The organism is Pseudomonas sp. S30 (genome assembly GCF_016518545.1).
Lineage (GTDB): Bacteria > Pseudomonadota > Gammaproteobacteria > Pseudomonadales > Pseudomonadaceae > Aquipseudomonas.
On the sequence record NZ_JACVTO010000013.1, the window covers coordinates 1 to 55,843 of the forward strand.

Consider the following 55,843-nt stretch of genomic DNA (forward strand, 5'->3'; position numbering starts at 1 on the left):
GAAAAAGTAGGTCGCTGTAAGAGCGAAAAGGTGAATCAGCGTCAACAAAGCCAACGGATATTCACACCGTCTAAAAACCAAAAAATCTCAAGCCGTCCCAATAACCCCCCCATCATCCCTCTGAATCACCACCGTCGAAGCCCTGGGCCGCACCTTGGTCCCCGCCGCCGTCACATCGGTGGCCTTATCGGTGGAAGGCCAATTCCCCGGATGCTGAATATTGACGAACAACGTCTTGTTATCCGGTGTAAAGGCAATCCCCGTCACCTCACACCCATTCGGCCCAACGAAGAACCGCCGCAAATCCACCTGATTCTGCGCATTGATCGGCACCTGCTTGCCGGTGGCATCGACCAGATCGGTGGGAATCACCGCCAGCAACTGGTCATTGGTGTAGCTAGTGACACTGCTCTCGCCGTTGTCGGTCTCGAACCACAACACCCCCCGGCTATCGAAACTCATGCCGTCAGGACTGGCGAACTGGTTCAGCTCCGTCAGGCCCGAGCGGTTGATCTCCGGTGCTCCACCAGCATTGGCACCGAACACGAAAATGTCCCAGGTGAAGCGCTGCTGGTCATCGCTGTCATGCCAACGAATGATGTGCCCGTGGCGGTTAGGGCCGCGTGGGTTGGCCGCGTCGACCTTGTCCGCAGTCCGCGCGCTGTTGTTGGTCAGGGTCAGGTAGGCGTCGCCGTTGAGCGGGTTCACGGCGGTCCATTCCGGGCGGTCCATGGGCGTGGCCCCCACCGCATCGCCTGCGCCACGGGTGTTGAGGATGATGCCCGGCAGGTCGCCGAACTGCGCGCCCAGGGTGCTGCCGGAGGTGGTCGGCGTGGCCACGTCGAGCAACAGCCACAGGCCGGAGCCGTCGGCATTGAACCGAGCGACGTAGAGCTTGCCCTTGTCCAGGTACTTGGCGCCGGTGGCCAGGCGGTCGGCCGGCGTCGCGTCGGCGGGGTCCCATACGGCGTCGGAGACGAACTTGTACAGGTACTCGTTGTTGGAGTCGTCGCCGGTGTACCAGACCAACGGCTTGCCCGCCACCGGCAGGCCAGGGCAGCAGCCCTCGTGGCGGAAGCGGCCCAGCGCGGTGCGTTTCACGGCGCGAGAGGCGCTGTTGTAGGGGTCGATCTCGACGATGTAGCCGTAGGTGCTGGCTTCGTTACGGTAGTCGTCGCTGGCGCTGGCGCCGGTTGGGGTGACGTCGAAGCGTGCGAACTCGTCCTGGACTTCGCTGGCGTCGCCGGCCGCGGTTTCCCAGCGATACTGGCCACGGGTGGCGCTGACACCGATCCGTACCTGGTCGGCCGGACGCACGCCCTTGTTGACGAAGATGCCCGGCCAGTTCTCCTCGCAGGTCAGGTAAGTGCCCCACGGGGTGTAGCCATTGCCACAGTTGTTGTTGGTGCCGCGAGCCTGGGTGCCGGCCGGCGAGAAGCGGGTCTTGACGTGATCGCTGCCGCGCAGCGGGCCGGCGATGTCCATCACCGAGGCGGTGGTGAAGCGGCGGTTGAGCGGGTCGTTCTGCACCACCTGCCAGCGGCCGTTGACCTTGCTCAGGCGGACCACCCCAGCGCCATGGGCGTTGATCTCCTTGCGCACTTCCTCCACCGGCCGCTTGCCGGAGGCGTCCACGGTAGGGCCATTGGGGTGCAAGGCATCGGGCTCGATGTATTCGAAGTTGATCGCCAGCAGGCCGTCCTCGGAGCTGCCGTTGATGGGGAAGAAGTGCATGCCGTCGTGGTTCATGCCCATGGCATTGGCCTGGTCGGTCGAGGTGTTGCTGCCATCGGCTTTCCACGGGTTGGCGGTACCGTTGAGCGGCGTGCCCCACGGCGCGAGAACGTAGGCGCTGTAGCCGGCGGCGACGACGCAGGCGTCGGTACGTGAGCCGGCGATGGATTGGAAACCGAGCTTGAGCTTGGCCGGTGGCTCGGTCACTGGCGGTTGGGGGGCAGGCTCGTCGGAATGGGAGCTGCCACCGCCACTGTCGAAACAGGCGGTCAGGCCTGCGCCGGCGATCATCGCGATGGCCGCTCCGAGGCTGCCACGCATCACGGTGCGGCGGCTGAGGTAGGCGTCCATCACGCTGGCCATGGGCAGGTTGCCGCTCGCGTTCCGGTCCAGGTTATCGCCGCTTTCTCGACTCATCAGGGGTTCCTTGTAATGGCTGTGCAAGAGAACCGCGACTGTAGGGAGCGAGTGTGATGATTCATTGGCAGAAATGTTAAGGGTGGTACAAAACTAGCGGTTATTAGTAACAAAGTTTGTCAGAACTATTCCGTCGGCGTTGTCGAATTTCTGCCATCAAACTGTCATGCCTGCACCCCAATATCCGGGACCCTAAGTCAGCAGCGGGCAAGGATAAGGTGTCGATGACGAGCCGGATGGGCAGGCGCGAGGTGATGAGCTGGATGGGTGTCGGTGCCTTGGCGCCGTTGCTCGGCGCCTGCGCGGCGATGCCAGGCCAGCGCAGCGAAGACGCTTCGCTGGAGCTGCTGTATGTGGCCGACACCCTCGATGCCCGGCAGCCGGGTTTGCCGGTGGTGCCTGCGACCCGGCTGGGGCCGGTCAGTCACCTGGGGCGCGCGCCCTGGATGACCGGCCGAGCCGCCGCTGCAGGTCATCCACCCTTGGCGCCGCTGCTCGATGCCGAACAGGCCTCGCAGACTTCTCTTGGCGGCTACGCGGTGCTGGCGGCCTTGCTCGAACAGTTGCGCGGCGAGGCCGGTAGCGAGCGCTGCCTGACCCTGGAAAACGGCCAGGGCTGGAACGGCAGTGGGCTGGCCTACCTCACCCAGGGCGACAGTGGCGTACAGGGCTCCCGGCTGCTGGCCAGCGAGGTGCGGGTAAGCAGCGATGAGCGGGTGCTGTGGCCGCAGCGCTGCGCCGGCCTGTACCGGCAATCCTCGGCCGTCACCCTGGGGGCCGGGCTGAGCGCCGAGCAGCGCGAGCGTTTGGCCCTCGAGCCGATGCACGTGTTCCAGCGCGGCGGCGTACGGATCGCCGTGGTCGGTATCACCGACCCCTATGCCCAGGACCAGAAGGCGTCCTTGAAACAGTGGTATCAGTCGCTGCTGCCAAGCTTCGAGCAGGCGCGCCGCGAAGCCGACCTGGTGGTCGCCCTGGCCGATGTCGGGACCGGCCCCGGCCTGTGGCTGGCCGAGCGGATCGCCGATATCGACGTCTTGCTCTGCGCACGCGGCCAGGACCTGTGGCCGGCGCCGGTGCCGGTGACCCAACCCGGTGGGCGGCAGGTGCCGGTGCTGTTCGCCGGCTGTCGGGGCAGCGGCGTGTATCGCCTGCACTGTAGCCGGCAAGGCGGTCAATGGCGTTTCGAAGCGCGCTTCGTCCCGGCCTTCGACAGTCAGCTCAATGCCGCGGCCCAGGCCCGCGCCGGCCAGTTGCGCACGACCCTCGATCAGCAACGCGCCGGGCATGCTGCCTGGCTCGACCAGCCCTTGGCACGGGCGCCCCAGGCCCTGTGGCGACGCGATACCCGAGGTGGCAATTGGGATCGGCTGCTGCATCAGGCACTGGCCGATGGCTCGAGCATCCCCGTGCTGCTGCCGGGCTTGCGCTACGACTGCCCACTGCGCGCCGGTCAGGCGATCACCCGCGAGCATCTGATCAACCTGACCGGCGGGTATCCGGCGCCCGTAGTCGAGGCACCGGCGCGTCAGGTCGAGCAGGTGCTGGAGAACGCGGCCGAGCAGTTGTTCGGTGATCCATTGCTGCTGGACAACAGTCAGGACCTGCCGCGCTGGCAGGGCCTGGCCTGGCAGGTCAGCTACAGCCCGTCTGGCAAGCGTATCGCCGGATTGCCGGCGGTGCAGGGGCTGTGTCGGACCTTCGGGGTGCATTTCGATGCCCAGGCGGGCGAACCGCTGTGGCAGAAGGTCGAGGCCTGGCTGGCGCGGCAACCGGCCGATTGGCAGCTGGCGTCGCTGCAGTGGCCGGAGGTGCGCTATGTCCAGGGTCACCCGGGCTGGCACCCGCGCCAGGAGCGTGCATGAACCTGGCTTCGCGAGCCCTCAGCCTGGGCTTGCTGACCCTGGCCGGCTGGCTGGCGGCGCAGTGCATCCTGCAACTGGGTCGCTCGCCCCAACCCCTGAGTGCCGAGCGCCCGCCGCCGGCCGAGTTGCCTGGTCTGCTGGCGGGGCATTGGCGAGCCGTGCCGGAGCAGGCGGGCATGCCGCTGACCCGTCTGCCGGTGCAATACCTGGGTGGGCTCAAGGCCGAGCCTTGGTCGGCCAGCGTGGTGGTGCTGCGCTTCGGCCAGCAGGTGCGCACCCTGGGTCGCGGCCAGCGCCTGGCGCCGGGGATCGTGTTGCAGGACATCGACGCCGATGGCCTGATTTTCGACAACCAGGGGCGGCGCGAGCGCCTGCCCTGGCCGCCACGGCCTGCCGTGACCGGCTTCAAGCGCCAAGGGTGAGCGATGATGTTCCGAAACTGCGCGGCCAGCCTGCTGAGCCTGGGCCTGGTCTGCACACCGGTGTGGGCCGAAGAGCCCGAAGTGGACGACAACGGTGTGCCCCAGTACGAGGTGAATTTCGTCGATACCGACATGGGCGAGTTCATCGACAGCGTCTCGCGCATCACCGGCACCACCTTCATCGTCGATCCGCGGGTCACCGGCAAGGTCACTGTGCGCACGGTCGACCGGCATGACCCGGAGGCAATCTACGACATCTTCCTCGCCCAACTGCGCGCCCAGGGCTTCGCAGCCGTCGACCTGCCCAACGGCAGCGTGAAGATCGTCCCCGACCAGGCCGCGCGCCTGGAGCCGGTGCCGGTCGAGCGTGCCGGCAAGCCGGGCAAGGGCAGTGACGGGGTGGCGACGCGGGTGTTCAATGTGCGCAACGCGGCCAGCGAGCAGATGCTCGGCATTCTCAAGCCGCTGATCGATCCGCGGGTCGGCGTGATCACGCCTTATCCCGCGGCCAACCTGCTGGTGGTGACCGACTGGCGCAGCAACCTGGAACGCATCGATACCTTGTTGCGCCAGCTCGACCAGGTCAGCGACGAACCCTTGCAGGTCATGCCGCTGCAGCATGCCAGCGCCGCCGACACCGCGCCGTTGCTCGCCCGCCTGCTGGCCCGCGAGCAGGGCGTCGACAATGCCCAGGTGGTGGCAGACCCTCGCAGCAATGCGCTGTTGGTGCGCGGCAGTGCCGACAGCCGCGAGCGCGTGCGCGCCTTGCTTGGCCAGTTGGACCGACCCAGCGACCCCTTGCGCAGCAGCAACACCCAGGTGATGTACCTGCGTCACGCCAATGCCGCCGAGGTGGTCAAGGTCCTGCGCGGCCTTGGCCAGGACGGTGCGGTGCCCGACGCGCCGGCCGGCGAGGGCAAGCCGGCGGTGGCCCGGGCCGCCAGCGATTCGGGCGTGCGCCTGGAGTATGAGGAAGGCGCCAACGCGGTGGTGATGGTCGGGCCCGACAGCGAGCTGGCGGCCTATCGCAACATCGTCGAGCAGTTGGACATCCGTCGCGCCCAGGTGGTGGTGGAGGCGATCATCGCCGAAGTGTCCGACTCCAGCGCCCAGGAACTGGGTGTGCAATGGCTGTTCGCCGACCAGAAGTTCGGCGCGGGTATCGTCAATTTCGGCGGCAATGGGGTGAACATCGCCAGCATCGCCGGGGCTGCGGCCAGCGGCGACAACGTCGGGCTGGGCAAGCTGCTCGCGGCCACCACCGGCGCCACGGCGGGCATCGGTCACTTCGGCGGTGGCTTCAACTTCGCCATGCTGGTCAACGCGCTCAAGGGCAAGAGCGGTTTCAACCTGCTGTCCACACCGACCCTGCTGACCCTGGACAACGCCGAGGCGTCGATTCTGGTCGGGCAGGAAGTGCCCTTCGTCACCGGCTCGGTGACCCAGAACAACGCCAACCCCTACCAGACCATCGAACGCAAGGAGGTGGGGGTCAAGCTGCGCATCAAGCCCCAGGTCAACAGCGACAACAGCGTACGCCTGGACATCGTCCAGGAGGTGTCTTCCATCGCCGAGACCACCGCAGCCAGCGATGTCATCACCAACAAGCGCGAGATCCGCACCAAGGTCATGGTCGACGACAATGGCCTGGTGATCCTCGGCGGGCTGATCAGCGACCAGTCCAATGCCAGCGACCAGCGCGTGCCGCTGCTCGGCGATATCCCAGGCCTGGGCCGGCTGTTTCGTTCCGACAGCCGGCGTAACGTCAAGCAGAACCTGATGGTGTTCATCCGCCCGCGCATCCTGCGCGACGGCTCGAGCCTCGCCGGCCTGAGCCAGGACAAGTACCGCAGTCTGCAACGCGACACCACATTGCAGGTGCCCGAACTGGCCGAGGGCAGCGCGCTGTTGCAGGCCTTCCCGGCCAGCCGTGCGCGCCTGGAAGGTGGCGACTGGTGATGCTGTCCTACCGCCTGGCGCGCCACAGCGGCGTGGCGATGGCGCCGCACGAGCCAGGCTGGCAACTGTGGTTGCGCGAGGATGCCGACAGCGACCAGGTGCAGGAACTGCTGCGCGTGCACGGTCGGCCGACCCAGGTCCAGCGGCTGGACCGTGCGGCCTTCGACGAGCGCCTCGGCCAGCTGTACCAGGCTGGCGATTCGGCCACGGCGGCGCTGATCGAAGGCATCGGCGACCAGGTCGACCTGCAGAGCCTGATGAGCGAGATGCCGCGCGTCGAAGACCTGCTGGAAAGCGACGACGAGGCGCCGGTGATTCGCCTGATCAACGCCCTGTTCGGCCAGGCCCTGCGCCTGCATGCCTCGGACATCCACATCGAGACCTTCGAGCAGAGTCTGGTGGTGCGCCTGCGCGTGGACGGCCATCTGCGCGAAGTGCTGCGTCCGCCCAGGGCGCTGTCGGCGATGCTGGTGTCGAGGATCAAGGTGATGGCGCGCCTGGACATCGCCGAGAAGCGCCAGCCCCAGGACGGGCGCATCAGCCTGCGCGCCGCTGGCCGCGAGGTGGACGTGCGGGTCTCGACGTTGCCGGGCATCCACGGCGAGCGCGTGGTGATGCGCGTGCTCGACAAACAGGCCAGCCTGCTCGACCTGGATCACCTGGGCATGCCGGAGAACGTGCTGCGCGGCTTGCGCGGCTGCCTGGCCCGGCCCAATGGCATCGTGCTGTCCACCGGGCCGACCGGCTCGGGCAAGACCACCACGCTATACGCCAGCCTCAACAGCCTCAACGACGGCAGCCGCAACATCCTCACCGTCGAGGATCCGGTGGAATACGCCATCGCCGGCATCGGCCAGACCGCCATCAACCCCCGGGCCGGACTGACCTTCGCCAGCGGTTTGCGCGCCATCCTGCGCCAGGACCCGGACGTGATCATGCTGGGCGAGATCCGCGATCGGGAAACCGCGCAGATCGCCGTGCAGGCCAGCCTCACCGGCCACCTAGTGCTCTCGACCCTGCACACCAACAGCGCGGTCGGTGCGGTGACGCGACTGCGCGACATGGGCATCGAACCTTTTCTCATCGCCTCCAGCCTGCGCGGCGTGCTGGCTCAGCGCCTGGTGCGGCGCCTGTGCGGCTGTGCCCGGCCCCAGCCGTTGCAGCCCGCCGAGCGGCGCCTGTGGCCGGAGCTGGCCATGCTGTCCGCCACCCATCACCCCGTGGGGTGCGAGCAGTGCCAGGGCACCGGCTATGTCGGGCGCCTGGGCGTGTACGAGTTCGTCGAACTGGACGCCGGCCTGATCGGCCTGCTCTATGACGGCGCCAGCGAGGCGGCGATGCAGACGCACCTGGCCAGTCGCCGCCAGAGCCTGGCGAGCATGGCCAGCGAGTGCCTGGCCCGTGGCCAGACCAGCCTGGCCGAAGTGCTGCGCGTGGTGCAGGGCTGAGCATGCCGACCTATCGCTACCAGGCCGTGGACATGGCCGGCAAGGCGCACAGGGCCAGCATCCAGGCCGACAGCGAGCGCCATGCCCGCCAGTTGCTGCGCGAGCAGGGCTTGTTCGCCCGTGCGTTGCAGCGCCAGCATGGCGCGGCGCGGCAGCCCCGGCGCCAGCGCCTGACACGCGCGCAATTGTGCGAACTGACCCGCCAGCTGGCCACGCTCACAGGAGCGGGCATCGCCCTGGTCGACGCGCTGGCCACCCTCGAACGGCAACTGCGCGCGCCCGCCTTGCAGGCCGTGCTGGTGGCGCTGCGCGGCGCCCTGGCCGAAGGGCTGGGTCTGGCCCGTAGCCTGGCTCGCCAGGGCGCGCCCTTCAATGGGCTGTACTGCGCCCTGGTCGAGGCCGGCGAGCGCTCCGGGCGCCTGGCCCAGGTCCTTGCGCGCCTGGCCGATCACCTGGAACAGGTCCAGCGCCAGCAGCACAAAGCGCGCACCGCCTTGATCTACCCCTGCGTGCTGATGGGCGTGTCGCTGGCGGTGGTGGTGGGCTTGATGACCTTCGTGGTGCCCAAGCTCACCGAGCAGTTCGCCCACTCCGGGCAAGCGCTGCCAACGATCACCGCGCTGTTGATCGCCCTCAGCCAGGGTCTGGCCAGTGCCGGCCCCTGGCTGCTCGGCGCCGCGCTGGCGCTGCTGCCGTTGGCGGGCTGGCTGCTGCGCAAGCCGCACTGGCGCTTGCGCCTGGATGACGCGCTGTTGCGTCTGCCGCGTGTCGGAACGCTGTTGCAGGTGCTCGAAAGCGCCCGCCTGGCGCGCAGTCTGGCGATTCTCTGCGGCAGCGGCGTGGCCTTGCTGGAGGCACTGCAGGTGGCCAGCGAGACGGTCGCCAACCAGAGGATCCGCCTGGCCCTCGAGCAGGTACGCCAGCACGTGCAGGGCGGCACCAGCCTGCATCGGGCGCTGGACGCCTGCGCCCAGTTCCCGCCGCTGCTGGTGAACATGGTCGGCAGTGGCGAGGCCAGCGGCACCTTGGCCGAGATGCTCGAGCGCGTGGCCGACGACCAGGAGCGCGGCTTCGCGCGCCAGGTCGACACGGCCATGGCGTTGTTCGAACCCTTGATGATCCTGGTGATGGGCGGCGTGGTGCTGTTCATCGTGCTGGCGGTGCTGTTGCCGATCATGCAGCTCAACCAGGGTCTGCACCTGTGAACTGGAGACGTCCCATGCCCCCTCGCAGTACCCGCCAGCGCGGCTTCACCCTCATGGAAATCATGGTGGTGATCTTCATCATCGGCCTGCTCATCGCGGTGGTCGCCCCCAGCGTGCTGGGCAACCAGGACAAGGCCATGCGCCAGAAAGTGATGGCCGACCTGGCCACCCTGGAGCAGGCGCTGGACATGTACCGGCTCGACAACCTGCGTTTCCCCACCACCGAGCAGGGCCTGGCGGCGTTGGTCAAGAAGCCGACGCAGGAGCCCGTGCCGCGTGCCTGGCGCAGCGACGGTTATATCCGCCGGCTGCCGCAAGATCCCTGGGGCACGCCGTATCAGTATCGCGTGCCGGGCGAACAGGGCCAGGTCGATATCTATTCGCTGGGCGCCGACGGGGCGGTCGGTGGCGAGGGGCTGGATGCCGATCTGGGCAACTGGGCGCTTTGAGGTGCCAGGGCAGCGCGGCTTCAGCCTGCTCGAACTGCTGGTGGTGCTGGCCATCGCCGGGCTGATGACCGGTATGGGCGTGGCTTGGCTCGACGGCGGGCGCTCGGCACCGGAGCAGGCCTTGCAGCGCCTGGCGGCGGCCGTGCGCGAGCAATCGGCAGTGGCCCGCCAGGCCGGTCAATTGCGCGGGCTGCGCTGGGATGGACAGCGTCCGGAGTTCGTCCGGCATGACGGCAGCGGCTGGGTGCCCGATTCGGTGAAGATCGGCGACTGGCCGGCGCAATTGCGCCCTGACTGGCCGGTGGGTGGCCAACCGCCGTTGCTGTTCACCCCCGAGGGCTGGGCGCACCCCGGCAGCGTGCGCTGGCAGTGGCCTGAGGGCGAGCAGCGCTGGCGTTGGGCGCACGAGGGTCGCCTGACGGTGACGAACGCGCCATGAACCCACGCCAGCGCGGTTTCACCTTGCTCGAGGTCTGCGTGGCCCTGGCCATAGCCGCGCTGCTGGCGGTGATGACCAGCCAGGTGCTGCGCCAGCGCCTGGCGGTACAGGACAGCGTGCACCAGCATCGGCTCGGCGCACTGTGCGCCCGCGAATTGCAGGCACGTTTCACCGTGGAGCGCTACTGGCCATCGAGCGATACCGGCAGCGGGCAGCTGCAGCAGGGCGGTCAGCTGTGCCACTGGACCCTGCAGCTGCGCCGTACCGGCGTGCGTGACCTGCGTCGCGGCCAGTTGCAGCTGTTCGCCGACCGCGAGCAGCGTTTGCCGCTGGGACAGTACACCCTGTTCCTGGAGCGGCCATGAAGCGAACTCAGGCAGGGCTGACGCTGGTCGAGCTGCTCGTGGCCCTGGCCCTGACCGTGGTGCTGGGGCTGCTGTTGGCGGCGCTGGTGCAGGGCTGGCTCACGGTCCGCGAACGCCTCGCGGGGCAAGGTGAAGACACCCAGGTGCTGGAGTTCTGCCTGGCACTGGAGCGACGCTTCGACAGCCCCGTGCTGCGCCAGCTGTACGAGCAGCGCTTGCCGCTGGCGATACGCTGGCTCGACTGGCAGGCGACCACCAGGCAGCTGTCGTGGGTGGCTGCCGCCGCCTGGCCGCAGGCCGAAGGCGGTTCTCGCCTGCAGCGACAACGGCTGCGGCTGGAATCCGACGGCCAGCGGCTGCTGCTGGAAACCTCGGCGGATCTGTATGCCGCCGAGCGTCCCCGGTGGGTGCTGCGCGAACGCCTCGATCGGGTCAGCGCACTGGACATCCAGTACTTCCACGCCGGCAGTTGGCTGAGCTGGCCCGCCGATCAACCGACGCACCCCGGCCGGGGTGTGCGTCTGCACCTGCAACGAGATGGAGTCCCTTATGTCTGCACCTTCGTCCTGCCCTGGGGGCGCTCATGATGCGTGAATGGCGCCGGCGCGGGGCATCCCGCCCCTGGTTGCTGCTGCGTCCCGGCACCAGCGGCTGGACGTGGCGCTTGCAGGCCCGCGATGAAGCCTGTGACCAGGGCCTGGGGCAGGCGCCGCAGGTGCCGGGCGCGCGGGTGGCGCTAGTGGTGCCGGGCGAGCTGTGCAGCCATTTCCAGCTGCCGGCGCCACCGAGGCTCAAGCGTGAAGAGTGGCCGCTGCTGCTCGAGGATCGGCTGTTGCAGGGGCCCGAGGCACTGGACTGCGCCTGTATCGGCCGTCCAGCCGGTGAACTGCGTCTGCTCGTCGTGGACCGCCAGCGCCTGGACGACTGGCTGACGCAGTGCCAGGCCTGGGGGCTGGAAGTCGAGCGCTGCTGGGCGGAATTTCAGTTGCCCGCCCCACCCCAGGCCGGGCAGGGATGGCGCTGGCAGCGAGGCGATCAGGCGCTGTATGCGCGAATCGCCGATGACGGCCGTGAGCAGTGGCTGGCTTGGCCGCAGGCGCTGGACGGTTGCCCGTGGGAACCTCAGGCATTCGCGCCGATCGACACGTCCTGGCCGTCACACTGGGCGGACCTGGATGCACTGCCTGGCCTGCGGGCGCGGCGGCGACCGTCGGTGCGCATCGCGCTGACCCTTGCCCAACGTCGTGCTGTGGCCGCCTGCGCAGTGCTCGCAGCGGTCTGGGGTGCGACCTGGTCAGCCCAGCAGTGGCGGCAGGCCCAGGTCTACCGCCAGCAGGTCGAGGCGGTCATTGGCGCGCAGTCGTCACCTGTACAAGCGTCCCGAGCACTCAGGGCCTTGCAGGCGGCCTCCGACGAGATGGCGCTGCGCCTGCGCCGCCTCGAGGCCCTGCAAGCGCAGACGCAGCACTGGCTCCAAGCGCATCCACAGTGGCGCGTTCGCGCCGTGCATTACGACGGGCAGCGCTGGCAGTTGCAACTGGAAGGAGAGGGCGCGGCGCCGCCGTGGCAGGAGATGGCCGGTGCAGTGGGGGCAAGCTGGCAGCTGCAGGGTTCGGACGTGGTCTTCGATCTGGGGGCAGGCGCATGATCGGCTCCTTGAATAGACGTCAGCGACTGGCGGCGGCCTGGCTGCTGATCGGTGTGCTGCTCAGCGTACTGGTGGGTCGCGAGCTGATGGCCCACTGGACCCAGATGCGCCAGTGGCAGGGGCTGGCCGAGTCTGCCGTGCGCCTGCAGTCCAGCTCGCCCCTGGGCCTTGAGGCGCTGCGCCAGTCGGCCCAGGCGCGGGGAATCGCCCTCTCGCAGGTGACGCCGCAAGACGGCCAGTGGCAGGTGCGCGGCCACGTCGTGGATCCGCAGCCTCTGCTGCTGTGGTTGCAGGCCCTCCAGGTCGAAGGCGCAGTGCCACTGCAGTGGGGGCTGGAGCAGGAGGGCCGGCGCCTGCGCTTCGACCTGTGGCTGCGGCCATGAGGGAGCGAGTACTGCTCTGGCCGTGTCTGGTCTGCGCGGCCAGCCTGCTGGTGGAATTGCCTGCACACTGGCCCGTGGCCTGGGCGGGTGTGCCGGCCAGCGCGGTGCAGGGCACTCTCTGGAGAGGGCAGGCCGCCCGCTTGGGCGATGTCGGCCCGTTACGCTGGCGGTTTCAGCCAGGGCAACTACGGGCGCAGCTGTGGCTGGGTTACCAGGGGCAAGACTGGCACGCCGAGGTCTCGGGCTGGCCCTGGCACTGGCGCGGACGCATCGAAGCCCTGGCTTCTGCCGCTACCGTCACGCCTGGCTATCGCCTGGCGGGCCAGTGGCAGGGTCAGCTCGACTTGACCGGGCGCTGGCGGCGGTGCGTCGATGCACAGGGCCGCTTGCAGACCCAAGCGCTGGCACTGGTCGCGCCGTGGTCGCTGGACCTGGGGCAGGGCTGGCTGCAGATGCGCTGCGCGCCCGACTGGCAGCTGCAAGGCGCACTGGATCTGGAGGGTGAGCACCGTCTGGACCTCGATGCCAGCCTGATGGCGCGACACGCACGCCTGGCGTTCGCCGTCCAGCCCCAGGCCGCACTGACGCCCCTGCTGCGCGGCGCCCAATGGCTGGGGCCGGAAGCGGCCCACGGCGAGCGCCAGTTGCGCTGGTGATGTGCGGACGAACCGGGCGCTCTACAGCGGCGGCGACTGGTCCGCAGGCTTGTCCTTGTTGACCCCCGGCACGTGCAGGCTGCCCTCGGCCACCTGACCTTCGAGCTGCGGCTGGGTCACCCAGGTGAGAATGTCGTAGTAGCGACGGATGTTGGCCACGAAGTGCACCGGCTCGCCGCCGCGCGCGTAGCCGTACTTGGTCTTGCTGTACCACTGCTTCTGCGACAGGCGTGGCAGCATCTTTTTCACGTCTAGCCACTTGTTCGGGTTCAGGCCTTCGCGCTTGGCCAGGGTGCGAGCGTCTTCGAGGTGGCCGGTTCCCACGTTGTAGGCGGCCAGGGCGAACCAGGTGCGATCCGGCTCGAGGATGCTGTCGTCGAGCTGTTCCTTGATTAGTGTGAAATACTTGGCCCCGCCCATGATGCTCTGGCGCGGATCGAGCCGGTTGGACACGCCCATGGCCTGGGCGGTGCGCTGGGTCAGCATCATCAGGCCGCGCACGCCGGTCTTGGAGGTGACTTCGGGTTGCCACATCGACTCCTGGTAACCGATGGCGGCCAGCAGGCGCCAGTCGACCTGTTCGGTCTTGGCATAGCTCTTGAAGTGTTTTTCATACTTGGGCAGGCGCTGCTGCAGGTGCTGGGCGAAGGTATAGGCGCCAACGTAGCCCAGCACGTCCACGTGGCCGTAATAGCGGTCCTTCAGGCGTTGCAGCGTGCCGTTGGCCTGGGCCTTGTCGAGGAAGTCGTTGATCTGGTTGAGCAGGCTGTTGTCTTCGCCAGCCGCCACCGCCCAGCGCTGGTCGCGCGCATCGCCCAGGTCGAAGGCCACCCGCACGTTGGAGAAATACACCTGGTTCATCGCCAGTTCGTTGGAGTCCACCAGGGTGAGATCGATCTGGCCTTCGTCCACCATGCGCAGCAGGTCGACCACTTCCACCGCGTCGGACTCTTCGTATTGCAGTGTGGGGTACTGCTTTTTCAGCTCGGCCAGCTGTTCGGCATGGCTGCTGCCCTTGAGCACCACGATTTTCTGACCGATCAGGTCCTTCGGTTCGGTGGGCCGTGAACGGCCATTGCGGTAGATGACCTGAGGGGTGACCTGCAGATAGGGGTGGGAGAACCTGGCCTGGGTGCGGCGCTGTTCGCTGCTCACCAGGCCCGCGGCGGCCAGCACCGGGCCGCGCGGCTTGCCGAGTTGGTCGAACAGGTCGTCCAGGTTGTCCGCCGTCTCGATCTCCAGCTTGACGCCGAGATCGTCGGCGAAACGCTTGACAAGCTCGTACTCGAAACCGGTTTCGCCGTTGCGATCCTGGAAGTAGGTGGCCGGGCTGTTGCGGGTCACCACGCGCAGCACGCCATCCTCCTTCACACGCTCGAGAGTGCTGGGTTTTTCAACACAGGCACCGAGCATCAGGAAGAGTCCGGTTGCGAAGAGCCATTTGGCGCAGCGCTGGCGCAAAGCAGTGTGGGCGAACATGGGGTGCAGTATACGCAAAGGACTGCCGGCGCCATATCTCGACAACGGTCAGGTAGTCTGCTAGCAGGAGGGGCGGTGTGGGGCCGAGCGGCAGGTGGCTGGCGGTTCGGACGTTTGGCAGCAGCGCTCCGGCAATCGAGCATGGGGCGTGATAGCCGAGTTCGCGCCCTGGGTCGAGCCGGCTGCGCCATTGCACGCAGGCGCAGAAAACAGCAGTGGCGATACGCCGCGCCGGGCTGCTCCACGACGCACTGCCAGGCGCTCGATCCGGCAGCAAAAAGGGCCCGCGCAGGCTTGCAGAATTCTGACCCCGAAGTCCGGTTCCGCCGCCCGGCAGCCTTGCCCTCTGGCGGGTGCCGCAAGCCATGGAATTAGGCTAGAATGCACGGCCTCCAAGTACACCCCTTCTGAGGCTGTCCCGACGATGTTGATCCTGCGCGGCGCTCCTGCCCTTTCTGCCTTTCGCCACGGTAAATTACTCGAGCAATTGAGCCAGAAAGTCCCCGCTGTTTCTGGTTTGTATGCCGAATTCGCCCACTTCGCCGACGTCGACGGCGAGCTGACCGTCGACCAGCAGCAGGTGCTGGACCGTCTGCTCCAGTACGGCCCCAGCGTACCGGTGCAGGAGCCCGGCGGGCGGCTGTTCCTGGTCGTGCCGCGCCTGGGCACCATCTCGCCCTGGGCTTCCAAGGCCAGCGACATCGCCCACAATTGCGGTCTGCAGTCGATCCAGCGCCTGGAGCGCGGTATCGCCTATCACGTCAGTGGGACGCTCAGCGAGGCGGACGCCGAACAGGTCGCCGCCCTGCTGCACGACCGCATGACCCAGCGCGTGCTCGGCCAGCTGGAGCAGGCGGCCGATCTGTTCAGCCATGCCCAGCCGCGGCCCATGACCTCGGTGGATATCCTCGCCGGTGGCCGCGAGGCCCTGGCCAAGGCCAACGTCGAGCTGGGCCTGGCCCTGGCCGAAGACGAAGTCGACTATCTGGTCCAGGCGTTCCAGGGGCTCGAGCGCAATCCGAACGACATCGAGCTGATGATGTTCGCCCAGGCCAACTCCGAGCATTGCCGGCACAAGATCTTCAACGCCAGCTGGGACATCGACGGTCAGGCTCAGGACAAGAGCCTGTTCGGCATGATCAAGAACACCTACCAGATGCACAGCGAAGGCGTGCTGTCGGCCTACAAGGACAACGCCTCGGTCATCGTCGGCAACGTCGCCGGGCGCTTCTATCCGAGCCCCGAGACCCGCCAGTACGGCGCGGTGAAGGAGCCGGTACACATCCTGATGAAGGTCGAGACGCACAACCACCCGACCGCCATCGCGCCGTTCTCCGGCGCCTCCACCGGCTCCGGCGGCGAGATCCGCGACGAAGGTGCCACCGGCCGTGGCGCCAAGCCCAAGGCCGGCCTCACCGGTTTCACCGTGTCCAACCTGCGCATTCCCGGCTTCGAGCAGCCCTGGGAACGGGCCTATGGCAAGCCTGAGCGCATCGTCGACGCCCTCGACATCATGGTCGAAGGGCCGCTGGGCGGCGCGGCGTTCAACAACGAATTCGGTCGCCCGGCCCTGACCGGTTACTTCCGCACCTTCGAGCAGAGCATCGACACCCCGCGCGGTGAAGAGGTGCGCGGCTATCACAAGCCGATCATGCTCGCCGGCGGCCTGGGCAACATCCGCGAAGACCACGTGCAGAAGGGCGAGATCACCGTCGGCGCCAAGCTGATCGTGCTCGGCGGCCCGGCCATGCTGATCGGCCTGGGCGGCGGCGCCGCCTCGTCGGTGGCCACCGGTTCCAGCTCCGCCGACCTGGACTTCGCCTCGGTGCAGCGGGAAAACCCGGAAATGGAGCGCCGCTGCCAGGAGGTCATCGACCGCTGCTGGCAACTGGGCGAGCACAACCCCATCGCCTTCATCCACGACGTGGGCGCCGGTGGCATCTCCAACGCCTTCCCCGAACTGGTCAACGACGGCGGCCGTGGCGGCCGTTTCGAGCTGCGCAACGTGCCCAACGACGAGCCGGGCATGGCCCCGCACGAAATCTGGAGCAACGAGTCCCAGGAACGCTACGTGCTGGCCGTGAGCGCCGAGGACTTCGCCCGTTTCCAGGCCATCTGCGAGCGCGAGCGCTGCCCGTTCGCCGTGGTCGGCGAAGCCACCGCCGAGCCGCACCTGACCGTCACCGACAGCCATTTCGGCAACACCCCCGTGGACATGCCCCTCGATGTGCTGCTGGGCAAGCCGCCGCGCATGCACCGTTCGGTCACCCGCGAGGCCGAGCTGGGCGATGACTTCGACCCGAGCGAGCTGGACCTGGACAACGCCGTCGAGCGTGTCCTGCATCATCCGGCCGTGGCCAGCAAGAGCTTCCTGATCACCATCGGCGACCGTACCATCACCGGCCTGGTGGCGCGGGACCAGATGGTCGGCCCCTGGCAGGTGCCGGTGGCCGACTGCGCGGTCACCGCCACCAGTTTCGACGTCGACACCGGCGAAGCCATGGCCATGGGCGAGCGCACGCCGCTGGCGCTGCTCGACGCCCCGGCATCTGGGCGCATGGCCATCGGCGAAGTGCTGACCAACCTGGCCGGTGCGCGCATCGAGAAGCTGTCCGACATCAAGCTGTCGGCCAACTGGATGTCCGCGGCCGGTCACCCGGGCGAGGACGCGCGCCTGTACGACACCGTCAAGGCCGTGGGCATGGAGCTGTGCCCGGAGCTGGGCCTGACCATTCCGGTAGGCAAGGACTCCATGTCCATGAAGACCCAGTGGCGCGAGGACGGCGTGCACAAGAGCGTGACGGCGCCCATGTCGCTGATCGTCAGCGGTTTCGCCCCGGTCACCGACATTCGCGGCACCCTCACCCCGCAGCTGCGCATGGACAAGGGTGAAACCGACCTGATCCTGATCGACCTGGGCCGTGGCAAGAACCGCATGGGCGCCTCGATCCTGGCACAGACCTTCGGCAAGCTCGGCGCCCAGGCGCCGGACGTCGACGACGCCGAGGACCTCAAGGCCTTCTTCGCGGTGATCCAGGGCCTGAACGCCGACGGCCATCTGCTGGCCTACCACGATCGCTCCGACGGCGGCCTGCTGGTCACCGTGCTGGAAATGGCTTTCGCCGGCCACTGCGGCCTGGACCTGCACCTGGACCCGCTGACCGACAGCCGTCGCGACGTAGCGGCGATCCTGTTCAACGAAGAGCTCGGCGCGGTCATCCAGGTGCGTCAGGACGACACACCGGACGTGCTGGCCCAGTTCAGCGCCGCCGGCATCGGCGAACAGTGCGTGGCGGTGATCGGCAAGCCGGTCAACAATGGCCAGGTGTCCATCAGCCTCAATGGCGAAGTGCTGTTCGACGACGACCGTCGCCTGTTGCAGCGCCAGTGGGCCGAGACCAGCTACCAGATCCAGCGCCTGCGCGACAACGCCGAATGCGCCGAGCAGGAGTTCGACGCGCTGCTGGAGGAAGACAACCCAGGGCTGTCGGTCAAGCTCGGCTATGACGTCAACGACGACATCGCCGCCCCCTACATCAAGAAGGGCGTGCGCCCGCAAGTGGCGATCCTGCGCGAGCAGGGCGTCAACGGTCAGGTGGAAATGGCGGCGGCCTTCGATCGTGCCGGTTTCGCCGCGATCGACGTGCACATGAGCGATATCCTCGCCGGGCGCGTGGACTTCGAAGCCTTCAAGGGCCTGGTCGCCTGCGGCGGCTTCTCCTACGGCGACGTGCTCGGTGCCGGTGAGGGCTGGGCCAAGTCGGCGCTGTTCAACGCCCGTGCGCGGGATGCCTTCCAGGCATTCTTCGCGCGCAACGACAGCTTCGCCCTGGGCGTGTGCAACGGTTGCCAGATGATGTCCAACCTGCACGAGCTGATTCCGGGCACCGAGTTCTGGCCGCACTTCGTGCGCAACCGCTCCGAGCAGTTCGAAGCGCGGGTGGCGATGGTCGAGGTGCAGAAATCCAACTCGATCTTCCTCGACGGCATGGCCGGCTCGCTGATGCCGATCGCCATCGCCCACGGCGAAGGCCATGCCGAGTTCGCCAGCGACCAGGCGCTGCGTGAGGCCGATGCCTCGGGTTGCGTGGCCCTGCGTTTCGTCGACAACCACGGCAAGGTGACCGAGCAATATCCGGCCAACCCCAACGGCTCGCCGCGCGGCATCACCGGCCTGACCAGCCGCGACGGCCGGGTGACCATCATGATGCCGCACCCTGAGCGGGTGTTCCGCGCCGTGCAGAACTCCTGGCGCCCGGACGAGTGGCAGGAAGATGCAGCGCTGATGCGCATGTTCCGCAACGCGCGGGTCTGGGTGGACTGAGGTGTACAAGCTCGCCTTCTTCGTGCCCGCCAGCCATGTGGATGTGGTCAAGGACGCCGTGTTCGCCGCCGGTGGCGGTCGGATCGGCGACTACGACCGGTGCGCCTGGCAGACCCTCGGCCAGGGCCAGTTCCGACCGTTGCACGGCAGCCAGCCGTTCAGCGGCCAGGTCGGTCAGGTCGAAGTGGTGGACGAGTGGAAGGTCGAGCTGGTGGTGGCCGATGCGCAGGTCGCCCAGGTGGTCGCTGCACTCAAGCGCAGTCACCCCTACCAGACGCCCGCCTATGAAGTCTGGCCGTTGGCCGACTACTGACGCTTCGCGCTCTGGCAGCTGAAGGCTGCACGCTAAATGCCCGACCAGGCGACTGGTCGGGCATTTTTTTTACGCTTGATCAACCCGTCGCGTCGGCGATCCTGCCTCGGTCAGGCTACGCCTCGGCCGCTCGAGACCTGGCCAGTGCCGTGCTGGTCAGCAGGCCGACCTCGAACAGCAACCACATCGGTACTGCCAGCAGCGTTTGGGAAAAGACGTCGGGCGGCGTGAGGATCATTCCTGCCACGAAGCAACCGACGATCACGTAGGGGCGGCTACGGCGCAGGCTGGCCACGTCGCTCAGTCCCGCCCAGACCACGATGAAGGTCGCCACCGGGATCTCGAAGGCCAGCCCGAAGGCCAGGAACAACGCCAGAATGAAGTCCAGGTACTGGCCGATGTCGGTCATCATCGTCACCCCCTCCGGCGTCGCGCTGGCGAAGAAGGCGAACATCAGGGGAAACACCAGGAAGAATGCGAAGGCCATGCCGGCATAGAACAGCAGGATGCTCGACACCAGCAGCGGCAGGGCAATGCGCCGCTCGCGCCGATACAGCGCCGGGGCCATCAATCCCCAGGCCTGGTGCAGCAGCAGCGGCATGCTGACGAACAGCGTGCACATGGCGGTCAGTTTGAAGGGCGTCAGAAAGGGCGAGGTGACGCTGGTGGCGATCATGCTCGCGCCCTCGGGCAAGTAGCGGCGCAGGGGCTCGGAAATCAGGGTGTACAGCGTCTGGGCGAAGGGAAACAGACCTGCGAAGACCACGCCCAGGGCCAGCAGGGTTCGCAGCAGGCGCTGGCGCAGCTCGCGCAGCAGGTCGATCACCGGCAAGGCCGAACGCTCGCGCAGCGCCAGGCTCATGACCGGTGCTCCGTGGCCACGCCGTCGTCCAGGCTCACGCCCTGGCGGATGTCGCGCTCCAACTGGCGCAGGGCCGGCTCATCCAGCCCTGGCAGATCCATCTCGCGCTCTACCTGAGCGCGCAGCTGGCCCATGGCGCGGCGCGCCTGACCCACGCCGCGTCCGACGCTGCGCAGGGCCACCGGCAACCGCTCGGGCCCGAGCACCAGCAGGGCCACGACACTGACCAGCAGCAGTTCGCTGAAACCGACTTCGAACATCAGGCTTGGCGATCCGTCGGTTGTGGCTGTCGAACCTGGGTCTCGGGCGCGACGGGGCGTTCATCCTGGTTGCCCATGGACTTGCGAAAGCCCTGGATCGCCTCGCCCACGTCGCTGCCCAGGCCTTTCAAACGCTTGGTGCCGAAAAGCAGGAAGACGATCAGCAACACGATCACCAACTGCCATATGCCAATACCACCCATGTGCCAAGACTCCTGCGGTTCGTGAAAAGAGGGCCAATCCTGCCTGCCGAAGATGACGCGCAAGTGACGGTTGCCATCTGCTTGCAACACCTGCCGTGTTGACTGTCGATTTTCCAGCGATGACAGGAAGCCATGTGAACAGCGGCACGCGACAACGGGGGGTGGCCTTGCTGATGGTCATGCTGGCCTTGGCCATGCTCGCCGGCGGCTTGGCGTGGCTGGTGGAGGAGGGACGGCGCCAGGTCGACGAGACGCGTCTGCTGCGCCAGCGCGTGCAGTGGCGGGCCATGGAGCAGGCCGGTCTGGCCTATGCCAGCCAGGCCCTGCGTGATCCGGCCTGGCGCGCCAGCCCCTTGTTCTGGCAGGCCCTGCGCGGCCAGGCGCTGAGCTACGACTTCGGCACCGGTACGGCGCGTCTGCAGGTGCGCGATCAGCACAGCTGCTTCAACGTCAACGCGCTGTTGGGCGAGGAGGGGCAGCGTGCCGAGCGTCAGCTGCGCCGCCTGCTGGGCGACGATCTGGCAGCCTCGCAGTTGGTCGATGCCCTGGCCGACTGGCTCGACGCCGACAGCGATGCGCGCCTGCAGGGCGCCGAGAGTGCCCAGTACCTGCGCCAGCGCCCGCCACGCCTGGCAGCCAACCAGCCGATGCTCGACACCAGCGAACTCAACCTGCTGCTCGACGCCGATGCCACGCGCCAGGGGCGCTATCCGCAGCTGTGCGCACTGCCGCAGACCAGCGGCTGGCGCCTGAATGCCAATGCCTTGGACATGCAGCACCTGCCGCTGCTCGAAGCGCTGTACGAGGGGCGCTACTCACGCGCATTGCTCAGCCGTATCATCAGCAACCGGCCGTCTTCGGGCTACGGGGATGCGGCAGCGCTGCGCCAGGCGCTGGGTGCGGTGGACGACGAGACCTTCGCGCGGTTGAGCGAAGGACTGCTGCTCAACAGCGGTCATTTCCTGTTGCAATTATCCTTCGAGGAGGACGGCCTGGTGATGCGCAGCCAGTACCAGATCGAGGCCCTGGGCGTGGTTCAGTGGCACGCCCGGGTGCCGGCGCAGCAGGTCCGCGTCAAGGGTCGCGAACCGTTGCCCTAGTCTGTTCAGACAGCGCCTGGCGCCGCGCGGGTCACGCCAGTCCCGCTGCCGGCGCCACCGTCTGCGCCCTGCCACGGCGGTACAGCAGCAGGTAATAGCAGCCCAGCCCGATCAGCCAGCAGAACACCGCCGTCCAGAGGTTGTGGGACAGAAAGTGCGCCCCCTGCATCATGCGCCCCAGCGACAGCACGGTGCCCAGGCCGGCGGCCAGGCAGAAGGCGGCGCGGGCCAGGCGCGGTTTGCGGTCGCGCAGCATGAAGAACAGGGCGAACAGGCTGAAACCGGTGGTCGCATGCCCACCTGGCCAGCACAAGCCGGGCTTGTCGGTGGCCGGACGGTGTTCGAGCAGCTTGCTGTAGGTTTCCTTGCCGCCGAACTGGGTGAGGCTCCAGGGACACTGCACACCGGTCAGCTGCTTGAGCGGGGTGACCATGCCGGTGGACAGGGCCAGGGCCAGGACCAGGCAACCCAGTTCGCGGCGCCAGCTGGACAGGCCCGACCACAGGAAGCTGAGGATCAGCGCGCCCACCGACAGCAGCCCTACGCCGATCACCGCCTGCTTGACCCAGTCGTGCAGCACGGTCTCGAGGAAGTAGCTGCGTCGGCCGATGAACTGCCCGACCGTGGGGTCGAACATCACCTTGGCCAGGTCCATGTCCACGTCGGTGAGTTCGAGCAGCAGCAGCGCCAGCGCGGTGCCCAGTGGAATGCCCAGGTACAGCCAGAGGTTGATCGGACGGGGGCGGTAGGGCTGCATGGGCGCTCCTGAGCACGGGCTCGAGACAAAAGATCGGGCATTCTCGGGCCGTTGCCATGGTGGCTGCGTGAAGCTTGGGTGAAAAAAATGTCAGTTGCGCTGAATCTTCGCCAAGGCTGGCGGTGCCTGGCCAATGGCCGTAAGCTGCGCCTGCCGCGCACCGCGAAGCGCCGCACAGGAGACCCCGATGCGCATTCTACTGGTTGAAGACAACCGCGACATTCTCGCCAATCTGGCCGACTACCTGGGCATGAAGGGCTACACGGTCGATTGCGCCCAGGATGGCCTCTCGGGCCTGCACCTGGCCGCCACCGAACACTATGACCTGATCGTGCTGGACATCATGCTGCCCGGCATCGACGGCTACACCCTGTGCAAGCGCCTGCGCGAAGATGCACGGCGCGATACCCCGGTGATCATGCTCACGGCCCGCGACCAGTTGGACGACCGTCTGCAAGGCTTCCGTTCCGGCGCCGACGATTACCTGCTCAAGCCCTTCGCCCTGTCCGAGCTGTCGGCTCGCATCGAAGCGGTGCTGCGCCGCGCCCAGGGCGGCGGGCGCCGCACCTTGCAGGTCGCGGACCTGAGCTACGACCTGGACACCCTCGAAGTGACGCGCCAGGGTAAGCTGCTCAAGCTCAACCCGGTGGGCCTCAAGCTGCTGGCGGTGCTGATGCAGAAGAGCCCCCATGTGCTGCGCCGCGAAGTCCTCGAAGAGGCCCTGTGGGGCGATGACTGCCCCGACAGCGACAGCTTGCGCAGCCACGTGCACCAGTTGCGCCAGGTGATCGACAAACCGTTCGACAAGCCCCTGCTGCATACCGTCCATGGCGTCGGCTATCGCCTCGCCGAGGGTCGCGATGGAGTTTAAGCAAAGCCTTGCCCAGCGGATCATCATCGCCTTCGCGTTGATGAGTGCCCTGGTCGCCGGGGCCTTCGCCTTCGGCATCGTCGCCACCGTGCACCTGGTCGAGGAACGGTTGATCTCCTCGGTGCTCGGCGGCGACCTGCAGCGCTTGCTGCGCATGGACAGCGTCAGCGACTGGAGCCATCGCCCGCGCCCGGATCAACTGTTCTACTTCAGCGGCGGACGCGACGATTTCGAGCTGCCCAAGGACCTGCGGCACCTGGACGCGGGGTTTCACGAGGTGTTTCGCGACCAGTTGTCCTACCACGCGATGGTCGAGGTGGTGGATGGTCGGCACTACGTCCTGCTTCAGGACCAGAGCGATTTCGAAGAGCGCGAGCGGGTGCTGTTCGCGGTGGTGACGGTCGGCTTCCTGCTGAGCCTGGTGTTGGCCGTGGTGCTCGGCTGGCTGCTGGCGCGCCGGGTGATGGCGCCGGTCATTCGCCTGGCGCGACAGGTGAGGCATCGCGACCAGTTGCTTGGCCTCGCGCCGCCCTTGGCACCGGACTACGCCGCCGACGAAGTCGGCCAGCTGGCCGTGGCTTTCGATGACACCCTGGGACGCCTGCGCGACGCCCTGACCCGCGAGCGCCTGTTCACCAGCGACGTCAGCCACGAACTGCGCACACCCTTGATGGTGCTGGCCACCTCGTGCGAGCTGCTGATGGAAAACCCCGGCCTGGACAGCCGCTCGCGCAGCCAGGTCGAGCGCATCGCGCGCGCTACCGAGGAGATGCGCGAACTGGTCAAGACCTTCCTCATGCTGGCCCGGGCGCAGCGTGACGAAGGGGCGGTGGCGTCGCGGGCGAGCTTGCGTGAAGTGGGAGATGACCTGATCGGCGTATGGCGCGATACCATCGAGCAGAAAGGGCTGACGCTGTACTACGACGGCCGCGTGAGCGCCAGTCCGACTTTGTACAACGCCACCTTCCTGCAATCGGTCATGGGCAATCTACTGCGCAATGCCGCCCACTACACCGATTCGGGGTATATCCGCCTGAGCCTGGAAGCCAATGGCTTCTGCGTCGAGGACAGTGGCGTCGGTATTCCCGAAGAACAGCGCGAAGCCATGTTCAAGCCGTTCGTGCGTGGCGACGAGCGCCGCGGCGAAGGCCTTGGCCTGGGCCTGTCGCTGGTGCAGCGAATCTGCGACGACCAGGGCTGGCGCGTGACCCTCACCGCCACCTCGCCCCACGGCTGCCGTTTCCGGGTCGACCTGACCCCAGGCAGCCATGCGGCGCCGGTGATCGACACGGACGAGTGAACGGGTGGGGCAGAGGCCTGCCCCGCTCATCCCTCCATTATTCCTATCTTCTGAATTGCGCGTAGGATCTCTCTGCGCGTTCTGACAGTTTCTTCACATGATCTTGACCTGATGCCAACGCTCGCCCACCTAAGGTGGCGGCCGTCGATTCAGGAGAGTATCCATGCGTAGCCCCATCAAACTGGCGTTTTCCGATAAGTACGATCAGCAACACGCACGTGAGTACCTGCTCAAGCACCAGGAAGGCATGGCCCGTCGCCTGTCGCACCTGCGCGACGAACAACTTGCTCGACGCGCCCTCGCGCTGGCCGGGGATCCGGGCCTGGTGCTCGATCTGCCTTGCGGGGCAGGGCGGTTCTGGCCGCTGCTGGCGGAGAAAGCCAACCGCGTGATCATCGGCGCCGATAACTCGGCGGCGATGATCGAGACCGCCTGTGCGGCGCAACCGCCGGAAATCGTGGAACGGGTACGGCCCTTGCAGACTTCGGCTTTTGCCATCGATCTGCCCGACAACGCGGTGGACAGTATTTTCTGCATGCGTTTGCTGCATCACATCGGTGATTCGGCCCACCGCAAGCAGATACTTTCTGAATTTCAACGGGTTAGCCGCGACAGCGTGATACTGTCGCTGTGGGTGGATGGCAACTTCAAAGCCTGGCGGCGGCACAAACTCGAAGACCGTCGCCGCGCCAAGGCGAAGCCGGACAGTTACCAGAATCGATTTGTGTTACCTGCGGCTACGGTGGAGGAAGAATTCGTTTCGGCTGGCTTCCGTATCCAGGACCGCCTCGATTTCCTCCCGTTCTATGCCATGTGGCGGGTCTACGTATTACGCAAGGGGTAAAGGCTTCATGGCAACAGTTCGCAACCAGGCGTCGCAGTTCGACTACTACTGGCAGCAGCAGGGTGAGTGGGTGGAAGCGCCGAACCAGCGTCGGGGCGGAGAAAGCGGCGTGCAGCGCCTTGAAGATGGCAGCGGCAAGCTGCTCTATGCCAAGCGTCAGGTCGGGCACATCTACCGCAGCTTCCTGCACCCCTTCGGACGGCCCACCGTGTTGCGCGAGCTGGATGCATTGACCAGTTTCGACCGTCTGGGCGTGAGGGTCCCGCGCCTGGTTTTCGCAGGCGCTGAACGCGACGCCGGACAGCCGTGGCGCGCCTTGCTGGTGAGCGAGGCGCTGGACGGCTTCACCGATCTGGACACCTGGCACGCCGAGGGTGCCCGTGAGCGCTATCCCCAGGCCGTGCACGAGCGCGTGCTCGAGGAACTGGCGGCCAACCTGGCGCGCATGCATCTGGGGCATTGGCAGCATGGTTGCCTGTATGGCAAGCATGTGTTCGTCAAGGTGTCCGGTGAGGGCGAGCAGGCCCGGGCCGAGGTGGCCCTGCTGGACCTGGAGAAATGCCGGCGTCGAATCAGCTGCCAGCGTGCGGCCTACAAGGACCTTTATCAGCTCAAGCGCCATTCGTCGCTCAGTCACGCAGAATTCACAACTTTGCTCTACTTTTACCAGGGTGCGTTTGGCAGCGCTGTCAAAGGGTTAGAGTGATGAAACTAGAAATAGCTCGAACTTTGTTCCTGGTCGGGGCGCTTGGGGTCACCACGGTGGCCGCCGCCGCGTGGGCCGAGCCGCGTTCGACCGTGTTCAGCAAGGCCGAGGTGAGCGGGCAGTGCGCCCTGCCGCGGGTCGCCAGGCTGGAGCGCGAGCACGCCAAACCGGATCATGACTTGCTATTGTTTCTGTTCGGCATGCGCCAGGGATTGCGGCCGTTCGGCTGATCGGCTCCGGGCATCGCTGCACGATCACCGGGACCGTCGTGCAGTCCCATAGCGACACAGGCCGTTGGCCTGTGTACGTCGTCTCAGACCAGATGCAGGTGGTTGTCCCACAAACCTGACGGCAGGTCCAGCGGCTGGCCAACCAATTCGGTTCGGCGGCAGTCGTAGTAGCGGCAACGCCCCTGGCCGGATGTCACCACGAAACCATCCTTCACCGCGCCGACGCCCGCGCAATCGGGCATGGGGGCGTCGAGCCTGACCGCGCCGCTGTCCAGGTCCCAGATGAACAGGCGATTGGCGCGCGGCGCGGTCAGTGCCACCAGCCGCAGGTCGCTGTGCAGCGCGACACTGGCGGTGTAGTTGGCCATCGACTGGAGCTGGCGCTCGGGCACCGGGAAGGGCTGGAAGGGCTGCCCGGGCCGCTTGATCGCCAGCAGCTCGGCGGTGTCTTCGCCGCTGCCCATGAACTGTTGGCACGCCAGCACGGTGCCGTCTTTGCCTACCGCCAGGTGACGCACGCTGTTCATCTGCTGGGCCAGGGTTTCCTTGCTCAGCAAGGTACCGTCGCGCTGCATCAGCACCAGGCTCGGCTCCATGGCATCGAGGTTCATTTCCACCCGGCTTTCGGCTTCGGTACGGATGCCGCCATTGGCCACCACCAGCGTCTCGCCGTCCGGCAGCCAGGCTACTTCATGGGGGCCGATGCCGTGGGTGGAGAGCTCGCCACTGTGTACCAGGCGCGGGCCCTCGAAACGGTATACACCGAGTACGCCACGACCGGGGTCGGTGGTGTCGTTCTCGGTGGTATACAGCCATTGGCCGTCCTTGTGGATCACGGCGTGGCCATAGAAGTGCCGGTTCGGCTGCGACACCAGGGTTTGCAGCAAGCGCCCGTCGCGCAGGTCGATCAGGTAGCTCTCGGTGCCCGGACGACGCGCCACGAACAGCGCGATCGGTTGCTCGGGGTGATGGATGATGGCATGGCAACGCTGAGCCACTTGGGTGGCGAACACCTGAGTGCCGTCGAGGCGATAGCCCACGGCGTAGTGTCCGCCCTCGGCGTCGTCGCGCGCCGAGAGCAGCAGCGGTTCGCTGCCCTTGTTGCGCATCAGGGTCCAGCCGCCGAGCGTCAGGGCGCTGAGCAGCACGCTACCGAGTTTGAGGGCCTGGCGTCGCAGCATGATCAGTCACCGTCGTTGGCATTGAAGCCCAGCTGGATGTTCAACGCCTTGGCCAGCTCGCCTTCGTGCAGGCGGTGGACGACGTTGAGGCTGTCGTAGATCTGGTTGAGGGTCTGCTTGCCGGCATCGTCGGCGAGCAGTTCGCCCAGGGTCTTCTGGTTGTCGGCCAGCAGCTTGCCGGACGTGGCGTAGGCAGCGTCGATCTTCTGCACCAGGGCGCTCTGGTCCTTGCCCAGCAGGCCACGCAGGCCCTTGTTGTCGACGCCGGTCCAGACCGTCTCGGCAGCCATGAGCGAGGCTTGCAGGCTCTTGAGCGAGGAATGGCTGCGCCAGGCCTCGGCCTGCAGCGGCTGGACGATGCCCTTGCTCTGACGGCCCATGGGGGCGCCGAGTTTTTTCTTCAGGGTGTCCAGCGCGGTCACCTGGGCGCGAAGCAGGTCGGCGATGGCCTCGTGGGAGTCGGCGTAGCGCTGGTTGGGGAACTTGGTCATCTGCGAAAGCATGCCGTCGGTGCTGTTCCAGCTCTTGAGGATCTCTTCGGCCAGGGCTTTCTGGTGCTCGGCGATGGCCACCAGCAGCGGGCAGTAGCGCGCTTTCTGCTCGGCACTGGCAATGTCCGGCTTGCTGTCGAACAGGATGTACTCATAGGCGGACAAGCCGCGCACCACTACGCTGGCCTTGCCCAGCGCCTGGGCGTCGACCGGCTTGTCGCCGTTGACCAGTTGCTCGACCTGACGCCCGACCAGGTTCTTCTTGTCCGGCCAGAACTGCACCTGCCAGGCGCGATTGCCCTCGGCCAGCGGACCGACCAGCAACGGCTGCAGCTCGGCCCAGGCCTTCTGCGCGTTGAGGTAGTCGGCGCGGGCGGTGTCCAGGCTCTGCTTGCCTTCGCAGTAGGCCAGGGCGCTGGCGGCCAGTTGACGGTCGGCTTCGACCCAGCGACTGTAGGTCGGCAAGATGACCTGCTGGGCGATGGCGGCGGAGGTGACGGCCTGCGGATCCTGGGGCGAGCAGGCGCCCAGGGCGATGGCGGCGAGGCTGGTGAACAACAGTTTGGGTCGGAACATGCCCGGCTCCTTGCGCGATTACAGTGAGTTCAGAAAAGCCAGCAGCGCGGTGCGTTGCTCGGCATTGAAGGTCAGTACCTGACGGCGTGCGGCCTCGGCTTCGCCACCGTGCCAGAGCACGGCCTCGAGCAGATTGCGCGCGCGACCGTCATGCAGGAACTGGGTGTGGCCACTGACGGTAGCGGTCAGACCGATGCCCCACAGCGGTGGCGTGCGCCAATCCTGGCCGCCGGCGGCGAATTCGCTGCGCTGGTCGGCCAGGCCCGGGCCCATGTCGTGCAGCAACAGGTCGCTGTACGGGCGAATCACCTGATGGGCCAGCTCCGGCTCGTCGGCGTCGCCGGTGGTGAACTGCGGCGTGTGGCAGCCCTGGCAGCCAGCCTGGAAGAACAGGGTCTTGCCGGCCAGCACCTGGGGATCGCCGACCTTGCGCCGCGCCGGGACACCGAGGTTTCGGGTATAGAAGGTGATCAGCCGCAGGATGTTGTCGCTGACTTCCTTCTCGCCGTCCTTGCCGTCGCCATTGGGCGCCGCCAGGCAGTCGACCTGGGCAGGCGTGCAGTCGTCCTCGGGCTTGAGGGTACTGGTCAGGCCCATGTCGCCGGCCAGGGCGTGCACGTTCTGCTGATTGACGTTGGGCTGGCCGGCTTTCCAGCCGAAGCGACCGATCACGGTCTTGCCCTGGGCATCGTCCCACACCCGGTTGGCCCGGCCACGGATCCCGTCGCCGTTGCGATCCTCGGGGTCTTCGTTGGCCAGGATCGCCGCTTCGGGAATGGCTTCGAGCAGACCCAGGCCGATCATCGGGGGCGCGATGCGCGCCGAAAAGCGCGTATCCGGATGCATCGGCCCATAGCCCAGCTGGCTGACGAGCAGGCGCGGGCGGCGCAGCTCGACCTGATGACCATCGGCGAAGCTGACGGTCTCGGTGCTGTAGTCCACCCGCACCTTGCCCTCGGGGCGCACGCCGGGGATGGCCATGTCCTGCAACTGGGTGCCATAGACCGGCTCGGGTACCACCCCCAACCGCTCGATTTCCCGGGCATAGGCCGGCTGGTCAGGGATCGACAGGCGTACCAGCATCGACACGGCGTTGTTCGAGTCGACATCCGCGGGATGCCCGCGGCCGTCACGGATGTGGCAATTCTGGCAGGCATTGGTGTTGAACAGCGGCCCCAATCCATCTCGGGCCGTGGTGGTGGACGGCGCGATCACCCAGGGGTTGCGAAAGAAGCTGTTGCCCACGCTGAAGTCCAGGCGCCGGACGGGAGTGAGATTGGCCGAGGGCATGGAGAAGGCGTTACGGTCGCTGCGCAGCACGGTCGCCTGTCCGCCGGACAGGGCTTCTCCCGGCTCGGCCTGAGTGAAACGCGGGGCGTCGTCACAGGCGGCCAGGGCAGTAGCCAGCAGCAGAAGTGGCAGTCGGGACGACGGCGAGGACATCGACAATCCTGAGCGTGAGCGAAAAACCGGCGGCAAGCTTAGCAAAATGGGGGTGTTTGAATAAGAGCAATTTGCAATTGCCCGGCAAAAGCTCTGCGCTGACCGACCCCGGACATGAAAAAGGCGACCCGAAGGCCGCCTCTTTCCAAGCCGGCAGCCGATCAGAACTCGTGGTCTGCGGTGTCCGGATTGAGGTTGTCGATGCCCAGCTTGCCAGCGGCCTGCTCGATGGCGCCTGTCTGCTTGACCAGTGCGGCGATGGCATCGCGCACGATCTGGTTGCCGGCGGCATTGTCGGCCGCGATCAACTGGTCGTAGTGCTCGCCCTTGAGGGCGTGGTCGACGATGACCTGGATCTTCGCCTCGGTGTCCTGCAGGTCGGCCTTGAGCGTGTTGTCGGTGGCCGGGTCGATCTTGGCCACCAGCGACGACAGGCTCGGTCCGCTGACCTTGGAGCCATCCGGGCGGGTGTACTCGCCCAGGTAGACGTTGCGAATACCCTTGGCATCGTAGAAGTGCGACCAGTGGGTGTTGTCGCTGAAGCAGTCGTGCTCGTCTTCAGGCGAGTTGGCTTCCAGCGAGACCTTCATGCGCTCGCCGGCCAGTTCGCCCAGCGACAGGCTGCCCATGCCGAACAGCATCTTGCGCAGGCCATCCTTGACCGGCTCGGCTTCCAGCGAGGCACGGTAGTTATCGGAGACGTTCGGTGCCCAGTTGTCGACCATTTCCTGCAGGTCGGTCACCAGCAGATCGGTCACCGCCTTCAGGTAGGCGCGACGACGGTCGTTGTGACCGCCCGTGGCACCCTGGCCTTCCAGGTAGTCGCTGGCCGGACGGTTGCCCGCGCCTGGACCGGTGCCGTTGAGGTCCTGGCCCCACAGCAGGAACTCGATGGCGTGGTAGCCGGTGGCGACGTTGGCTTCGGAACCCCCCAGCTCGTTGAGGCTGGCGAGCTTCTCCGGGGTGATGTCCTTGACGTCGATCTTGTCTTCGCCCACCTGAATCTCAGGATTGGCGATGATGTTGGCGCTGGCGGCCGGGTTGCCCAGGGCGTGCTCGTAGCTCTTGTCGACGTAGTCGATCAGGCCTTCGTCCAGCGGCCATGCGTTCACCTGGCCTTCCCAGTCGTCGATGATGGTGTTGCCGAAGCGGAACGCTTCGCTTTGCAGGTAAGGAATGCGCGATTCCACCCAGGCTTGCTTGGCGGCCTTGAGGGTGTCGTCGTTGGGTTGGGCGAGGAATGCATCGATGGCGCTCTGCAGGTGCTTGGCAGTGCTCAGCGAGTCGCTGTAGACGGCGTGGACCATGTCGGCGTAGTGCTTGACCACGGCCTTGGCTGCCGCTTCATCCACCGCCGCTGGCGCCGTGGCCGCGGTGCTGGTGGCAGGCGTCTGGGCTTGCGGGGCAGCGGCCTTGTCGTCCTTGCCTTCGCCGCAGCCGGCGAGAGCGATGGCAATGGCCAGCAGACTGGCGGAGGCCAGAGGCATTCGAATCATTGTAGGTATCCCTGCGTCGTGTGGTTGGACCGTGTGTGGCGAACGAAGCGTGATGGCACGCCGAACCGCGACATGATGCGAAAGATATGCATTTGATGTAAAGGGTCGGCCGCGCTTTTCGCCCAAATGGCGCGGGCGCGACCCTTGAGGTCGCAGACGTCAGAGCGCGGACACCTGGTTACGCTGGGCCTGCTTGAGAAAAGCGCTCAGCTCGCGGGCCGGCAACGGCTTGCTGTAGTGGTAGCCCTGACCTTCATGGCAGCCCTGGGCGATGATGTAGCTTTCCTGCTCGACGGTTTCCACGCCTTCGGCGATGACCTGCATGCCGAGGCTCTTGCCCAGCTGGATGATGGCGCGAACGATGGTCGCGTCGTCATCGTCGTCGAGCAGGTCCTGGACGAAGCTCTTGTCGATCTTGATCTTGTCCAGCGGCAGCGACTTCAGGTAGCTGAGCGAGGAATAGCCGGTGCCGAAGTCGTCGATGGCGATCAGCGCGCCCGACCGGCGCAGGCTCAGCAGGTGCTGGGCGGCGGTGCTGATGTCTTCCATCAGGCCGGTTTCGGTCACCTCCAGCTCCAGGCTGCGCGGCGGCAGGCGATAGGCCTGCAACAGGTTGTTGACCACGCGTGGCAATTCGGCGTGGTGCAATTGCACCGTGGACAGGTTGACCGCCATGCGCAGGTCGCTGAAGCCCTGGTCGTGCCACTCGCGCAGTTGCCGACAGGCCTGGTCCAGCACCCATTCGCCGATGCTGATGATGACGCCGTTCTGCTCGGCCAGCGGAATGAACTGGTCCGGGGGCACCATGCCCAGCTCCGGGTGCTGCCAGCGCAGCAGCGCCTCGACGCCGACCACGCGGTTGTCGCGGTAGCTGATCTGCGGTTGGTAGACCAGGTACAACTGGTTGCGCGGCAGGGCCTCGCGCAGGTCCTTCTCCAGCTCGCGGCGCCGGCGCATCTCGCTGTCGACGCTGGCGATATAGAACTGATAACGATTGCGCGAGCGGGCCTTGGCCAGGGTCATGGTCTGCTCGGCCTTCTGCAACAGCTTCTCGGTGCTGTCGCCGTCTTCCGGGAACAGGGTGATGCCAATGGTGGCGCGCAGGCGGATCTGCTGATGATCCAGGGCGAAGGGGGTGTCCAGGTCGTCGAGGATGCTCTGGGCCAGCTCGGCCGCCTCGTACGGCTGTTCGATGTTGGCCTGGACCAGGGCGAACTGGTCGCCCCCCAGGCGTGCCAGGGCGCCGAGGCGACCGCTGTGGGCGCGCAGCCGGTCGGCCAGGGCCAGCAGCAACTGGTCGCCGAGCTGATAACTGAACTGCTCGTTGATGCCCTTGAAGTCGTCCAGGCCCACGCACAACACCGCGACCCGGTGCTGTAGCCGCCCGCCATCGGCGAGGATCTTGTCCAACTGTTGCTGCAATTGCTGGCGGTTGGGCAAGCCCGTGAGGAAGTCGTACTGGGCCATGCGTTGCAGGCTGTTTTCCGCTTCGTGGCGCAGGTGGGTATTGCGCTCGATCGAGGCCAGCAACTGGTTGGCGGTGTCGACCCACAGGCCCAGTTCGTTGCGCTCGTGACCCCGCAGTTGCGGGATCTGGTGCTGGCTGGGGCGGTCGGGGTTGATCTGGGTGAGATGCTCGATGATCTTCGACAGCGGCTTGGTCAGCAGCCAGTGATAGACCAGATACAGCACCAGCCCCATGGCCAGCGCGCGCAGTACGCCGGAGATGAAGATGATCACCGCGTTGACCAGAAAGCCTTCGCCGTAGCTGGCGGTGTCCAGGGTGATGCTCAGGTCGCCGTAGTATTCACTGTAGGGGCCGCGCCCCACCAGTTGCGTGGTGTAAGTGCGTTCCTGGCCCAGCAGCAGGTCGGTGAGCCAGCGCAGCGGCATCGCCTGCAGGGGACGTGATTTCTGCGCCAGCATGGTTTCGTTGGGGTGGCCGATGGAGGCCATGCGCACCGACTGGTCCATGAACAGCCCTTCCATGACCTGCATGCCCATCTCCCTGTCCAGGCTGTAGACTGCCTGGGTGGATGGGTCGCGGAACATGTCGAGGATGCGCTGGGCGTCGTTGTTGACCGCCTGCCGAGTCTTGTAGGTGTCGTAGACGATCTGCGCGCAACTGAGCACGACGCCCACGGCGAGCGCCGACAACAGCACGACCCTGAGCAACTTGACCGACAAGCTGTGCCGAAATTCCAGCTTCAATGGGGTTTCCTTAATCCATGCGCACGCCATTATTTTGCCATCAACCCTGGCAATACACTATCGACCGATTGCCGCGCCAGGCGAGGGGCCCGTCGCTGGATCCACCCCGATCATTGTATCGGTTCAGCGACCAGGCGACTTGAGTGTCCTGCGTCAACTTTCCAGAAAGTTGATGTTAGCGCGCTATCGGAGTGGAGCAAGGGGGAAGGCGGGATATTGCGGCGCTCGCTGCGGTGTTCCGGCCGGTGTGCGCAGCGGGCAAGAAAAACCCGGCGAGTGCCGGGTTTTCGTGTCGCGGATGGAATCAGGCCTTGAAGGGCTTGCCTTCGAACTGCTCGGCCACGAACTTCCAGTTCACCAGGTTCCAGAACGCCTCGACGTACTTGGGGCGCACGTTGCGGTAGTCGATGTAGTAGGCGTGCTCCCAGACGTCGCAGGTCAGCAGCGGGGTGTCGCCGCTGGTCAGCGGGTTGCCGGCGCCGATGGTGCTGGCCAGGGCCAGGGAGCCGTCGGCTTTCTTCACCAGCCAGCCCCAGCCGGAACCAAAGGTGCCGACGGACGTCTTGGTGAACTCTTCCTTGAACTTGTCGAACGAACCGAAGGCGCTGTCGATGGCCTCGGCCAGTGCGCCGGTCGGTTGACCGCCGGCGTTGGGCGCCAGGCAGTTCCAGTAGAAGGTGTGGTTCCAGACCTGGGCGGCGTTGTTGAAGATGCCGCCCGAAGAGGCCTTGACGATCTCTTCCAGGGACTTGCCTTCGAATTCGGTACCTGGGACCAGGTTGTTCAGGTTCACGACATAGGTGTTGTGGTGCTTGTCGTGGTGATACTCCAGGGTTTCCTTGGAGATGTGCGGCTGCAGGGCATCATGGGCGTAGGGCAGCGGCGGCAATTCAAAAGCCATGGTAGATCTCCTGATCAGGTCTAGTTCGCGGTGTGCGTGGGGCCGATCACGGACGGCCCCTGGAGCGTCGGCGAGTTTTTACCCTTTGCGACGCAAGCACCGGATCATAGCACCAGCCCCTACGCATAACCACGCAACAACTATAGGGATTAGAGGTTCCCGCCCATCACTGCCTGCAACGACGGCAGGCCCGCTGCGCTCAGCCCATGATCAACTGTGCGGCGACGGCGAACATCATCACCGCGACCATCAGGTCCAGCAGTCGCCAGGTGCTCGGGCGCGCCAGCCAGGGCGCCAGCCACGCCGCACCGAGCGCCAGGGCGAAGAACCACACCAGCGAGGCGCTGGCGGCGCCGGCCACGTAGGCGCCCGGTACGCTCTGCTGGGCACCCAGCGAACCGATGAGCAGCACCGTATCGAGGTACACGTGGGGATTGAGCAAGGTCACTGCCAGGGCGCTGAGCAGGACTGCGCGCCGCGAGCGCAGGCCCTGGCCGTCCGATTGCGTCAGGCTCTGTTTCGAGCAGGCGCGTTGCAGCGCCTTGGCGCCATACCACAGCAGGAACAGCGCACCGCCCCAGCGGGCAGCCGCCAGTAGGGTGGGGTTGTGGGCCAGCACCGTGGCCAGACCGAATACCCCGGCAGCCACCAGGAGCGCGTCGCACAGCACGCACAGCAGTGCCACGGGCAGGTGATGCTCGCGGCGCAGGCTCTGCGCCAGGACGAACGCATTCTGCGTGCCGATGGCCATGATCAGGCCGAAGGCCACGAGCAGGCCGTTTACATAACTTTGCCACATGGCGCTAGCACTCCACAGGGACGCTGTCGTGAAGGGCAGCGCCGATTGCATGAAAGGATGCTGGCCATTGTCGGTAAAAGGCTTGTATAAGAAAAACAAATAACGCTGATCAGGCATTAGTGAAATCGATGTTCGACTACAAGCTTCTCGCCGCGCTGGCCGCCGTCGTCGAACAAGGTGGCTTCGAACGCGCCGCCCAGTTGCTGAGCCTGTCGCAATCGGCGGTGTCCCAGCGCATCAAGCTGCTCGAGGCGCGGGTGGGCCAACCGGTGCTGATCAGGGCCACGCCGCCAAGTCCGACCGAAATCGGCCGGCAGTTGCTCAACCACGTCCAGCAGGTGCGCCTGCTCGAGCGCGACCTCCAGCGCCAGGTGCCGGCGCTGGACGAGCACGGCATGCCGGAGCGTCTGCGCATCGCCTTGAACGCCGACAGCCTGGCGACCTGGTGGGCCGGGGCGGTCGGTGATTTCTGCGCCGGCCAACAGGTGCTGATGGACCTGGTGGTCGAGGACCAGGAGGTCGGTCTGCGGCGCATGCGAGCTGGCGAAGTGGCCGCATGCCTGTGCGGCAGCGAACGGCCGGTGGCGGGGGCACGTAGCCTGGCCCTGGGCGCGATGCGCTACCGCGCGCTCGCCAGCCCGGCGTTCATGGCGCGGTATTTTCCCAAGGGCTTCGAGCGCGCACGTCTGGTGCGCGCACCCGCGGTGGTCTATGGCCCCGACGACTTCCTGCAACACCGCTACCTCGCTTCGTTGGGCATCGAAGACGGTTTCGTCCATCATCTCTGTCCGTCTTCCGAGGGCTTCCTGCGCCTGACCGAAGCCGGCCTGGGCTGGGGGCTGGTACCCGAGTTGCAGGCCCGCGAGCCTGTGCAAAAGGGCCAACTGGTGGAAATCTGCCGCGATACGCCGATCGATGTGCCGCTGTACTGGCATCATTGGCGCACCGGCGGGCAACTGCTCGCCCAGTTGACCGAGCACCTGCGCCAGGCGGCGCCGAGCTGGCTGGTGCCCTTCTAGGCGGCAGCGGCGTCACAGGCATCTGTAATCTGGCAAGACGGAGTCTTACATGCGAATTCTGGTCACCGGCGCGAGCGGCTTCATCGGCGGGCGCTTCGCCCGTTTCGCCCTGGAACAGGGCCTGCAGGTGCGGGTCAACGGTCGCCGCGCCGAAGGTGTCGAGCATCTGGTCAAGCGCGGCGCGCAGTACCTTCCGGGCGACCTGGGCGATGCCGAAGTCGCCCGGCGCCTGTGTCAGGGCGTCGATGCCGTGGTGCATTGCGCCGGTGCCGTGGGCACTTGGGGGCGCTATCAGGATTTTCATCACGGTAATGTCGTGCTCACCGAGAATGTGGTCGAGGGCTGCCTGAAGGAACATGTGCGACGCCTCGTGCACCTGTCGTCGCCGTCGATCTGTTTCACCGGCCACTCGCGGCTGGCGGTGCGCGAGGACCAGGTGCCAAGGCGACTGCACGACCACTACGCGCTGACCAAGCACCTGGCCGAACAGAAAGTCTTCGGTGCCCAGGAGTTCGGCCTCGAAGTGCTGGCACTGCGCCCGCGCCTGGTCACGGGCGCGGGCGATGCCAGCCTGTTCCCGCGCCTGCTGCGCATGCAGCAGAAGGGGCGCCTGGCAATCATTGGCAATGGCCTGAACAAGGTCGATTTCACCAGCGTGCACAACCTCAACGAGGCCTTGCTCAGCGCGCTGTTCGTCGATGAACAGGCCCTTGGGCAGGCCTACAACATCAGCAACGGGCAGCCGCTGCCGATCTGGGATGTGGTCAACTACGTCATGCGCCAGATGCAGTTGCCCCAGGTCACCCGTTACCGGTCCTATGGCCTGGCCTACAGCCTGGCCGCCCTCAACGAAGCGACGTGCCTGCTCTGGCCAGGCCGACCGCAGCCGACCCTCAGCCGTACCGCGACGCAGGTGATGGGCAAGGACTTCACCCTCGACATCGGTCGCGCCCGCCAGTACCTGGACTACCGCCCCAAGGTGAGCCTGTGGACCGCTCTGGACGAGTTCTGCACCTGGTGGAAGCACCTGCCGACGCAGCCATGAAGGCCTCCAGTGCGTGCTCGGTCATCACCCCGTCGCGCGCTGGGTTTATACTGCGTCCTTTTGTGATCAGTTCGGTCGAGCCTAGCCATGCGTAACGATGCCCACGACGATTTCGATGATGTGCCCACCTTGCGAGCGGGTACGCCCGACGATGACGAACTGTTGCCGGCGCGTGTCGTGCGCGTACGCCAGAAGGCCGAGCGCCCGGCCGGCACTGGAGCGCTCTGGGCGCTGCTGGTGGCGTCGTTCGTCGCCCTCGCCGGTCTGGGCTGGTGGAGCTACCAGCAGCTGTCGCTGATGGAGCAGCAACTGGTCGCCACCCAGGAGAGCTTCGCGCGTATCAGCGAAGAGGCGGCCGGGCGGTTGCAGGCCATCAGCGGCAAGGTCGAGGCGAGCGAGACGAGCAGCACTTCGGGCAGCGAAGCGCTCAAGCAGCAGATCAGCCAGTTGCAGGCAGCCTTGGCCGAGCAGGGCAAGCAGCAGGCCGGCGTGGCCGGTCAGGCGGGCGATCTGGACAAGCGTCTTGAGCAGATACTGGCCGATACCCGCGAGCAGCAGAAAGCGCTCACCGACACCCAGACCCAGCTGCAGGCGCAGTTCAAGGCCCTGCAAGGCGAGCTGGCGACGCTCAAGTCGGCTCAGGTGGATGGCGGCAAGCTCGACGCCCAGCTCAAGAGCCTTGGCAGCGATGTGGCCGCACTGAAGAAGCAGGGCGCCGCGATCGACAGCGTGGCGCAGGACGTGCTGGTGCTCAAGAGCCAGGCCGACAACCGACCGGCCGCCGCCAGCGCCGGCGCCTCGGTACAGGAGTTCGATGCGTTCCGAGGCCAGACCACCCGCAATTTCGGCACCTTGCAGAGCCAGATACAGAACCTGCAACAGCAGATCAACGCCCGACCCTGAGCGGTGCGCTGAAACGTAAAGGGCCGCTATGCGGCCCTTTCGTTTAGCCAGCGATCACAGCCGTGGGTAGTCGATGTAGCCGACCGGGCCCTTGCCGTAGAAGGTTTCCGGGTGAGCCTCGTTCAACGGGGCGTCGGCCGCCAGGCGGGCAGGCAGGTCCGGGTTGGCGATGAACGGCACGCCGAAGGCCACCGCGTCAGCGGTGCCTGCGGCCAGCGCGGCGTTGGCACTGGCCTTGGTGAAGCGCTCGTTGGCGATGTACGGGCCGCCGAAGGCCTGCTTGATCTGTGGACCCAGGCTGTCGTCGGCCTCCTTTTCCCGTGCGCAGAGGAACGCGATACCGCGTCTGCCCAGCTCGCGCGCCACGTAGGTGAAGGTTTCGCCGCGATTGGCATCGCCCATGTCGTGGGCATCGGCGCGGGGTGCCAGGTGCACGCCGACGCGACCTGCGCCCCATACCTCGACCACTGCATCGGTGACTTCCAGCAGCAGCCGCGCGCGGTTCTCCAGCGAGCCGCCGTAGGCGTCGGTACGCTGGTTGGTGCTGCTCTGCAGGAACTGGTCGAGCAGATAGCCATTGGCGCCATGGATCTCGACACCGTCGAAGCCAGCTGCCTTGGCGTTCTCCGCGCCGACCCGGTAGGCGTCGACCACATCGGCGATCTCTTCGATGTCCAGCGCACGCGGAGTCGGGTAATCGCTCAACGGACGCACCAGGCTGACGTGACCCGCGGGCTTGATCGCGCTCGGGGCGACAGGCAGCTCACCCTCGAGGTAGGAAGGATGGGAGATGCGCCCGACGTGCCACAGTTGCAGGAAAATCCGCCCGCCCGCGGCATGCACCGCCTGGGTGACGTTGAGCCAACCGCGCACCTGCTCGGTGGACCAGATGCCCGGGGTGTCCGGATAACCGACGCCCATCGGCGTCACCGAAGTGGCTTCGCTGAGAATCAGGCCGGCGCTGGCGCGCTGCACGTAGTACTCGGCCATCAGCGCGTTGGGCACGCGGCCTTCGTCGGCGCGGCAGCGGGTCAGCGGGGCCATGATGATGCGGTTGGGTAGGGTCAGGTCGCCCAGGGTGATCGGATCGAACAGCGTGGTCATCTCGGTAGCCTCGCGTGGATGGGTTTGAAAAGGCGCGGTGCGCTCGCGCACCGTTGGAACGGGGTGCTGGTCATAGCTCGCGGCTCATCTGTTCGAGAAAAGCCTGGATGGTGGATTCGTTGCGCTTGAAGAAATGCCATTGACCGACCTTCTGGCTGCTGATCAGGCCCGCGCGCTGCAGGGTCGCCAGGTGGGCGGAGACCGTCGATTGGGAAAGCCCGCAACGCTGGTCGATTTGCCCAGCACAGACCCCGAACTCGACGCTGTGATGCTGCTCGGAGAAGTGCACGGCCGGCTCCTTGAGCCAGTTGAGGATGTCGCGGCGAACTGGGTGGGCCAGCGCTTTGATGATGTCGTCAAGGTCGAGGGGCATGGTCGGCTCAGGCTGTGTAGCGGTATATCGCGATACGACGAAATATAAATCGATTGTGACCGGTATACAAAGACCGGTTGGTGCTGGCTTGGTTCGAAATCGTTATATCGCGTTATAACGATATGGAGCGCAGCGGTGCTAGACTGCCGCCATGAACTATCTCGCCCACCTGCACCTTGGCGGTCCTGCACCCCAGCAACTGCTCGGCAGCCTGTACGGCGATTTCGTCAAAGGATCGCTGGAGGGTCGCTTCGCGCCTCAACTCGAAGCGGCCATCAGGCTGCACCGCCATATCGACAGCTTCACCGACAGCCACCCCTTGGTGCTGACGGCATTGGCGCGCTTTCCCGCCTCCCGGCGACGCTTCGCCGGTATCGTTCTGGACGTGTTCTTCGATCACTGCCTGGCGCGGCATTGGCAGGACTACGCCGACCAGCCGCTGCGCCTGTTCACCGAACGCTTCTATCGGATCCTGCTGGCCGAGCCTGCACTGCCCGAGCGCCTGGCACGAATCGCCCCCTACATGGCGGCTGACGACTGGCTGGGCGCCTACGCTGATTTCACCACCCTGGAGCACGTGTTTCGCGGGATATCGCGGCGCTTGTCACGGCCCGAAGCACTGGTGGGCGTGATGCCGGAACTGGAAGCGTTGTACGCACCGCTGATGGCGGACTTTCGCACGTTCTACCCGCAGTTGCAGGCGTTCGTGGCGGCTGGTGGGCAGCGCTGAATCGGTGCCGGAGTCCTTGGCCAGGGCGTCATGCGGCCCGAGCCTGCTCACGTGGGCGGCGCGGCTCAGCGTCCTGAAACCCGAACAGCGCCCGTTCGATCGACTGTTGTGCCTGCAGCGCCAGCACCGCGCGCTCCTTGCCGGCGCTGGCCACCGGCGGCAGCAGGTGAAGGGTCACCTGTGCACGCGGCTGGCCGAACAGGCGCAGCAGGTGCGACAGCAGGTCATCCTCGCCGATGAACGGCGCGATCGGGTCCGGCTCGCCGTCGCGCAGGTACTGGATGGCCACCGGCTGCACCGGCGTTCCCTGATCGATGGCCCCGGCCAGCAGGCGACCGTGAAAGGTGCGCAGGGCACGGCCATCGGTGGTAGTGCCCTCGGGGAAGATCAGCAGCGGGCAGGCCTGCGCCAGGCGCTGACCGATCTGCTCGCGCAGGCGCTGGCTGTCGCCGCCGCCGCGACGGATGAACAGCGTGTCGGCTTTTTCCGCCAGCCAGCCGGCCAGTGGCCATTGGCGGACTTCGGCCTTGGACAGGAACGACAGCGGGGTGAGCATGCCCAGCAGCGGGATATCGGTCCATGACACATGGTTGCTGACCCACAGCATCGGACGCTGGGGCAGCTCGCCGATCACCTGCACCTGGAAGGGCAGGGCGGCCACCAGATGCTTCATGAAGCGGCAGCTCCAGCGCTGGCGGCGTGCGTGGCCTGCGCGCAGGCCCACCCGCTCGCCCAGAGCGATGAGCGCCGCCATGGCCACGCCCAGCATCAGTACCAGCATCAGCCGCACGAGGCGGGCACAGGCCCGCATGCTCGGCATCAGACCGCCGCCTTGAAGTGGCGGGCGTAGCGCGGGCAGAGGTTGTCGCGCTTGAGCAGGATGAACACGTCGGCCACCTGGAAGTCCTCGTCCCAGCACGGCTCGCCGCAGATCTTCGCGCCCAGGCGCATGTAGGCCTTGAGCAAGGGCGGCATCTCGGTGATGACGTTGTTCGGCAGGGCCAGCGAAGGCAGCGGCTTCTTCGGCTCGGCGCGCAGATGTTCGTTGCACAGGTAGCGCTCGCGCAGGCGCTGCATGATCGCATGGGCCTGCACGCCGCCGTCCTGCATGGGAATGCTGGCGCAGCCCATCAGGTAGCTGTAGCGGCCTTCGTTGAGCACCTCGGCCAGCTCGCCCCAGAGCACGGCGATGGTACCGCCGTTGCGGTAGTCCGGGTGCACGCAGGTGCGGCCCAGTTCCAGGATCGGACCTTGCAACTGGCGCAGGCCATGCAGGCTGAATTCCTCTTCGCTGTAGAAACGCCCCAGGCTGCTGGCCGCCTGGTGATCGAGCAGGCGCGTGGTGGCGACCAGTTCGCCGGTCAGCGCATCGCGCACGCCGATGTGGCGGCAATGGACATCGTAGTCGTCCATGTCCAGGCCCAGTTCCGCGCCCTTGAGCTTGGCCTTGAATTCGGCGCTGAACACCCGGTAGCGCAGGGCCTGAGCCTCGTGCAGGGCGGCGGCACCGACCAGGCGTTCGGCGTGCAGACGGCGTTCAGTGCTGTTGTCGCCAGGGCGAGCGATCCGAGTCATTGCGAGTCTCCATGGGCCAGCCGAGGGTGGCGGGTCGGCGTTGTTGTTCAGGCTCAGCCTAGGTAGACGGGGTGTCACGCCCATGAAGCTTTGGTGATGCTTGCGTGACAGGGGGCAGAGGGGTTCAACAGCGCAAGGCCGCAGCATCCAGGCAGGCGCTGCCTTCGCACTGTCATGCGCCCGTGCGATCCTCGTGCTAGCGCATGCCTGGCCCGAGGAGGGGACCAATGAGATGGCTGTCGAGTCTGCTGGTGTTCGTCGCCATGCCGCTGTTCGCGGCCTCCTGGCCCGATCCCGAGTGGTCGCAGGATCCGGCCCGGCTCGACTGGCAGGCGGTGGACGAATACGCCTTCGCGCCCCGCGACGACGCACAGCGCAAAGGCGTACGCACCGACGCGCTGCTGATCGTGCGCGACGGCCGCGTGCTGCACGAGCGCTACGCGGCGCCCACCACCGCCGACACCCCGCACCTCACCTGGTCGATCAGCAAGAGCGTGCTGGCCATTGTGCTCGGCATCGCCCAGGGGGAAGGGCGCTTCGAACTCACCGACTCCGCGGCCCGTTACTATCCGGCGCTCAGCGAGCACCCGCAGGTGCGTCTGGTCGATCTGCTGCACTGGGCCAGCGGCCTGGCCTGGCAGGAGGACTACGAATACGCTCCGCTGAATTCGTCGGTGGTGGCCATGCTCTACACCCGCGGCCGTCACGACATGGCGGCCTACGTCGCCGGCATGAAGCAGGCCGAGCCACCCGGCCGCCGCTTCCGCTATTCCAGCGGCGACAGCAATCTGTTGGCCGCAGCGCTGCGCGGCATGCTCGGCCCCGAGCGCTACGCCGATTACCCCTGGCAGGCGTTGTTCGAACCGCTGGGCATCACCCAGGCGGTGTGGGAGCGCGATGGCGCGGGCACCTACGTCGGTTCGTCCTACCTCTACTTGCGTGCCCGCGACCTGGCACGCATCGGCCTGTTGATGCAGCGCGATGGCCGCTGGCGCGATCGGCAGTTGCTGCCAGCGGCCTGGGTGGCCTTCAGTCGCCAACCGTTCAGCCAGGCCGAGCCCATTGCCGGGGAGCCCAATCCAGGCGGCCATTGGTGGCTCAACCGACCCTCGCCAGGCCAGCCACGGCCTTGGCCGGATGCCCCGCAAGACGCCTTCGCCGCCCTGGGCCATTGGGGGCAGGCGCTGTACATCCTGCCGACCCAGCGACTGGTGATCGTGCGCTACGGCGATGACCGCGATGGCACCTACCGGCACAACGAACTGCTCAAGCGCGTGCTCGCCGTACTGGCCAAGGAGGGAGCATGAAGCGTGCGATGGCTGTCCTGCTGATCGCGCTGCTGGCCTGGATCTGGCACGCGCGCCAGGCGCTCCACGACTTCCCGAGCATACTCTCGGCCTATTCGGCCAAGGAGTACTGCTCGTGCCGCTTCGTCATGGGCTTCGAACGCGCCTACTGCCGTGATTACGTGAAGCAGTACCTGCCACTGGCGCGCCTGGATGAACAGCCTGACGTTCGCCAGGTGCTCGCCGAAGGCCTGGGTCGAAGCAGCCGTGCGGCCTGGCAGGGGTCTCGCGAGGGCTGTCGCTTGCTGCCGTGAAGCGGCGCAGGGTAATGTTGACGGCTTGCTCATTCGAGGTCTCACATGTCCCTGCTGTCGCGCCTGCTGCCTGCCCTGTTCCTGGCCTTCTGCCTGCCCGCCCATGCCAATTGGCATCTGGACGGGGAGTCCTCGCGACTGTCGTTCATCACCGGCAACAATGGCGACAGCGCCGACGTGCACCGCTTCCTGGTGATGCACGGCACCATCGACCGCAAGGGGGCGGCGCAGTTGAGCATCGAAATGGATTCGGTCAGCAGCGGCATCCCGTTGCGTGACGAGCGCATGCGCGACGCGCTGTTCGAGGTGGCGCAGTTCCCCGAAGCGACGGTCGGCGCCCAGCTCGACCTCGGCCCGGTCAGCGACCTGGCCAACGGTGCCCAGTTGGAGTTGCGCCTGCCGGTCAGCGTGACCCTGCGCGGCCAGTCCCACACCTACGATGCCTTGCTGCTGGTCACGCGCCTGGACGAGCGGCGCTTCCAGGTGGTCACCCTCGAACCGCTGCTGCTGCGCGCCGAGGACTTCAGCCTGCTGCCGGGCCTGGAAAAGCTGCGCAGCTTCGCCGGGCTCAAGTCGATCAACCCCTCGGTACCGGTCAACGCGGTGCTGATCTTCACCGCCCGCTGACATGCCCGGGCCGGTCTTCCCCTGGCGGGATGGCAACCAGTTCGAACTGCTGATCGACGGCCCCGAGTTCTTTCCCCCCATGCTGGCGGCGATCGCCGGTGCCGAGCGCCAGGTCGACCTGGAACTGTACCTGGTGGAGGCGGGCGCCTGCGCGCTGGCGGTGGTCGACGTGCTGGAGTCGGCCGCCTTGCGTGGCGTACGTGTGCGCTGCCTGTTCGACGGCTATGGCTCGCTGGCCTTGCCCCTGGCGTTGCGTCAGCGGCTGACGGCCGCAGGCGTCGAACTGCGCCTGTACAACCCCCTGCACTGGCGCCGCGGGCTGCGCAACCTGTACCGCGATCATCGCAAGTTGCTGCTGGTGGACGAGCGCTGGGGGGCGGTCGGCGGAACCGGCGTCACCGACGAATTCTGGACGCCGGGGCAGGCCCACAGCGAATGGCACGAGGTGATGGTGGCCATGCAGGGGCCGGTGGTGCTGGATTGGCAACTGCTGTTCGACCGTCAGTGGCACGCCAATGCCCGCCGCACGGCCTGGCGCCCCCCACAGGGCTTCGGCCTGTCGCGCTTGCCGCGGATCCCGGCCCAAGGTCAGGGCATGGGCCGGGTCGCCTATGCCGATGCCCGCCAGCACCGGGACATCCTGCGCTCGCTGGTGCGTGCCCTGAGCAGCGGCCAGCGCCGGATCTGGCTGGCCACGCCGTATTTCCTGCCGACCTGGAGCGTGCGGCGCTCGCTGCGCCGGGCGGCCAGACGCGGCATCGACGTGCGCCTGCTACTCACCGGCCCGCGCACCGACCACCCCTCGGTGCGTTATGCCGGCCATCGCTACTACCCGCGGCTGTTACGCGCCGGTGTGCGAATCTTCGAGTACCAGCCGTGCTTCGTGCACCTGAAAATGGCCGTGGTCGACGACTGGGTCAGCCTGGGCTCGTGCAATTTCGACCACTGGAACCTGCGCTTCAATCTGGAGGCCAACCTGGAGGCGGTCGATCCCCTACTCACCGCCGCCGTGGTCGCCAGCTTCCAGCGCGATTTCGCCCGCAGCGAGGAAGTCGACTTGCGTCACTGGAAAGCGCGGCCTCTGTGGCGACGGGTGCAGCAGCGCATCTGGGGCTGGCTCGACCGGCTGGTGGTGCTGTTGCTCGATCGACGCAGCTGACGCGCCACGCGCGATCGGTCATGATCGAGCTCTATCAGGGCGTCGGGAAGGTTCCCCGCCCGCCAAGGAGCGCGGATGCGATGAAGGCCAGGAAGATTCTCATGCTGGTGGGCGACTATGTCGAAGACTACGAAGTCATGGTGCCGTTCCAGGCCTTGCAGATGGTTGGCCACACGGTGCACGCGGTGTGCCCGGACAAGATCGCTGGGCAGACCGTACGCACGGCCATTCACGACTTCGAGGGCGACCAGACCTACAGCGAAAAGCCCGGCCATCATTTCGCCCTGAACTTCGATTTCGTCCAGGCCAGGGCCGAGCGCTACGACGCGCTGTTGATTCCAGGCGGCCGGGCACCGGAATACCTGCGCCTGGACGAGCGCGTGCTCGAGCTGGTTCGTGAATTCGACCAGGCCGACAAGCCCATCGCGGCCGTGTGCCACGGCGCGCAGCTGCTGGCGGCGGCCGGCGTGCTGGATGGGCGCGAATGCAGCGCCTACCCCGCCTGTGCGTCTGAAGTGCGCCTGGCCGGGGGGCGCTTCGTGGACATCGCCATCGACCAGGCGCACGTCGATGGCAACCTGGTCACCGCGCCGGCCTGGCCTGCGCATCCGGCGTGGCTGGCGGCCTTCCTAAGGGTGCTGGGCACGCGCATCGTCTGATGCCCGCTCACTGCACCTGCTCGCGCCAGTCGCTGAGGTTGCGATACGGGGTCACCCGGGCGATCTTGCCGCAGTGGATGTAGAAGAAGGTGCCGGCGGACAGCACGTAGGTCTGGCCCTCGGCAGCGGGCTGCCCTGCGTCGGTGGCCAGGTACTCCCCGTGCACCGTGAATTCGGCCGCTGCCCGGCTGCCGTCGGCGTTGTGCATCACCACGATGTCGGCCAGGCGCTCGCGATAGCAGCGGTTGCGCTCGTCCATGAACGCCGCGAAACGGGCCTTGCCCATCTGCCGCTCGCCCTGGTTGATGTCGTGGATGAGATTTTCACTGAGCAGCTCGAGCAGGGCAGGCATGTCGCCTGCGTCGAGGGCGGCGCAGTAGGCGTTGACGAGTTCGGTAGCGGTCATGGAGAAATACCTGTCGCGCGGGGCAAAGGTTGGCGGTTGCCGGCGATGATAGGGTGTCCTCTCAGGCCCGGCTTAGCCGAGCGCGTCATCCTCATGGACAAAACGACCTACGCATGGAAATACGCCTGCTTCATGGCGCGGCCATCGCGCCCTATCTCGATGACCTCGCTCACCTGCGGCTACCGCTGCTGCGCGAGTATCCCTACCTGTACGAGGGCTCCTCCCAGTTCGAAGCCGATTACCTGGGCACTTACGCCGCCTCGTCGCGTAGCCTGGCAGTGCTGGCGCTGGACCAGGGCCAGTTGATCGGCGCGTCCATCGGGCTGCCCCTGGCAGACGCGTGGGACACGTTGCGCCAGCCTTTCCAGGACCAGGGCCATGATCCCGCGGCGGTCTATTACTTCGGCCAGTCGGTGCTGCTGCCCGCCTATCGCGGGCGCGGCCTGGGCGTGCGCTTTTTCATCGAGCGCGAGTCCTACGCGCACAAGCTGGGCGGTTTTCACTGTTGCGCCTTCAGCGCGGTGGAACGCCCCGGCGGCCACCCGCGCCGACCCGAGCACTACAAGCCGCTGCATGGTTTCTGGCGCAACCGGGGGTTTCTGCATCAACCCTCGTTGCGGACCACTCAGGCTTGGCGTGACTTGGATGATGAGGAGGTTTCGGATAAGAGGGTTTCGTTCTGGGTCAAGGAGTTGTTGGGGTGATGCTAGTTCGCCATCGAGCTGCACGAGCGCAGATGGGGTTCATAAAGGTTCTGTACAAAAAGACGTGTCAGCTGCGCTTGAGTGATCGATGATCAAACGATTCGACTGCTTGGTAGGAATATCCTGGATGGCGCAGGTGCGTGCTCAGCTCTCTGCCCAGCAAGATAGGCCCACCAAGACTGGGGCTTCTCGACTCTAGGTACGGCGTCGATGGACAATCTCAGAGCGTAGCGGGGTGGAGCTACATGAATCTCATTGAGGAAGGCTGTGACCGGCCTCCCAGTTATGTCGCTGACCTTCTGCGCAGCGCCGGACTTCGCGGCCCAGCAGGCGAGTAGGGTAAAGGGCTCCCCGTCTGGCCGACCATTGGCTCCAAGCCAGTCCTGTATCTCTAATGCGACCCGTTCAGGGCTAACCATCTTGCCGGTCGAATCCATCAGCAGCCCGCTTGACGAACCATGAGTCTCGAAGGCAGAGAAGCCACTTCCCAGGTAATTGGGGTGATAGACAACATCCTCTGCCCCGCCTATTGAATGCAATACGACAGGGGTGGAAGTCTTGTGGGGGGTGATGGGAGTACCTGCCTTGGTGTTGCTGGCGTAGGCGCCCGGTGCCATTTTCGCAGCGCGGCCTGCCTTCTGACCGCCCCTGCCAATGGCGCGGCCCATACTCGCCAGGCTCGAAGCCGCCTTGGGGGCAATTTCGAGCGCTGTACCCAGCAGGCCGGTTCCCAGCGAAACCCAGCCCAGGATACTGGCCGCTTTCGAGTCTTTGCCCACGGCTTCGAGCACGGTCGAAGCCACACCCGTTCCTAAAGAAACGACGCTCAAGGTTGCGGCCGTCATTGCGACTGCGCCACTGGCAGTCAGGGCAGCGACGCCACCTGCGAAAAAGGCGGCGAAAGCCGGCGCTGCTGCACCGAGGGTAGCGACGGTACCGATTACACCAAGCGCGGTGCCTATCCCTGCAACCACCCATTTCCACCAGGCATGGCCATCCGGGTCGATGCGGTTGACCGGGTCCCCGCTACAGTACGCGTAGGCGTTCAGGCCACCGCGCCCGAATGGGCTTTCGCTGTCCGGGCTGAGAAAGCCCATGATGACAGGGTCGTAGGGGCGGTTGCCGCCCGGTATGTACCAGTCGGTCAGTGGCTCGCGACGTTCGCCGGTGTATCCATAAAGGCCATTGGCCGATTGCTCGGGTTCTGCACCATGGGCACTGTAGTGCCTGACGCGCACGGCACTGTCGGCCTCCAGGCGAACGCTGCCCTGGGCATCGCATCCCAGCAGGGTGACCTCCCGCAGGCTGTTGGTAATACGGTTCAAGGCGAACAGCGCACGGCCGCTGCCGATGCGTTGTACAACCTGATCGCCAGTCTGCTCGTGTGTCAGCAGGTCGGCGCTGAAGAAGCTGCGTGAGAGAGTGCCGTCAAGCACCCGGTCGCACAGGCTGCCTGCAGGGTCGTAGCGGTAGTCGCAGCTTTGTCCTCGGTACTCCACGCGAGTGAGGCGGTCCTGCGCGTCCCAGGTCAGGTGACGGCCCAGGCTATCGCTGCAGACACGCCCGCAGGCGTCGTAGTTCAGGACGATCTCGCTTGGCCAGCTGTCGTGGTCGTGGGTGACGCGGCTGACCTGAGTGGGGTCCAGCGGATTCTCGTAATGAAACGTCGCCGTGTCGGCGCTGCCATCGTCGAAGGTGCTCACCACCTGGGTGTAGCCGTCCAGCAGGTTGAAGGCGAAGCGCTGCCCGAGGATGACATTGCCGAACGGGTCCTGAGGCGCCACGCTCGGATCGGCGGTGTAATGCGTCAGCCGTCCTAGCGCATCGTATTCGAAGGTTTCCTCACCGCACCGGTCGCCGTCTTCCCAGTGCCGACTCACTACTTGATCGAGATCCGAATACAGCAGGGTCTGTTTGCAGGTCCTGGGCTTTGTGCCCAGGGTCACGACAAAAGTTCGAGTGTGTTCGCGTCCCTGGAAGTCATAGGTCAGCGTCTGCGCGAGTTCGCGCTTACCATCGGTGGTCGTCAAGGTTTCAAGCCGGGAGAACGTGTCGTAGGTGAATGTAGTGGTGACTTCGCCCTGTACATGCTCACGGATCCGACCGAAATCGTCGTGCTGGTAGCCGTGCGCTTCGCCGCTGCTGTCGGTGAGCCCCAACAAGCGGCCGTTCAAGGAGTGGCGCCAGCGGGTGGTGTACACGTCATTCTCGAGTGTCCAGTTATCCTCCTGTGGCTTGCCTGAAGGCCTGTATTTGATTGCCAGTTCGCCAAGCGGCCCAGTTTTGATGGCAGGCGTACCCAGCACTGGATGATAGGTGAAGACATTGGCCGGCTCGCCTTGCGGTTCGATGCTGGCCACGACGTTATCCAGGGCAGCCAGATAGGAGAAAGCGACACGCTTGCCATCTGGTACCTGGTTGGCACAGGGTGGAAGTTGGCCAGCCCTATACTCAAACTGGGTAATGCGTCCGCCCACTTCGACGCTCAGTGGGCGACCTAGGCCGTCGAAGGTCTGGCCACCCAAGGTGAAAAGATGGGCACGCGGAATCTCGCGAGTTCGATTTCTGTTACTCATACCGTAGTCTCGTGATAGTCGTACAGCCGCCGGGGTGCAGCGGGTCCTTTCAATCGCCTGACGGCCAAATGAGTCCGGTTCACTGGACCTGAAGGAGGTAGCGGTATCGTCGATTCCAGCGGCGAGCGAGCGGTTTGATGGACCAATTCCGTCCTTGGACCGGCTGGTACATCGGAAGCACCACTTGGACTGCTGGTTGGCCTCGGCGTCTTAGGCCCGATATCGGTAATCGGACGCTGTGGGTCGGCAATGACGTTGCGAGGCGATTGTATTTCATCAGGGATCGGGCGAACGTTTGAGCGCGTTCCATTGACTGCCGGCGACCCCGACGAGCGCGACAGAGCGGGAGAAGACCCGGAAGACCCGGAAGACCCGGAAGCCCCGGAAGCCCTGGAGGGCAGCGATGGGCGAGAAGATGTCCGACTGCTGAGGGAAGAGGCTCGACTTGCTGAGCGCCCAAGTGACCCGATGGGCTTGTTCATACTTTTAGCCGCCAGCTTGGCACCTATTTTTTCTACCGAACCTGTGATTGATGCTAGGGCACCTGTAACGAAGGAGACGTGTCCCAATATTGCCGCATCTTTGGAATCGGGGTCATGCAACTTGATGATCGTACCCACTGTGCCAGTCGTCAGAGATACAATTGAAAGGCCCGTCGACACCAATGATAGGATCCCAGCAGGTGTCAGAGTGCTGGCAGCCGTAAACAGCACCGGTAACAATGGCAACGCTGCACTCACGGAGAGCGCGAGGGCGATGGAACCCAGTACCAGACCAATGCCGAGTTCAATCCACGGCCAGGCAGAATGCCCACTCGGATCGACGCGGTTCACAGGGTCACCGCCACAGTAGGCATACGAGTTAAGTCCGCCTTCTCCAAATGGACTTTCGCTGTCCGGTGCCAGAAAAATCATCAGTAACGGATCGTAGGGCCTATATCCGCCAGGAATGTACCATCCAGTCAGGGGCTCACGCCGCTCACCCGCGAAACCAAAGGGGTTGAATGGGGAAAACTGTGCCAAGGATTCGGCGCCGTGAGCAGTGTACTGACGGCTGCTGACCTCATCACCGACCTCCAGACGAACACTGCGCTGAACATCACAGCCCAACAGCACGGTGCCCTGATGCACGCCCTTTGCCAACTGACTGATCGCATAGGGAATATCAGCGTCCCCCATGACCAGAAACGTATGGTCGTCACGCTGTTCATGAGTCATCTGATCGGCGCTATGGAAACTGCGCGCAAGGCGACCCTCTACAATGCGATCGCAGATGTTCCCGCTGGGATCGTAGGCATAATCACAAGTTTGCCCCTGATATTCCACGCGAGTCACGCGATCAAGGCCGTCCCAGGTAAGCGACCGGCCCAGGCTGTCGCTGATCAAGCGTCCTCGCAGGTCGTAGTGCAACGTGATGCACTCGGGCCAGTTGGGATGCGTGTGGTCGATGGCGCTAACCTGACATGGGTCATCGGTATTGTCATAGTGGTAGGTGGCAGTATCGCTGCTGCCATCGGCGAACTTGGTCCGCACGGTTTCGTAACCATCGAGCAGATTCAATGAGTAAGACTGCTCGACCACGCAATTGCCGAACGAATCCTGTGCGGCACCTGGAGAAGCGGTGTAATGCACCAGTCGTCCGAGCGCGTCGTAGCGATAGGTCTCCTCATTGGTCACGCTGCCTTCGACCCACTGGCGAGTACTCACCTGATCCAGATCGGTGTACTTGAGGCTTTGCACGATCACCCTCTTTTGCCCGTCCTTCGAGGTAGTGAAGGTTCGTATGGCCTCACGACCAAGCTCGTCATAGGTGAGTGATTGAACCAATTCATCACCCGTGGCCGAAGCGGTCGTCGTGTATTTGCAAGGTCGTGAAAACTCATCGTACTCGGTGGTGCAGGCGGTCTGATCAGTTTTGAGATGACAAATTCGTCCACTGGCATCGAACTCGCGAACGTGCTTGACCTTGTTCGGGTCTTCGAAACTCAGCAGCAAGCCCTGAAGGCTATGCTGCCAGTGGGTGACGTGATCCACGCCGTCCACGCGCCATGTATCAGATAGCGGTTGACCACTGGGCGTATAGGTCATGGTTTGCCGGCCCAGGGCGCTTTCACGGCTTTTAATGAGCCCCAGCTTAGGCTCGTAACTAATGTCGTCGGCCGGCTCATTGGCGGCCTTTACCTGCTTGAACTGATCGCCCAACTCGTGCACGTATTGATAGGTAATCGACTTGCCATCGGCCATCGTAAGGCTGGTGGCTGGGAGTTGAGCGGCGACATACCCGTAGGTACGGGTGCGGCCACCTGCCTTGAGGCTCGTGGGTCTTGTCAATCCATCGAAGTACTGCTGGCCGATTAGGATAGGTGTGGAGTCGGTTGATCGCATCATGATGCTGCCTTCTGGGATCCGATAGTAGCGACGGCCAACTCGACCGTCACCGACTCTTGATGGTTTCCATCGCTGTGTGCGGCATATTGCCAGCGGGTTATGCGAATGGCGTAGTCATCCTCGTCTTGTCCTTGCCGAAAATGCTCCAACCGGGCGCTAAGCCGTGAGTAGCTGTCGTATTCGAAATCGTGTATCTGCTCAGCGCCCTCCCGGGGCGTCGTGCGTAACCTGATGACACGGTCAAATCCGTCCCGGGTATAGTGCTGAGTTCGCACCACATTTCCTTTGTCGTCGAACACCTCGATCTTCAGTGGGCTACCAGCCGCATTGGCGGTTGTAACCTGCTTGCCAGTCAGTTTGCCAGAGGTACTTTCCTGCCAGGTTTCGACGAGACGGCGGGTTGGATCAGTAGTTGTATGAGTGACTACGCCAGTCGGGGCGGTTTTCAGACATGCATTTCCCCAATCGTCATAGGCGGTGGTAGTAGTCAGTTCGAAAAGGCGTTCTCCCTCGCTGGTCCAGTCTATATCGACCTGTTTGATTTCCCGCCCCCACGCATCGTAGCGAGCGGTACGCACGTTACGGAACGTGCCTGGCGCAGAGTCGATGTCCTCGAGCTGCACGAGCACTGGTCTGCCGCTACCGTCCAGCCAAGAGCGCTTGCGCTGGCCGGTAGCATCGGTTTCTTCGATGGCGATCGTGGTACTTGGATTGTCGTCCAGTCGCGGCGCATGTTCGGCGACGAACTCGTCAGCAATGTGAACCTGGCAGGTACGCTCGACTCGATAAGCCGAACCCTCGGCGATGACAGTGCTGGTGACCCGACCCAAGCGGTCATAGGAAAAGACCGTAACAACCCCGGAAGCGCTGACCTGGCTGTGTGTCAGCCCGCTCAGCAGCGATCGGGACTCTTTCCTGGTGGTAGTCGTCAGCGCGTTGCTTTCGAAGCCTTCGATTTTTGTCGTGGTCCAGAGCAGGGGTAATTCATTGGGCTCACGGGTGATGTTGTAATCCAGTGTGGTAGTCGTCGACTTACCATTCATGGTGGTCACGGTTTTTTTGGGTCGACCGTAGTGCTCACCTGAATTGCGTTCATGGGATTGCGTCGTCCTTTCCAGCTGCTGGCCCGCCGTTTCGTCGTACAGCTCTTCCAGGCAGACGACCACGTGGTCGGGATCACCGGCCACTAACGAGGGCAGAGGCTCATATTGGTAGCGAGTGCACAGCACCGGAGCACTCCCTGGGCAGTCAGGGTCTGGATTGACTGACTTGCATTTCAGGAAGCGGATCCTGCCGAAAGGATCGGGAGGACATCCTGGCGTCTCTCCACCACTAGGGTAATAGTCGCTGACTTCCTCAACCTGCGAGGGCATGCGGAAACGACGAACATTACCGAAGTGATCGTATTCATACTCCGTCTCTTCGCTGAGCGTGCGACCTGTAAGCAGGTCGTCATAGGTGACGCTTACGAGATGGGGCAATTGGCACTGCGGGATCTGGTCTATCCAATGCTTCTCGTAATCGACCCCATAGATCGTTTCACGAGTGGTCTGGCATTGACCTGTGAGCGTGACCTCTTTGAGCAAGAGATGATGTCGATCCCACGTGCGAGTAATGGAGGTTTCGGTAGCAATGAGACCGTTCTGCGAAAGAGTCGACAGTAAAGCATCGGCGACCAGTTGCGGATGCTTTTCGCGCAAGGCCAGCGTCGCCTGGAGCCATTTAAGAACCTCCGTATCTCCGCTGATCTGAGTTTCGGTGCAGCTGTATTCATATCGGCTAGTTAATAGGTAGAGCGTATCGCGGCCCCTAACCCAATCGAACTCCTGACTGCTCGAACCTCCTAGATAATTGCGATCGTCCCCCCAATCGTACTTATGCAGAAGACTGACCGATTCAGGCCCATCGGAATGAAGCCAGGTGATCACGCGGGGTATGAAACTGAGCGGGGCACCCTTTGGCAGGCGGTGGGAGCTTTCGAGGTTTCTGCTCCAGTTGACGGAGTCGGTAGCACCGAGAGGATTCTTGATATCGCCAGGTAGCAGCATGCTCTGATCGCCCACTTGAATGCTGTCATAGCGAAACCCAAAGGGCTCGCTGATTTCAGGTAGCAACAGAAAGCTGAGCTGATCATTGTTTTGAATGAATTGTATCGTTGTTTCTTCTGTGGAATTCGGCTCCAGTACCAACTCATCGCTGGACATGTTGTAGGTCATGAGCGTGCGATTTTCATCGCGTACGTCAGTGAGCAGATAAAGGTCACCGTTTACCGTCCAGTCGAAATAGAGGCGATGCCCCTCTGGGCTGCGCATTTCATGCAGAACATAGTGAGGCCCGGTATTGTCAGGCCTTTTCAAAATTTCGATGTCCCCTGTTTTGTAAAGGATCTGAATAGATTGGCTGTCAGTCGATAACGAAACCTGCATGGACTCGAGTTTCAGATCATGAAATGCCCATCGTCCCCCTGGCGTCATGTCCGACGAATCCAGGTCAACCGCGAATTGCTCGCCGGTCGACAAGGTCAGGGTCCAGAATTCCCCTTCCCTATGAAGGTGACTATACTGCAGTGACCAACCAAGGCCAAATCCCTCGTTGACTTGCGAACGCAAAGCGTTGAATGTCAAAGCGAAAGACCAGCTCGGGCCTCCGAGAGCATTGGCCTGGCCAAGGGGAATGGAGATTGCCAAATTGAATTGGCCAGTGCGCGGGTCGACGCCGGTCTGCACCGCACTTAAGAAATTATTGCCTTGGGTATGAATATCGCTCGCATTCAATACGCCGGGCTTAGCGCTGGTTTCACCGATACTTGAAGTATCCATCTGATTAACCTGTGAGGGTTTGATGTGCTCGTTGATATTAGATCTCACGCGCGGGTGAGTTCGGGTGCGGACAGGTCCACCTATCAAGAGTAGGAGATTTTTAGATCTGTCCTCTTCTCAATCGGGCTTCCTTCTTCCGAGAAGGCGAACATGATTTCATGCTCGTTGCCGTGTCGATCAATGATTCTGACCTTGCAAGGCGTGTCATGGACCAGCCCGCCTGAATAGAATGGGATGTCATCCGCCCCGTTCAGCACCAGAATCAATGCGTTCTGATTGTTGGTAATGGCTGTTTGGGAGGGTCGGAAACTGGACCCCGTATTGATCTCGGTTTTATAGCGCACAGTACGATCGTTGCCAGGATGAGCCATGCCGACATAGGTGGCATAGGTTTCCCCCTGCCTATTGTAGTGCCAGCGAATCATGCCCGGATTCATATCCACGGCTAATGGAGCGAGTCCCAGACCTTTGAGTTGCAGTCGATATTCGTGCAGGAATTTATTATCGATGTTGCCTGCGGTGTGGCTGAGAGTCCAGGCATAGTCATTTTCTTCGAAGATCGGAGGCGCGATCGTTGTCACTTCGACGCTGCGATTGAAATTCGATGAGCCATCTGAGTAATAGACGGTGTCAGCGTCACGTCGGATCATTGCCCGAAGCGTTGCTGTCTGAGCTCCGACAACGGTGGTAGAAACAAACATTACGATGGCAAAGATGTGGTCAGAATCTTCTTGATCGTCCCTGCGTGCGCTTACAGTCGAGCCGGGCATAAGGTCAAAGTTCTCATCCCGGATGGGTGTCTGTGTCCACTGACTCTCCT

52 protein-coding genes (1 of these 52 cut by a window edge) are annotated in these 55,843 nt (G+C 65.0%); 30 read left to right on the top strand and 22 right to left on the bottom strand.

What is annotated here, in order from left to right:
• Nucleotides 1–87: 87 nt before the first annotated feature.
• Complete coding sequence (locus tag IAE34_RS15280; RefSeq protein ID WP_200139798.1) at nt 88–2,151, bottom strand: PhoX family protein; 2,064 nt, start codon at nt 2,149–2,151, stop codon at nt 88–90.
• 224 nt (nt 2,152–2,375) lie between these two features.
• On the opposite strand from IAE34_RS15280, the gene IAE34_RS15285 reads away from it, so the two are divergent.
• The 12 genes from IAE34_RS15285 to IAE34_RS15340 are packed head-to-tail and all read left to right on the top strand — an operon-like array spanning nt 2,376 to nt 12,990.
• Complete coding sequence (locus IAE34_RS15285) at nt 2,376–4,016, top strand: lipoprotein UxpA (protein WP_200139799.1); 1,641 nt, start codon at nt 2,376–2,378, stop codon at nt 4,014–4,016.
• Nucleotides 4,013–4,438, top strand: a complete 426-nt coding sequence (locus IAE34_RS15290) for a pilus assembly protein PilZ (RefSeq protein ID WP_200139800.1) — start codon at nt 4,013–4,015, stop codon at nt 4,436–4,438. The genes IAE34_RS15285 and IAE34_RS15290 overlap by 4 nt, the downstream gene beginning before the upstream one ends.
• A 3-nt stretch (nt 4,439–4,441) precedes the next feature.
• A complete protein-coding gene (gspD, locus tag IAE34_RS15295; protein WP_200139801.1) occupies nt 4,442–6,397 on the top strand; it encodes a type II secretion system secretin GspD in 1,956 nt (651 codons plus the stop codon).
• Nucleotides 6,397–7,845, top strand: coding sequence for a GspE/PulE family protein (locus IAE34_RS15300; RefSeq protein WP_200139926.1), 1,449 nt, complete (start codon nt 6,397–6,399; stop codon nt 7,843–7,845). Before gspD ends, IAE34_RS15300 begins: the two co-directional genes overlap by 1 nt.
• Nucleotides 7,846–7,847: 2 nt before the next feature.
• Nucleotides 7,848–9,050, top strand: a complete 1,203-nt coding sequence (gene gspF / locus IAE34_RS15305) for a type II secretion system inner membrane protein GspF (protein WP_200139802.1) — start codon at nt 7,848–7,850, stop codon at nt 9,048–9,050.
• A 14-nt stretch (nt 9,051–9,064) separates the two neighbouring features.
• Nucleotides 9,065–9,499, top strand: a complete 435-nt coding sequence (gspG, locus tag IAE34_RS15310) for a type II secretion system major pseudopilin GspG (RefSeq protein WP_200139803.1) — start codon at nt 9,065–9,067, stop codon at nt 9,497–9,499.
• A complete protein-coding gene (gene gspH / locus IAE34_RS15315) occupies nt 9,471–9,938 on the top strand; it encodes a type II secretion system minor pseudopilin GspH (RefSeq protein WP_233631171.1) in 468 nt (155 codons plus the stop codon). Before gspG ends, gspH begins: the two co-directional genes overlap by 29 nt.
• Entirely contained in the window at nt 9,935–10,303 is a 369-nt protein-coding gene (locus IAE34_RS15320; protein WP_200139804.1) for a type II secretion system protein, read from the top strand. Before gspH ends, IAE34_RS15320 begins: the two co-directional genes overlap by 4 nt.
• Nucleotides 10,300–10,890, top strand: a complete 591-nt coding sequence (locus IAE34_RS15325; RefSeq protein ID WP_200139805.1) for a prepilin-type N-terminal cleavage/methylation domain-containing protein — start codon at nt 10,300–10,302, stop codon at nt 10,888–10,890. The genes IAE34_RS15320 and IAE34_RS15325 overlap by 4 nt, the downstream gene beginning before the upstream one ends.
• A complete protein-coding gene (locus tag IAE34_RS15330) occupies nt 10,887–11,951 on the top strand; it encodes a GspL/Epsl periplasmic domain-containing protein (protein WP_200139806.1) in 1,065 nt (354 codons plus the stop codon). Before IAE34_RS15325 ends, IAE34_RS15330 begins: the two co-directional genes overlap by 4 nt.
• An 8-nt stretch (nt 11,952–11,959) precedes the next feature.
• The gene (gspM, locus tag IAE34_RS15335) at nt 11,960–12,334 is read left to right on the top strand and encodes a type II secretion system protein GspM (RefSeq protein ID WP_233631172.1); all 375 of its coding nucleotides are present in this window, start codon (nt 11,960–11,962) and stop codon (nt 12,332–12,334) included.
• Nucleotides 12,331–12,990, top strand: coding sequence for a general secretion pathway protein GspN (locus IAE34_RS15340; RefSeq protein ID WP_200139808.1), 660 nt, complete (start codon nt 12,331–12,333; stop codon nt 12,988–12,990). Before gspM ends, IAE34_RS15340 begins: the two co-directional genes overlap by 4 nt.
• A 21-nt stretch (nt 12,991–13,011) precedes the next feature.
• Here the strand turns inward: IAE34_RS15340 and mltF are convergent, their stop codons facing one another.
• Nucleotides 13,012–14,469: a membrane-bound lytic murein transglycosylase MltF gene (gene mltF, locus IAE34_RS15345; RefSeq protein WP_200139809.1), complete on the bottom strand. Its 1,458-nt coding sequence runs from the start codon at nt 14,467–14,469 to the stop codon at nt 13,012–13,014.
• A gap of 424 nt (nt 14,470–14,893) precedes the next feature.
• Here mltF and purL point away from each other — a divergent pair, with 424 nt between their 5' ends.
• Together purL and IAE34_RS15355 are read left to right on the top strand one after the other, a co-directional pair.
• Nucleotides 14,894–18,793, top strand: coding sequence for a phosphoribosylformylglycinamidine synthase (purL, locus tag IAE34_RS15350; RefSeq protein ID WP_200139810.1), 3,900 nt, complete (start codon nt 14,894–14,896; stop codon nt 18,791–18,793).
• A 1-nt stretch (nt 18,794) separates the two neighbouring features.
• Complete coding sequence (locus tag IAE34_RS15355; protein WP_200139811.1) at nt 18,795–19,106, top strand: Nif3-like dinuclear metal center hexameric protein; 312 nt, start codon at nt 18,795–18,797, stop codon at nt 19,104–19,106.
• Between the two features lie 115 nt (nt 19,107–19,221).
• Here IAE34_RS15355 and tatC read toward each other — a convergent pair whose 3' ends face one another.
• From tatC to tatA, 3 genes are read right to left on the bottom strand one after another with little or no spacing between them, the layout of a single operon-like run.
• A complete protein-coding gene (tatC, locus tag IAE34_RS15360; protein WP_200139812.1) occupies nt 19,222–19,968 on the bottom strand; it encodes a twin-arginine translocase subunit TatC in 747 nt (248 codons plus the stop codon).
• The gene (gene tatB, locus IAE34_RS15365; RefSeq protein ID WP_200139813.1) at nt 19,965–20,228 is read right to left on the bottom strand and encodes a Sec-independent protein translocase protein TatB; all 264 of its coding nucleotides are present in this window, start codon (nt 20,226–20,228) and stop codon (nt 19,965–19,967) included. The genes tatC and tatB overlap by 4 nt, the downstream gene beginning before the upstream one ends.
• Nucleotides 20,228–20,431 (bottom strand): twin-arginine translocase TatA/TatE family subunit, encoded by a 204-nt coding sequence (gene tatA, locus IAE34_RS15370; protein ID WP_200139814.1) that lies wholly within the window; start codon nt 20,429–20,431, stop codon nt 20,228–20,230. Before tatA ends, tatB begins: the two co-directional genes overlap by 1 nt.
• 134 nt (nt 20,432–20,565) lie before the next feature.
• Here tatA and gspK point away from each other — a divergent pair, with 134 nt between their 5' ends.
• Nucleotides 20,566–21,531, top strand: coding sequence for a type II secretion system minor pseudopilin GspK (gene gspK / locus IAE34_RS15375; protein ID WP_325100997.1), 966 nt, complete (start codon nt 20,566–20,568; stop codon nt 21,529–21,531).
• A 31-nt stretch (nt 21,532–21,562) separates the two neighbouring features.
• Here the strand turns inward: gspK and IAE34_RS15380 are convergent, their stop codons facing one another.
• A complete protein-coding gene (locus IAE34_RS15380; RefSeq protein ID WP_200139816.1) occupies nt 21,563–22,288 on the bottom strand; it encodes a phosphatase PAP2 family protein in 726 nt (241 codons plus the stop codon).
• A gap of 187 nt (nt 22,289–22,475) precedes the next feature.
• Between IAE34_RS15380 and colR the strand changes: the two genes are divergently transcribed.
• The 5 genes from colR to IAE34_RS15405 all read left to right on the top strand — a co-directional run bounded on the left by colR (nt 22,476) and on the right by IAE34_RS15405 (nt 26,239).
• Nucleotides 22,476–23,159, top strand: coding sequence for a two-component system response regulator ColR (gene colR, locus IAE34_RS15385; protein ID WP_200139817.1), 684 nt, complete (start codon nt 22,476–22,478; stop codon nt 23,157–23,159).
• Nucleotides 23,149–24,459, top strand: a complete 1,311-nt coding sequence (locus IAE34_RS15390) for a sensor histidine kinase (RefSeq protein ID WP_200139818.1) — start codon at nt 23,149–23,151, stop codon at nt 24,457–24,459. Before colR ends, IAE34_RS15390 begins: the two co-directional genes overlap by 11 nt.
• Before the next feature lie 163 nt (nt 24,460–24,622).
• Nucleotides 24,623–25,303 carry a class I SAM-dependent methyltransferase gene (locus tag IAE34_RS15395; RefSeq protein WP_200139819.1) on the top strand — a complete coding sequence of 227 codons (681 nt, stop codon included), beginning with the start codon at nt 24,623–24,625 and terminating at the stop codon, nt 25,301–25,303.
• Nucleotides 25,304–25,310: 7 nt separating this feature from the next.
• Complete coding sequence (locus IAE34_RS15400) at nt 25,311–26,009, top strand: lipopolysaccharide kinase InaA family protein (protein WP_200139820.1); 699 nt, start codon at nt 25,311–25,313, stop codon at nt 26,007–26,009.
• Nucleotides 26,009–26,239, top strand: coding sequence for a hypothetical protein (locus IAE34_RS15405; protein WP_200139821.1), 231 nt, complete (start codon nt 26,009–26,011; stop codon nt 26,237–26,239). Before IAE34_RS15400 ends, IAE34_RS15405 begins: the two co-directional genes overlap by 1 nt.
• Before the next feature lie 83 nt (nt 26,240–26,322).
• Here the strand turns inward: IAE34_RS15405 and IAE34_RS15410 are convergent, their stop codons facing one another.
• From IAE34_RS15410 to IAE34_RS15440, 7 genes are all read right to left on the bottom strand, one after another.
• The gene (locus IAE34_RS15410) at nt 26,323–27,420 is read right to left on the bottom strand and encodes a DUF1513 domain-containing protein (RefSeq protein WP_200139822.1); all 1,098 of its coding nucleotides are present in this window, start codon (nt 27,418–27,420) and stop codon (nt 26,323–26,325) included.
• A 2-nt stretch (nt 27,421–27,422) separates the two neighbouring features.
• Nucleotides 27,423–28,487 carry an imelysin family protein gene (locus IAE34_RS15415; protein ID WP_200139823.1) on the bottom strand — a complete coding sequence of 355 codons (1,065 nt, stop codon included), beginning with the start codon at nt 28,485–28,487 and terminating at the stop codon, nt 27,423–27,425.
• Nucleotides 28,488–28,505: 18 nt separating this feature from the next.
• Complete coding sequence (locus IAE34_RS15420) at nt 28,506–29,930, bottom strand: di-heme oxidoreductase family protein (RefSeq protein ID WP_200139824.1); 1,425 nt, start codon at nt 29,928–29,930, stop codon at nt 28,506–28,508.
• Nucleotides 29,931–30,091: 161 nt separating this feature from the next.
• On the bottom strand, nt 30,092–31,426 hold the full coding sequence (locus IAE34_RS15425; protein ID WP_200139825.1) for an imelysin family protein: 1,335 nt from the start codon (nt 31,424–31,426) through the stop codon (nt 30,092–30,094).
• Between the two features lie 159 nt (nt 31,427–31,585).
• A complete protein-coding gene (locus tag IAE34_RS15430) occupies nt 31,586–33,637 on the bottom strand; it encodes a putative bifunctional diguanylate cyclase/phosphodiesterase (protein ID WP_200139826.1) in 2,052 nt (683 codons plus the stop codon).
• Between the two features lie 304 nt (nt 33,638–33,941).
• A complete protein-coding gene (locus tag IAE34_RS15435; RefSeq protein WP_200139827.1) occupies nt 33,942–34,538 on the bottom strand; it encodes a superoxide dismutase in 597 nt (198 codons plus the stop codon).
• Nucleotides 34,539–34,737: 199 nt separating this feature from the next.
• Nucleotides 34,738–35,337 carry a LysE/ArgO family amino acid transporter gene (locus IAE34_RS15440; protein ID WP_200139828.1) on the bottom strand — a complete coding sequence of 200 codons (600 nt, stop codon included), beginning with the start codon at nt 35,335–35,337 and terminating at the stop codon, nt 34,738–34,740.
• A 128-nt stretch (nt 35,338–35,465) separates the two neighbouring features.
• Here IAE34_RS15440 and IAE34_RS15445 point away from each other — a divergent pair, with 128 nt between their 5' ends.
• From IAE34_RS15445 to IAE34_RS15455, 3 genes are all read left to right on the top strand, one after another.
• Nucleotides 35,466–36,356 carry a LysR family transcriptional regulator ArgP gene (locus IAE34_RS15445; RefSeq protein WP_200139829.1) on the top strand — a complete coding sequence of 297 codons (891 nt, stop codon included), beginning with the start codon at nt 35,466–35,468 and terminating at the stop codon, nt 36,354–36,356.
• A 49-nt stretch (nt 36,357–36,405) separates the two neighbouring features.
• On the top strand, nt 36,406–37,401 hold the full coding sequence (locus IAE34_RS15450) for an NAD-dependent epimerase/dehydratase family protein (RefSeq protein WP_200139830.1): 996 nt from the start codon (nt 36,406–36,408) through the stop codon (nt 37,399–37,401).
• 87 nt (nt 37,402–37,488) lie between these two features.
• A complete protein-coding gene (locus tag IAE34_RS15455; protein WP_200139831.1) occupies nt 37,489–38,304 on the top strand; it encodes an ATPase in 816 nt (271 codons plus the stop codon).
• A 54-nt stretch (nt 38,305–38,358) separates the two neighbouring features.
• Here the strand turns inward: IAE34_RS15455 and IAE34_RS15460 are convergent, their stop codons facing one another.
• Nucleotides 38,359–39,408, bottom strand: coding sequence for an alkene reductase (locus tag IAE34_RS15460; RefSeq protein WP_200139832.1), 1,050 nt, complete (start codon nt 39,406–39,408; stop codon nt 38,359–38,361).
• A gap of 70 nt (nt 39,409–39,478) precedes the next feature.
• Nucleotides 39,479–39,781, bottom strand: coding sequence for an ArsR/SmtB family transcription factor (locus IAE34_RS15465; protein ID WP_200139833.1), 303 nt, complete (start codon nt 39,779–39,781; stop codon nt 39,479–39,481).
• Nucleotides 39,782–39,932: 151 nt separating this feature from the next.
• Between IAE34_RS15465 and IAE34_RS15470 the strand changes: the two genes are divergently transcribed.
• Nucleotides 39,933–40,511: an acyl carrier protein phosphodiesterase gene (locus IAE34_RS15470; protein WP_200139834.1), complete on the top strand. Its 579-nt coding sequence runs from the start codon at nt 39,933–39,935 to the stop codon at nt 40,509–40,511.
• A gap of 28 nt (nt 40,512–40,539) precedes the next feature.
• Here IAE34_RS15470 and IAE34_RS15475 read toward each other — a convergent pair whose 3' ends face one another.
• A complete protein-coding gene (locus IAE34_RS15475) occupies nt 40,540–41,331 on the bottom strand; it encodes a lysophospholipid acyltransferase family protein (RefSeq protein WP_200139835.1) in 792 nt (263 codons plus the stop codon).
• On the bottom strand, nt 41,331–42,086 hold the full coding sequence (olsB, locus tag IAE34_RS15480; protein WP_200139836.1) for an L-ornithine N(alpha)-acyltransferase: 756 nt from the start codon (nt 42,084–42,086) through the stop codon (nt 41,331–41,333). Before olsB ends, IAE34_RS15475 begins: the two co-directional genes overlap by 1 nt.
• 227 nt (nt 42,087–42,313) lie before the next feature.
• Between olsB and IAE34_RS15485 the strand changes: the two genes are divergently transcribed.
• The 5 genes from IAE34_RS15485 to IAE34_RS15505 all read left to right on the top strand — a co-directional run bounded on the left by IAE34_RS15485 (nt 42,314) and on the right by IAE34_RS15505 (nt 46,131).
• Nucleotides 42,314–43,393, top strand: a complete 1,080-nt coding sequence (locus IAE34_RS15485; protein WP_200139837.1) for a serine hydrolase domain-containing protein — start codon at nt 42,314–42,316, stop codon at nt 43,391–43,393.
• Entirely contained in the window at nt 43,390–43,686 is a 297-nt protein-coding gene (locus IAE34_RS15490; RefSeq protein WP_200139838.1) for an amidase, read from the top strand. Before IAE34_RS15485 ends, IAE34_RS15490 begins: the two co-directional genes overlap by 4 nt.
• A gap of 45 nt (nt 43,687–43,731) precedes the next feature.
• Nucleotides 43,732–44,313, top strand: coding sequence for a YceI family protein (locus IAE34_RS15495; RefSeq protein WP_200139839.1), 582 nt, complete (start codon nt 43,732–43,734; stop codon nt 44,311–44,313).
• A 1-nt stretch (nt 44,314) separates the two neighbouring features.
• Entirely contained in the window at nt 44,315–45,472 is a 1,158-nt protein-coding gene (locus IAE34_RS15500) for a phospholipase D-like domain-containing protein (protein ID WP_200139840.1), read from the top strand.
• 80 nt (nt 45,473–45,552) lie between these two features.
• Nucleotides 45,553–46,131 carry a DJ-1/PfpI family protein gene (locus IAE34_RS15505; RefSeq protein ID WP_200139841.1) on the top strand — a complete coding sequence of 193 codons (579 nt, stop codon included), beginning with the start codon at nt 45,553–45,555 and terminating at the stop codon, nt 46,129–46,131.
• A gap of 7 nt (nt 46,132–46,138) precedes the next feature.
• Here the strand turns inward: IAE34_RS15505 and IAE34_RS15510 are convergent, their stop codons facing one another.
• Nucleotides 46,139–46,537, bottom strand: a complete 399-nt coding sequence (locus tag IAE34_RS15510) for a ketosteroid isomerase-related protein (RefSeq protein ID WP_200139842.1) — start codon at nt 46,535–46,537, stop codon at nt 46,139–46,141.
• Nucleotides 46,538–46,650: 113 nt separating this feature from the next.
• Here IAE34_RS15510 and IAE34_RS15515 point away from each other — a divergent pair, with 113 nt between their 5' ends.
• On the top strand, nt 46,651–47,241 hold the full coding sequence (locus IAE34_RS15515) for a GNAT family acetyltransferase (RefSeq protein WP_200139843.1): 591 nt from the start codon (nt 46,651–46,653) through the stop codon (nt 47,239–47,241).
• Nucleotides 47,242–47,333: 92 nt separating this feature from the next.
• On the opposite strand, the gene IAE34_RS15520 is transcribed toward IAE34_RS15515, so the two are convergent.
• The 4 genes from IAE34_RS15520 to IAE34_RS15535 all read right to left on the bottom strand — a co-directional run.
• Nucleotides 47,334–49,817, bottom strand: coding sequence for an RHS repeat-associated core domain-containing protein (locus IAE34_RS15520; protein WP_200139844.1), 2,484 nt, complete (start codon nt 49,815–49,817; stop codon nt 47,334–47,336).
• Complete coding sequence (locus tag IAE34_RS15525) at nt 49,814–52,204, bottom strand: RHS repeat domain-containing protein (RefSeq protein ID WP_200139845.1); 2,391 nt, start codon at nt 52,202–52,204, stop codon at nt 49,814–49,816. The genes IAE34_RS15520 and IAE34_RS15525 overlap by 4 nt, the downstream gene beginning before the upstream one ends.
• A complete protein-coding gene (locus IAE34_RS15530; RefSeq protein WP_200139846.1) occupies nt 52,201–55,023 on the bottom strand; it encodes a hypothetical protein in 2,823 nt (940 codons plus the stop codon). The genes IAE34_RS15525 and IAE34_RS15530 overlap by 4 nt, the downstream gene beginning before the upstream one ends.
• A gap of 83 nt (nt 55,024–55,106) precedes the next feature.
• On the bottom strand, nt 55,107–55,843 hold the 3' portion of the coding sequence (locus IAE34_RS15535; RefSeq protein ID WP_200139847.1) for a hypothetical protein. The gene runs 244 nt beyond the window's last position; only the last 737 of its 981 coding nucleotides appear in the window; the start codon falls outside the window, past its right edge — the gene reads right to left on this strand; it ends in the stop codon at nt 55,107–55,109.

Excerpts from the sequence above, each read along its gene's own strand:
- IAE34_RS15400 (WP_200139820.1), top strand. The coding sequence starts at position 25,311 with ATGGCAACAGTTCGCAACCAGGCGTCGCAGTTCGACTACTACTGGCAG.
- olsB (WP_200139836.1), bottom strand. The coding sequence starts at position 42,086 with ATGACTCGGATCGCTCGCCCTGGCGACAACAGCACTGAACGCCGTCTG.
- IAE34_RS15475 (WP_200139835.1), bottom strand. The coding sequence starts at position 41,331 with ATGCCGAGCATGCGGGCCTGTGCCCGCCTCGTGCGGCTGATGCTGGTA.
- IAE34_RS15380 (WP_200139816.1), bottom strand. The coding sequence starts at position 22,288 with ATGCAGCCCTACCGCCCCCGTCCGATCAACCTCTGGCTGTACCTGGGC.
- gspF (WP_200139802.1), top strand. The coding sequence starts at position 7,848 with ATGCCGACCTATCGCTACCAGGCCGTGGACATGGCCGGCAAGGCGCAC.
- IAE34_RS15505 (WP_200139841.1), top strand. The coding sequence starts at position 45,553 with ATGAAGGCCAGGAAGATTCTCATGCTGGTGGGCGACTATGTCGAAGAC.
- IAE34_RS15330 (WP_200139806.1), top strand. The coding sequence starts at position 10,887 with ATGATGCGTGAATGGCGCCGGCGCGGGGCATCCCGCCCCTGGTTGCTG.
- IAE34_RS15525 (WP_200139845.1), bottom strand. The coding sequence starts at position 52,204 with ATGATGCGATCAACCGACTCCACACCTATCCTAATCGGCCAGCAGTAC.
- IAE34_RS15465 (WP_200139833.1), bottom strand. The coding sequence starts at position 39,781 with ATGCCCCTCGACCTTGACGACATCATCAAAGCGCTGGCCCACCCAGTT.
- IAE34_RS15490 (WP_200139838.1), top strand. The coding sequence starts at position 43,390 with ATGAAGCGTGCGATGGCTGTCCTGCTGATCGCGCTGCTGGCCTGGATC.
- IAE34_RS15515 (WP_200139843.1), top strand. The coding sequence starts at position 46,651 with ATGGAAATACGCCTGCTTCATGGCGCGGCCATCGCGCCCTATCTCGAT.
- purL (WP_200139810.1), top strand. The coding sequence starts at position 14,894 with ATGTTGATCCTGCGCGGCGCTCCTGCCCTTTCTGCCTTTCGCCACGGT.
- IAE34_RS15390 (WP_200139818.1), top strand. The coding sequence starts at position 23,149 with ATGGAGTTTAAGCAAAGCCTTGCCCAGCGGATCATCATCGCCTTCGCG.
- IAE34_RS15320 (WP_200139804.1), top strand. The coding sequence starts at position 9,935 with ATGAACCCACGCCAGCGCGGTTTCACCTTGCTCGAGGTCTGCGTGGCC.
- colR (WP_200139817.1), top strand. The coding sequence starts at position 22,476 with ATGCGCATTCTACTGGTTGAAGACAACCGCGACATTCTCGCCAATCTG.
- IAE34_RS15530 (WP_200139846.1), bottom strand. The coding sequence starts at position 55,023 with ATGGATACTTCAAGTATCGGTGAAACCAGCGCTAAGCCCGGCGTATTG.
- tatC (WP_200139812.1), bottom strand. The coding sequence starts at position 19,968 with ATGAGCCTGGCGCTGCGCGAGCGTTCGGCCTTGCCGGTGATCGACCTG.
- IAE34_RS15410 (WP_200139822.1), bottom strand. The coding sequence starts at position 27,420 with ATGCTGCGACGCCAGGCCCTCAAACTCGGTAGCGTGCTGCTCAGCGCC.
- IAE34_RS15485 (WP_200139837.1), top strand. The coding sequence starts at position 42,314 with ATGAGATGGCTGTCGAGTCTGCTGGTGTTCGTCGCCATGCCGCTGTTC.
- IAE34_RS15520 (WP_200139844.1), bottom strand. The coding sequence starts at position 49,817 with ATGAGTAACAGAAATCGAACTCGCGAGATTCCGCGTGCCCATCTTTTC.
- IAE34_RS15460 (WP_200139832.1), bottom strand. The coding sequence starts at position 39,408 with ATGACCACGCTGTTCGATCCGATCACCCTGGGCGACCTGACCCTACCC.
- IAE34_RS15405 (WP_200139821.1), top strand. The coding sequence starts at position 26,009 with ATGAAACTAGAAATAGCTCGAACTTTGTTCCTGGTCGGGGCGCTTGGG.
- IAE34_RS15435 (WP_200139827.1), bottom strand. The coding sequence starts at position 34,538 with ATGGCTTTTGAATTGCCGCCGCTGCCCTACGCCCATGATGCCCTGCAG.
- IAE34_RS15425 (WP_200139825.1), bottom strand. The coding sequence starts at position 31,426 with ATGATTCGAATGCCTCTGGCCTCCGCCAGTCTGCTGGCCATTGCCATC.
- IAE34_RS15290 (WP_200139800.1), top strand. The coding sequence starts at position 4,013 with ATGAACCTGGCTTCGCGAGCCCTCAGCCTGGGCTTGCTGACCCTGGCC.
- IAE34_RS15445 (WP_200139829.1), top strand. The coding sequence starts at position 35,466 with ATGTTCGACTACAAGCTTCTCGCCGCGCTGGCCGCCGTCGTCGAACAA.
- IAE34_RS15470 (WP_200139834.1), top strand. The coding sequence starts at position 39,933 with ATGAACTATCTCGCCCACCTGCACCTTGGCGGTCCTGCACCCCAGCAA.
- IAE34_RS15495 (WP_200139839.1), top strand. The coding sequence starts at position 43,732 with ATGTCCCTGCTGTCGCGCCTGCTGCCTGCCCTGTTCCTGGCCTTCTGC.
- IAE34_RS15325 (WP_200139805.1), top strand. The coding sequence starts at position 10,300 with ATGAAGCGAACTCAGGCAGGGCTGACGCTGGTCGAGCTGCTCGTGGCC.
- tatB (WP_200139813.1), bottom strand. The coding sequence starts at position 20,228 with ATGTTCGAAGTCGGTTTCAGCGAACTGCTGCTGGTCAGTGTCGTGGCC.
- IAE34_RS15280 (WP_200139798.1), bottom strand. The coding sequence starts at position 2,151 with ATGAGTCGAGAAAGCGGCGATAACCTGGACCGGAACGCGAGCGGCAAC.
- IAE34_RS15285 (WP_200139799.1), top strand. The coding sequence starts at position 2,376 with ATGACGAGCCGGATGGGCAGGCGCGAGGTGATGAGCTGGATGGGTGTC.
- tatA (WP_200139814.1), bottom strand. The coding sequence starts at position 20,431 with ATGGGTGGTATTGGCATATGGCAGTTGGTGATCGTGTTGCTGATCGTC.
- IAE34_RS15420 (WP_200139824.1), bottom strand. The coding sequence starts at position 29,930 with ATGTCCTCGCCGTCGTCCCGACTGCCACTTCTGCTGCTGGCTACTGCC.
- gspD (WP_200139801.1), top strand. The coding sequence starts at position 4,442 with ATGATGTTCCGAAACTGCGCGGCCAGCCTGCTGAGCCTGGGCCTGGTC.
- IAE34_RS15450 (WP_200139830.1), top strand. The coding sequence starts at position 36,406 with ATGCGAATTCTGGTCACCGGCGCGAGCGGCTTCATCGGCGGGCGCTTC.
- gspG (WP_200139803.1), top strand. The coding sequence starts at position 9,065 with ATGCCCCCTCGCAGTACCCGCCAGCGCGGCTTCACCCTCATGGAAATC.
- IAE34_RS15455 (WP_200139831.1), top strand. The coding sequence starts at position 37,489 with ATGCGTAACGATGCCCACGACGATTTCGATGATGTGCCCACCTTGCGA.
- IAE34_RS15340 (WP_200139808.1), top strand. The coding sequence starts at position 12,331 with ATGAGGGAGCGAGTACTGCTCTGGCCGTGTCTGGTCTGCGCGGCCAGC.
- mltF (WP_200139809.1), bottom strand. The coding sequence starts at position 14,469 with ATGTTCGCCCACACTGCTTTGCGCCAGCGCTGCGCCAAATGGCTCTTC.
- IAE34_RS15415 (WP_200139823.1), bottom strand. The coding sequence starts at position 28,487 with ATGTTCCGACCCAAACTGTTGTTCACCAGCCTCGCCGCCATCGCCCTG.
- gspH (WP_233631171.1), top strand. The coding sequence starts at position 9,471 with ATGCCGATCTGGGCAACTGGGCGCTTTGAGGTGCCAGGGCAGCGCGGC.
- IAE34_RS15300 (WP_200139926.1), top strand. The coding sequence starts at position 6,397 with ATGCTGTCCTACCGCCTGGCGCGCCACAGCGGCGTGGCGATGGCGCCG.
- IAE34_RS15440 (WP_200139828.1), bottom strand. The coding sequence starts at position 35,337 with ATGTGGCAAAGTTATGTAAACGGCCTGCTCGTGGCCTTCGGCCTGATC.
- IAE34_RS15510 (WP_200139842.1), bottom strand. The coding sequence starts at position 46,537 with ATGACCGCTACCGAACTCGTCAACGCCTACTGCGCCGCCCTCGACGCA.
- IAE34_RS15500 (WP_200139840.1), top strand. The coding sequence starts at position 44,315 with ATGCCCGGGCCGGTCTTCCCCTGGCGGGATGGCAACCAGTTCGAACTG.
- IAE34_RS15395 (WP_200139819.1), top strand. The coding sequence starts at position 24,623 with ATGCGTAGCCCCATCAAACTGGCGTTTTCCGATAAGTACGATCAGCAA.